The organism is Enterococcus aquimarinus, from assembly GCF_001885765.1.
In the GTDB taxonomy this organism is placed as follows: domain Bacteria; phylum Bacillota; class Bacilli; order Lactobacillales; family Enterococcaceae; genus Enterococcus_I; species Enterococcus_I aquimarinus.
This window is the reverse complement of record NZ_JXKD01000001.1, coordinates 288,358-335,777: the sequence shown is the minus strand read 5'-3', so window position 1 is coordinate 335,777 and position 47,420 is coordinate 288,358. Positions and strand designations below refer to the sequence as shown.

Annotated in this window: 48 protein-coding genes and 3 pseudogenes; 26 read left to right on the top strand and 25 right to left on the bottom strand. The window is 40.7% G+C overall.

What is annotated here, in order from left to right; all coding sequences use genetic code 11:
• A partial coding sequence (locus RU93_RS01630; RefSeq protein ID WP_143139403.1) for a recombinase family protein occupies window positions 1-333 on the top strand: 333 nt, incomplete at its 5' end.
• Between the two features lie 73 nt (window positions 334-406).
• Window positions 407-754 carry a hypothetical protein gene (locus tag RU93_RS01625; RefSeq protein ID WP_211272535.1) on the top strand — a complete coding sequence of 116 codons (348 nt, stop codon included), beginning with the start codon at window positions 407-409 and terminating at the stop codon, window positions 752-754.
• Window positions 755-901: 147 nt separating this feature from the next.
• Here the strand turns inward: RU93_RS01625 and RU93_RS01620 are convergent, their stop codons facing one another.
• Window positions 902-1,177 carry a helix-turn-helix transcriptional regulator gene (locus RU93_RS01620; RefSeq protein ID WP_071873862.1) on the bottom strand — a complete coding sequence of 92 codons (276 nt, stop codon included), beginning with the start codon at window positions 1,175-1,177 and terminating at the stop codon, window positions 902-904.
• Window positions 1,178-1,211: 34 nt separating this feature from the next.
• Window positions 1,212-1,544, bottom strand: coding sequence for a type II toxin-antitoxin system RelE/ParE family toxin (locus RU93_RS01615; protein WP_084131099.1), 333 nt, complete (start codon window positions 1,542-1,544; stop codon window positions 1,212-1,214).
• An 83-nt stretch (window positions 1,545-1,627) separates the two neighbouring features.
• Here RU93_RS01615 and RU93_RS01610 point away from each other — a divergent pair, with 83 nt between their 5' ends.
• Window positions 1,628-3,748 (top strand): type IA DNA topoisomerase, encoded by a 2,121-nt coding sequence (locus RU93_RS01610; RefSeq protein ID WP_071873861.1) that lies wholly within the window; start codon window positions 1,628-1,630, stop codon window positions 3,746-3,748.
• Between the two features lie 53 nt (window positions 3,749-3,801).
• Here RU93_RS01610 and RU93_RS12025 read toward each other — a convergent pair whose 3' ends face one another.
• Window positions 3,802-4,041 carry a hypothetical protein gene (locus tag RU93_RS12025; protein WP_169818074.1) on the bottom strand — a complete coding sequence of 80 codons (240 nt, stop codon included), beginning with the start codon at window positions 4,039-4,041 and terminating at the stop codon, window positions 3,802-3,804.
• Window positions 4,042-4,288: 247 nt separating this feature from the next.
• Here RU93_RS12025 and RU93_RS01600 point away from each other — a divergent pair, with 247 nt between their 5' ends.
• From RU93_RS01600 to RU93_RS01505, 21 genes and pseudogenes are all read left to right on the top strand, one after another.
• Complete coding sequence (locus tag RU93_RS01600; protein ID WP_281246329.1) at window positions 4,289-4,663, top strand: ArsR/SmtB family transcription factor; 375 nt, start codon at window positions 4,289-4,291, stop codon at window positions 4,661-4,663.
• 14 nt (window positions 4,664-4,677) lie between these two features.
• The gene (locus RU93_RS01595) at window positions 4,678-5,289 is read left to right on the top strand and encodes a CadD family cadmium resistance transporter (RefSeq protein WP_071873859.1); all 612 of its coding nucleotides are present in this window, start codon (window positions 4,678-4,680) and stop codon (window positions 5,287-5,289) included.
• Between the two features lie 40 nt (window positions 5,290-5,329).
• Window positions 5,330-5,467, top strand: a pseudogene (locus RU93_RS12390) (cation transporter); the annotation flags it as partial.
• Window positions 5,468-5,584: 117 nt separating this feature from the next.
• Window positions 5,585-7,789 carry a heavy metal translocating P-type ATPase gene (locus tag RU93_RS01590; protein ID WP_245785354.1) on the top strand — a complete coding sequence of 735 codons (2,205 nt, stop codon included), beginning with the start codon at window positions 5,585-5,587 and terminating at the stop codon, window positions 7,787-7,789.
• 219 nt (window positions 7,790-8,008) lie between these two features.
• On the top strand, window positions 8,009-8,377 hold the full coding sequence (gene arsD, locus RU93_RS01585; protein WP_211272534.1) for an arsenite efflux transporter metallochaperone ArsD: 369 nt from the start codon (window positions 8,009-8,011) through the stop codon (window positions 8,375-8,377).
• A gap of 19 nt (window positions 8,378-8,396) precedes the next feature.
• On the top strand, window positions 8,397-10,136 hold the full coding sequence (arsA, locus tag RU93_RS01580; protein WP_071873856.1) for an arsenical pump-driving ATPase: 1,740 nt from the start codon (window positions 8,397-8,399) through the stop codon (window positions 10,134-10,136).
• 25 nt (window positions 10,137-10,161) lie between these two features.
• A complete protein-coding gene (arsD, locus tag RU93_RS01575; RefSeq protein WP_071873855.1) occupies window positions 10,162-10,503 on the top strand; it encodes an arsenite efflux transporter metallochaperone ArsD in 342 nt (113 codons plus the stop codon).
• A 14-nt stretch (window positions 10,504-10,517) separates the two neighbouring features.
• Entirely contained in the window at window positions 10,518-10,856 is a 339-nt protein-coding gene (locus tag RU93_RS01570; RefSeq protein WP_071873854.1) for an ArsR/SmtB family transcription factor, read from the top strand.
• Window positions 10,857-10,889: 33 nt separating this feature from the next.
• Window positions 10,890-11,960 (top strand): ACR3 family arsenite efflux transporter, encoded by a 1,071-nt coding sequence (gene arsB / locus RU93_RS01565; protein WP_071873853.1) that lies wholly within the window; start codon window positions 10,890-10,892, stop codon window positions 11,958-11,960.
• 35 nt (window positions 11,961-11,995) lie between these two features.
• Window positions 11,996-13,663 (top strand): FAD-dependent oxidoreductase, encoded by a 1,668-nt coding sequence (locus RU93_RS01560; protein WP_071873852.1) that lies wholly within the window; start codon window positions 11,996-11,998, stop codon window positions 13,661-13,663.
• 181 nt (window positions 13,664-13,844) lie between these two features.
• Complete coding sequence (locus tag RU93_RS01555; RefSeq protein ID WP_071873851.1) at window positions 13,845-14,465, top strand: YdhK family protein; 621 nt, start codon at window positions 13,845-13,847, stop codon at window positions 14,463-14,465.
• A gap of 358 nt (window positions 14,466-14,823) precedes the next feature.
• Window positions 14,824-15,825: pseudogene (gap, locus tag RU93_RS01550) on the top strand (type I glyceraldehyde-3-phosphate dehydrogenase).
• 175 nt (window positions 15,826-16,000) lie between these two features.
• Window positions 16,001-16,450, top strand: coding sequence for a CopY/TcrY family copper transport repressor (locus RU93_RS01545; protein WP_211272540.1), 450 nt, complete (start codon window positions 16,001-16,003; stop codon window positions 16,448-16,450).
• Window positions 16,451-16,465: 15 nt separating this feature from the next.
• Entirely contained in the window at window positions 16,466-18,931 is a 2,466-nt protein-coding gene (locus RU93_RS01540) for a heavy metal translocating P-type ATPase (RefSeq protein ID WP_071873849.1), read from the top strand.
• A gap of 81 nt (window positions 18,932-19,012) precedes the next feature.
• Window positions 19,013-19,219, top strand: a complete 207-nt coding sequence (gene tcrZ, locus RU93_RS01535; protein ID WP_002294571.1) for a copper chaperone TcrZ — start codon at window positions 19,013-19,015, stop codon at window positions 19,217-19,219.
• Between the two features lie 138 nt (window positions 19,220-19,357).
• Entirely contained in the window at window positions 19,358-21,514 is a 2,157-nt protein-coding gene (locus RU93_RS01530; RefSeq protein WP_071873848.1) for a heavy metal translocating P-type ATPase, read from the top strand.
• Between the two features lie 131 nt (window positions 21,515-21,645).
• On the top strand, window positions 21,646-22,266 hold the full coding sequence (locus RU93_RS01525) for an adenylate kinase (RefSeq protein WP_071873847.1): 621 nt from the start codon (window positions 21,646-21,648) through the stop codon (window positions 22,264-22,266).
• 71 nt (window positions 22,267-22,337) lie between these two features.
• A pseudogene (gene lgt, locus RU93_RS01520) lies at window positions 22,338-23,173 on the top strand (prolipoprotein diacylglyceryl transferase).
• Window positions 23,174-23,217: 44 nt separating this feature from the next.
• On the top strand, window positions 23,218-23,448 hold the full coding sequence (locus RU93_RS01515) for an SHOCT domain-containing protein (RefSeq protein ID WP_071873846.1): 231 nt from the start codon (window positions 23,218-23,220) through the stop codon (window positions 23,446-23,448).
• Complete coding sequence (locus RU93_RS01510; protein WP_342741495.1) at window positions 23,445-23,867, top strand: NusG domain II-containing protein; 423 nt, start codon at window positions 23,445-23,447, stop codon at window positions 23,865-23,867. Before RU93_RS01515 ends, RU93_RS01510 begins: the two co-directional genes overlap by 4 nt.
• A 189-nt stretch (window positions 23,868-24,056) precedes the next feature.
• Window positions 24,057-25,358, top strand: coding sequence for a multicopper oxidase family protein (locus RU93_RS01505; RefSeq protein WP_071873845.1), 1,302 nt, complete (start codon window positions 24,057-24,059; stop codon window positions 25,356-25,358).
• Between the two features lie 208 nt (window positions 25,359-25,566).
• On the opposite strand, the gene RU93_RS01500 is transcribed toward RU93_RS01505, so the two are convergent.
• From RU93_RS01500 to RU93_RS01395, 22 genes are all read right to left on the bottom strand, one after another.
• Window positions 25,567-25,905: a type II toxin-antitoxin system PemK/MazF family toxin gene (locus tag RU93_RS01500; protein ID WP_071873844.1), complete on the bottom strand. Its 339-nt coding sequence runs from the start codon at window positions 25,903-25,905 to the stop codon at window positions 25,567-25,569.
• Between the two features lie 3 nt (window positions 25,906-25,908).
• Window positions 25,909-26,139: a type II toxin-antitoxin system PemI/MazE family antitoxin gene (gene mazE, locus RU93_RS01495; protein ID WP_071873843.1), complete on the bottom strand. Its 231-nt coding sequence runs from the start codon at window positions 26,137-26,139 to the stop codon at window positions 25,909-25,911.
• A 79-nt stretch (window positions 26,140-26,218) separates the two neighbouring features.
• Entirely contained in the window at window positions 26,219-26,971 is a 753-nt protein-coding gene (locus RU93_RS01490; protein WP_071873842.1) for a GNAT family N-acetyltransferase, read from the bottom strand.
• 135 nt (window positions 26,972-27,106) lie between these two features.
• Window positions 27,107-27,670, bottom strand: a complete 564-nt coding sequence (locus RU93_RS01485) for a histidine phosphatase family protein (RefSeq protein ID WP_071873841.1) — start codon at window positions 27,668-27,670, stop codon at window positions 27,107-27,109.
• A gap of 83 nt (window positions 27,671-27,753) precedes the next feature.
• Window positions 27,754-28,407, bottom strand: coding sequence for an amino acid ABC transporter permease (locus tag RU93_RS01480; RefSeq protein ID WP_071873840.1), 654 nt, complete (start codon window positions 28,405-28,407; stop codon window positions 27,754-27,756).
• 11 nt (window positions 28,408-28,418) lie between these two features.
• Entirely contained in the window at window positions 28,419-29,066 is a 648-nt protein-coding gene (locus tag RU93_RS01475) for an amino acid ABC transporter permease (RefSeq protein WP_071873839.1), read from the bottom strand.
• A gap of 15 nt (window positions 29,067-29,081) precedes the next feature.
• Window positions 29,082-29,885: a transporter substrate-binding domain-containing protein gene (locus RU93_RS01470; RefSeq protein WP_211272533.1), complete on the bottom strand. Its 804-nt coding sequence runs from the start codon at window positions 29,883-29,885 to the stop codon at window positions 29,082-29,084.
• Between the two features lie 21 nt (window positions 29,886-29,906).
• Window positions 29,907-30,638, bottom strand: coding sequence for an amino acid ABC transporter ATP-binding protein (locus RU93_RS01465; protein ID WP_071873838.1), 732 nt, complete (start codon window positions 30,636-30,638; stop codon window positions 29,907-29,909).
• Window positions 30,639-30,923: 285 nt separating this feature from the next.
• Window positions 30,924-31,775 carry a DegV family protein gene (locus RU93_RS01460; protein ID WP_071873837.1) on the bottom strand — a complete coding sequence of 284 codons (852 nt, stop codon included), beginning with the start codon at window positions 31,773-31,775 and terminating at the stop codon, window positions 30,924-30,926.
• 80 nt (window positions 31,776-31,855) lie between these two features.
• Window positions 31,856-33,013, bottom strand: a complete 1,158-nt coding sequence (locus RU93_RS01455) for an LCP family protein (RefSeq protein WP_071873836.1) — start codon at window positions 33,011-33,013, stop codon at window positions 31,856-31,858.
• A gap of 128 nt (window positions 33,014-33,141) precedes the next feature.
• Complete coding sequence (gene pheA / locus RU93_RS01450; protein WP_071873835.1) at window positions 33,142-33,987, bottom strand: prephenate dehydratase; 846 nt, start codon at window positions 33,985-33,987, stop codon at window positions 33,142-33,144.
• Window positions 33,988-34,494, bottom strand: a complete 507-nt coding sequence (locus tag RU93_RS01445) for a shikimate kinase (RefSeq protein ID WP_071873834.1) — start codon at window positions 34,492-34,494, stop codon at window positions 33,988-33,990.
• A gap of 51 nt (window positions 34,495-34,545) precedes the next feature.
• Window positions 34,546-35,826: a 3-phosphoshikimate 1-carboxyvinyltransferase gene (gene aroA / locus RU93_RS01440; RefSeq protein ID WP_071873833.1), complete on the bottom strand. Its 1,281-nt coding sequence runs from the start codon at window positions 35,824-35,826 to the stop codon at window positions 34,546-34,548.
• A 10-nt stretch (window positions 35,827-35,836) separates the two neighbouring features.
• Window positions 35,837-36,934 (bottom strand): prephenate dehydrogenase, encoded by a 1,098-nt coding sequence (locus tag RU93_RS01435; protein ID WP_071873832.1) that lies wholly within the window; start codon window positions 36,932-36,934, stop codon window positions 35,837-35,839.
• Window positions 36,935-36,968: 34 nt separating this feature from the next.
• On the bottom strand, window positions 36,969-38,135 hold the full coding sequence (aroC, locus tag RU93_RS01430) for a chorismate synthase (RefSeq protein WP_071873831.1): 1,167 nt from the start codon (window positions 38,133-38,135) through the stop codon (window positions 36,969-36,971).
• Window positions 38,136-38,154: 19 nt separating this feature from the next.
• On the bottom strand, window positions 38,155-39,210 hold the full coding sequence (gene aroB, locus RU93_RS01425) for a 3-dehydroquinate synthase (RefSeq protein WP_071873830.1): 1,056 nt from the start codon (window positions 39,208-39,210) through the stop codon (window positions 38,155-38,157).
• Window positions 39,211-39,231: 21 nt separating this feature from the next.
• Window positions 39,232-40,257, bottom strand: a complete 1,026-nt coding sequence (aroF, locus tag RU93_RS01420) for a 3-deoxy-7-phosphoheptulonate synthase (RefSeq protein WP_071873829.1) — start codon at window positions 40,255-40,257, stop codon at window positions 39,232-39,234.
• Between the two features lie 33 nt (window positions 40,258-40,290).
• Window positions 40,291-41,160 carry a shikimate dehydrogenase gene (aroE, locus tag RU93_RS01415; protein WP_071873828.1) on the bottom strand — a complete coding sequence of 290 codons (870 nt, stop codon included), beginning with the start codon at window positions 41,158-41,160 and terminating at the stop codon, window positions 40,291-40,293.
• A 352-nt stretch (window positions 41,161-41,512) separates the two neighbouring features.
• On the bottom strand, window positions 41,513-42,280 hold the full coding sequence (locus tag RU93_RS01410; RefSeq protein ID WP_071873827.1) for an ABC transporter ATP-binding protein: 768 nt from the start codon (window positions 42,278-42,280) through the stop codon (window positions 41,513-41,515).
• A gap of 4 nt (window positions 42,281-42,284) precedes the next feature.
• A complete protein-coding gene (locus RU93_RS01405) occupies window positions 42,285-43,166 on the bottom strand; it encodes an ABC transporter permease (RefSeq protein WP_071873826.1) in 882 nt (293 codons plus the stop codon).
• Window positions 43,163-44,179: a tryptophan ABC transporter substrate-binding protein gene (gene trpX / locus RU93_RS01400; RefSeq protein ID WP_071873825.1), complete on the bottom strand. Its 1,017-nt coding sequence runs from the start codon at window positions 44,177-44,179 to the stop codon at window positions 43,163-43,165. The genes RU93_RS01405 and trpX overlap by 4 nt, the downstream gene beginning before the upstream one ends.
• Before the next feature lie 332 nt (window positions 44,180-44,511).
• Window positions 44,512-45,072 (bottom strand): hypothetical protein, encoded by a 561-nt coding sequence (locus RU93_RS01395; protein WP_071873824.1) that lies wholly within the window; start codon window positions 45,070-45,072, stop codon window positions 44,512-44,514.
• A 158-nt stretch (window positions 45,073-45,230) separates the two neighbouring features.
• Between RU93_RS01395 and RU93_RS01390 the strand changes: the two genes are divergently transcribed.
• A complete protein-coding gene (locus tag RU93_RS01390; protein WP_071873823.1) occupies window positions 45,231-45,605 on the top strand; it encodes a DUF1622 domain-containing protein in 375 nt (124 codons plus the stop codon).
• A 92-nt stretch (window positions 45,606-45,697) separates the two neighbouring features.
• Entirely contained in the window at window positions 45,698-47,410 is a 1,713-nt protein-coding gene (locus tag RU93_RS01385; RefSeq protein ID WP_071873822.1) for an NFACT RNA binding domain-containing protein, read from the top strand.
• Window positions 47,411-47,420 lie beyond the last annotated feature (10 nt).

Below are 47,420 nucleotides of genomic sequence, written 5' to 3'. Positions count from 1 at the left end.
TATTTGTCTCGCTTAATTTTACAATCGGCGTCATTAAAAGAAAATATGGATACTAAAACATCAACAGGGAAAGCCATGTTTCAAATGATGTGTGTAATTGCAGAATTAGAAAGGAATTTAATTGCTGAAAGAGTAAAGGAAGGACTCGAAGCAAGCAAAAAGCGTGGAAAAACATTAGGTAGACCCAAGCTAGATAAAGAAAAGCTTACTGTTGCACTTCGGATGTATGACAGTAAAGAATATTCTGTTAAAGAGATAGTCTCAGCAACCGGAATATCTCAAGGATCTCTATATAGGGCAATAAATCGAAGAAAATTAGGAGAAATAAACTAATAAACCGTATTTTATTATTTCTTCACATTTACTTTGCGGTCTAGAGCAAGAACCCTGTCATTAAGCCTTTTTGGTGAAGGTCTGCATTGTTCATGCGGAACTCTTGATATTGGAACTCACCAGCGTTTTTGCGGCAATAACTATTATTAATGATGAATACAACTATATGGGGATTTGGTGGCGGGAATTCTTGAGTCAGATCGTGACCTTATTATTGGAAATCGTGTCCATGTTGCTGTTTACGCAAATCTTGATGTCTGATGATTTCAATTGGGTGAAATTAGCTGGACTAATAGGGATGGGTTTTGTGATTATCAAAGGTCCAAGTGTGGCAAAATCGATGTGGTTCACGACTGGTAGTGGAAGAAGTACCATTTCCGGAGCTAAAATGGTGGCCAGTGCTGCCATTCGGAGAAGATAAATGTTTTGAGTCGCTCAAATGATTATTTTTCGTTTTAGGAACTTTTTTATTTATTCAAGAGGTATTAAAAGCAACACTCTCAACCCCCCAATAAGAGTGTTGAGAGTGCTGCTTTTAATTTTAGAACGAGAGACTGTAATGCATCATTTAATTTTTCACCAATTCTTTGGTCGTTTTGTCTCTGAATGTCAGTTCTAAGTTCAAACCGTCTGCAATTTTGGTAATGGTTTTTAACGAGGGAGTATAAGAAAAATTTTCTACTCGAGCGATTTGAGCCTGGGAAACATGCACCTTTTCAGCTAATTCTTTTTGCGTCATTTTTTTTTCTTTACGCAAGCTAGCTAATAGAGCGGTCAATTCAATTAGATTTTTATCTTCTTGCGAAATGCTGCTAATATCTTTCTTTACATCGGTCCATTTCATATTAATTATCCTTTCTTACGTTCTAGCCAATCAGCTAGTTCACGTTTCGCTTGTTCGATTTCATTTTTGGGCGTCTTTTGTGTTTTTTTCTAAATTGGTGCAATAAAAGCAACTGATTATCTTCTAGCGTTGCGAAAAAGACCCGATTAGGGATGGGGTGTAGTTCCCACAGTTTCCCGTCAATTTGTTTTACTAGCGGTTCTCCTACAAATGTGCCATCATATTCAAGGCGTTCCATTTGGTAGTAGAGCTTTTTTAAAGTTGACTTGTTTTCTTTTGTTGGATTACTATCTAATTCTTTGATCCAATCCATGATTTGACTTTTCCCTTTTTTATCTTCATAAATTTCTATTTCGTATTTTTTCATAGAAACTCCTATCACGTTCTGTATAATTAAACAATATATCAAACTTGATATATTGTCAAGAAAACAAAGAAAGAAGTGAGCGAATGAGTAAAACCGTTATTTTAGCCGAAAAACCCAGTCAGGCGTCCGCTTATGCAGACGCTTTTGACCATTCCGAGCGTAAAGACGGCCACTTTGTGGTATCGGACAAAGAATTTGCGAATGCCGTCATCACGTATGGGTTTGGTCACCTCGTTTCCCTTTTTTCTCCAGAAGATTACCATGAGAAATGGAAAAAATGGGACTTCAATACATTGCCGCTGTTGCCAACCGAGTATCGGTTCAAAGTCAGTGATGGGAAGCAAAAGCAATACACCATCGTTAAAAAGCATTTAGATGAAGCAGACACGATTATTATCGCCACTGATGGCGATCGAGAGGGAGAAGCGATTGCGCGCTTAATCATTAATCTTTCAGGAAATAACCATAAACAACTCAAGCGTCTCTGGATTAATTCATTGGAAAAAGAAGAAATAAAAAATGGGTTCCACCACTTACGGAACGGAGAAGAATTCTATTCCAGTTATAAAGAGGCCGAAACCAGACAAATCGCTGACTGGCTAGTCGGCATGAATCTCTCGCGTCTGTACACGCTCTATATGCAAAAAAATGGCATGAAAGGCGTTTTTAGCATTGGACGCGTCCAAACACCGACCTTATACCTCATCTACCAGCGGAATAAAGAGATTGCGGAATTTGTTAGTAAACCTTTTTACGAATTATATGGCAGATTCAGTCACAAAAAAGGCGTTTACCAAGGAAAATATGCAGGTCGTTTTGACAGTGAATTCGATTTAGAGGCATTTAAAGAGAAACAAGAAATAAGCGATTCGGCTCCCGGACAGATCACATCCGTCAAGACGGAAGAAAAGAAGCAGTATGCACCCAAACTCTTTAGTCTTTCTGATTTACAAGCGACAGCGAACAAACGATTTCATTACAGTGCTTCAGAAACGTTGAAAATCGTGCAAGGTCTGTACGAAAAAAAGCTGGTTTCTTACCCGCGTACCGATACAAACTATATTGGTCGTCCGGAGTTTGACTATTTAAAAAACGCTCTTCCCAGCTATCTAAATTTAGTGAACGAAACGATTGCCGAACCGCAGTTAAAAGAGAACAAGCGCTATGTCGATGGCGCAAACGTACAGGAACATTACGCCATTATCCCGACGCGCACGTTGCCAAACTTAGCAGCTTTATCTCAAAAGGAACGAAATATATATGCATTAATCTTGTATCGCACGTTGAGTATGTTTGAAAAACCTTATATTTACGATGAAACAACGATCGAAACCACCGTCCATGCTGTTTTGTTTAAGACAACGGGTAAAGTAGAAAAAGTGATGGGCTGGCGGAAGTTTTACAAAAACGAGAAAGAAATGAAAAAGACGACAGAAGAAAATCAAACACTTCCCACTGTAAGAGAAGGTGACGCGGTAGCTAGCCACTTTTACACCAAGGAAAAGAAGACACAGCCACCCAAGTATTACACAGAGGGAACACTGATTACGGCCATGAAAAATGTGGGGCGCGACGCCGAAGATGAAGAGAATAAAGCGATATTAAGAGAAACCGAAGGCATTGGGACGGAGGCGACGCGCGCAAATGTGATTGAAACATTGAAAAAGCAAGACTATATCACGCTTCAGAAAAATAATGTCTTGGTCACACCAAAAGGTGAGACGCTTTGTGAAGTCATTCAAAATGATGAGATAGCCAACGCTTCTATGACTGCTAAATGGGAAAAGTACCTTAAAAAAATACGCAATCAGGAAGGTACACAAGAAGCGTTCTTGAGCAGTATTACAAACTTTATTCACCATTTAATCCAAAAAGTACCGGATACATTTGAAAACAGTGCGATAAAAAAACATACTGAAAAAGGCGAAGCAAACACTGTCATGGGTGTATGTCCGCAATGCTGTAAGAATGTTCTAGATAAAGGGAAGTTCTTTGGTTGTGCGGGTTATCGTGAGGGCTGTACATTTACGTTGCCTAAAAAATGGAGTGGGAAGACACTCACGAAGAAAAACGTAAAGGATCTGTTATCTAAACAAGAAACCAGCCTCATAAAAGGGTTTAAGAGTAAAAAAGGCACGCCTTTCAACGCCAAATTGAAGTTGGTTAATAATAAACTAGCCTTTTATTTCCCCAATCCAAAATAAACCCTCCTGGTATTCGCTTGAATAAAACGTTATTCAATCAATAGAAGCAGCTTTTAAGTGTAAAACTGGATATTTAATATCTCATCATAGTGAACATTTTGGTTCTTTATATAAATACCCAGCGAGTCGGATTTTTTAATCGATCCGATGATATCTTCCTGATAGAAGCCGTCGCAATCAATGGCTTCTATTTGTATGGCAACTTTTCTATTTGTTTGAATGGCTTCATGCAGCATATAGTAGATTTCAGTTGTCCGCATGCGGCTTTTTTGATGAAGTCCACGGTGTGGCAATTGACTGAATTGTTTTTCTTTCTGTGTTTGTAAGGAATACTAGCCGATAAATATCAAAACTTTTTCCAAAAAATTAATAACTACTATGATTTCAAACTTTGACCTTTAGAGGATTTACAAGAGAAGAGCGTAATTTTTAGAAGAAAATCTGAATTAATGCGTAAATGCGACTCCAATAATATAGAAAAACAAGAGAGAATGTGCTACACTTCATTCAAACAAACATTTTAATGAAAGGGGTGTAAAGATGAAAAATATAGATTTGGACGTTTGTAAAACGACGATTATTCATGCAGAAAAAGTTGACCAGGTTCAAACGGAACTGAAAGATAAAGATTTTGCGGATTTATTAGTACTGAGCAAGTGTCTAGGGGATTCTTCAAGGATAAAGATTTTATATGCACTCGCTACTTATAAAGAGATGTGCGTATGCGATTTAGCCGCAATCATTAATGCCAGTATGGCGTCAACTTCTCACCACTTGCGCTTCTTGAAGAAAAACGGTGTCACAGTATCGTATCAAGAAGGGAAGATGGTTTACTATTCGCTGGCCAACGAAGAAATAGTGACTTTTATTTGCTCGGTCTTAAGAGTGGGAGAAGACTTGCAACTTATATCTTAGATGGGAGTGCACCTATGTTACAAACAATTATATCTGCCCTTGCGGTTTATGTTTCTACCAGTATTGATTATCTCCTGATCCTCATGATTATCTTCTCTCAAAGCAGCACGAAGGGGAAGATGAAGGGAATCGTTGGGGGACAATACCTGGGAACGGGAATGCTCGTTGCGTTCAGTTTATTTGCAGCTTATGTTTTAAACCTCATTCCTGAAGACTGGATTATTGGTTTGTTGGGATTGATTCCACTGTACTTAGGAATTCGGATTGCTTTCAAGGGAGAGCAGGATGAAGATGAAGAGGAAGTGCTTGAAAAAATGGAAGCAGGAGGGGGAAACCGATTATTTTGGACGGTAGCCCTGATTACCGTGGCTTCCGGTGGTGACAATCTAGGTATTTATATCCCTTACTTTACATCACTAGCTGGAATTGAAATTGGTGTAGCGTTAATTGTTTTCGCCATCTCTGTGGCGATCCTTTGCTATATCAGTTACAGATTATCAAAAATTACCTTGATATCAGAAACAATCGAGAAGTATCAGCGGGTGATAGTCTCGCTGGTTTTTATTGGATTAGGAATTTATATTATGATAGAAAATGGCACCATTCAAACCCTGTTGGGATTATAGAGAAAGCCATTCAAACTAATATTCAATAAGGAGAGACGCAATGGACGAGAACAAGAAACAACACGAATGGATCCTCGATGGGATCGATTGCGCTAATTGTGCTAATAAAGTAGAAAGAGGCGTTGCGAAGGTGGCAGGTGTGGCCAACAGCAACGTGAACTACATGACCCAAACCTTGAGCTTCGAGGTGACTGGGGAAAGGGAAGACCAAATCCTCTCCCAAGTGAAACAGAAAGTGAATAAGCTGGAGCCCGACGTGATCCTGAAAAACAAGGCCGACGGCCGCCTACTCAAGCTGGATACTGAAGCCAACAAGGATACCCAGCCAAAAGAGGACGAAAAACACTACGAATGGATCCTCGACGGGATCGACTGCGCCAACTGTGCGAGCAAGGTCGAAAGAGGCGTGGCTCAGGTAGCAGGTGTGGCCAACAGCAATGTGAACTTCATGACGCAGACCTTGAGCTTTGAGGTGACGAATGAGAAGAAAGACCAAATCCTCTCCCAAGTGAAACAGAAAGTGAACACGTTGGAGCCAGATGTGGTCCTGAAGAACAAGGCCGACGGTACATTGATTGCAATGAGCACGAAGACAGCCGAGTCGGAATCAGCAGCTGCTGAAGCGGTAGAGCGGGATAATAGGGAAGACGGGGAAGAAAATGAACTGAGGACAGCCGTCATTCGCTTGGTACTCGGCTTCTCCCTTATGCTGGCCGGAATATTCCTGCCACTTCCAGGAGTTCTTCCCGTTATCCTGTTCGTGATTGCCTACCTGATTTCCGGCTATGATGTCGTCTGGCGTGCGGTCCGAAACATATTCCGCGGACAAGTCTTTGACGAGAACTTCCTGATGACAATAGCGACGCTGGCTGCCTTCTATGTACAGGAATATCCGGAGGCCGTCGCGGTCATGCTCTTCTACCAGGTGGGAGAACTATTCCAGGATGTCGCCCTTTCCAAGTCCCGCCGCTCGATTGCGGACCTGATGGATATCCGTCCCGATTACGCGAACCTGGATACGGGAAACGGGATTGTGAAGGTCGCACCGGAAACCATCAGAGCGGGTGATTTCATTCTGGTCCGCCCGGGTGAGAAAGTGCCGTTGGACGGGAAAATCGTGGAGGGAACCTCCGCTATGGATACGTCCGCTTTGACCGGGGAATCGGTTCCGCGGAGCGTGGCCCCAGGCGACTCCGTCCTGAGTGGCTTTATCAATCGCAACGGTGTGCTGAAAGTAGTGGTGGAGAAGCCCTTTGCGGAATCCACCGTTAAGAAGATTTTGGACTTGGTCGAGAACGCCAGCGGCCGGAAGGCGCCGACCGAGCAGTTTATCACCAAATTTGCGCGCTACTATACGCCCGTCGTCGTGGTCGCCGCACTCCTGTTGGCGGTTGTGCCACCCTTGGTACTCCCGGGAGCGACGTTCGATGAATGGATCTACCGGGCAGCGATCTTCTTGGTTATTTCCTGCCCCTGTGCCCTGGTCGTCTCCATTCCCGTCGGTTTTTTCGGCGGAATTGGCGCTTCTTCAAGAAAAGGGATCCTCGTGAAGGGCAGCAACTACTTGGAAGCCCTGAACGACTTGAAGTACGTGGTGATGGACAAGACCGGTACCTTGACAAAAGGGAAGTTCGAGATTACCGCGATTGAGCCCAAGCTGGGGGTCAGTCCAGAAGATTTGATTGAAGTGGCAGCCCATGCCGAGGCCCATTCTAGCCACCCGATTGCCGATTCTATCAAGGAAAGATATGGCCAAGCAATCCAGGAAGAACGAATCACTGCCTATAACGAAATCTCCGGACACGGAATCCAAGCGACCATTGACGGCAAAGAAGTGTTGGCGGGAAATGCCCGTCTGATGGAAAAATTCGCGGTGAACTTCGAAGAAGTATCTGAAATCGGAACCATCGTGTACCTGGCTGTGGAAGGTGAGTACGCCGGTTCCCTCCTGATTGCGGACGCCATCAAGGAAGACGCCGCAGCCGCTATCGCCACCATGAAGAAGCTGGGAATCGAACACATCATCATGCTCACGGGTGACGCCCAGTCTGTAGGTGAGGCAGTAGCCAAGAAACTGGGAATCTCAGAGGTCTACAGCGAACTGTTGCCGCAAGACAAGGTGACGAAATTCGAGGAGATCCTCTCCCGCAAGAAGAAGAATGAAAAAGTCGCCTTCGTCGGGGACGGAATCAACGATACCCCGGTCCTGGCCCGCTCCGATATCGGCTTCGCCATGGGTGGCCTGGGGTCCGACGCAGCCATTGAAGCCGCTGACGTGGTGATCATGGACGACAAACCCTCCAAGATTGGGACGGCCATGCAGGTTGCCAAGGATACCCGTCGCATTGTTTGGCAAAACATCCTCTTCGCCCTTGGGGTGAAAGGCTTGTTCCTCATTCTGGGTGCCTTTGGGGTGGCTTCGATGTGGGAAGCGGTCTTTGCGGATGTGGGGGTCACCGTGATTGCCGTCATCAATGCCATGCGAATCCTCAATAAATAGAATTAGTAAAAGGGAACTTCTTGTGATAAGAGAAGTTCCCTTTTCATTCTCTCCAGCCTTTTTTAGGCAGGTATCCAGGTTAAGTGTACTTAAAAAGATTCCTCCAAGCTTTCATATAGTTTTACTATTCAATGTATTGACAAAAGATAGATGAACTTCTATATTATACATAGATGACTTTCTATGTATAGAAGTAGATAGTAAAAAGGAGATAATATGATGAATAAACTGGAATTATTTGAGCCGGCCATGTGTTGTAACACCGGGGTGTGCGGGCCTTCCGTGAATGAAGACTTATTGATGATGACGTCTGCTATTCAAGCCCTGAATACAGTTGAAGGCTACGAGGCAATTCGGTACAACCTGTCGAGCAGCCCGCAAGAATTTGTTAATAATGCAACCGTGACAACCATTTTGCAAGAAGAATTGGCCGATGCGTTGCCGATCACATTGGTGAATGGGGAAGTAAAGAAAAAAGGCGCTTATCCTACTTTAGATGATATTTCGACATTCATGGGAATCCAATTCGTCATGGCAGGATCAGCTGACGGTAGCTGTTGCGGCGGAGCTGGCTCCGACTGCTGTTAAAAGGAAGGAACGATGATAGATGGAAAATTATTCACCAATAGCAAGTGACTTAACAAAATACTTATTCTTTACGGGAAAGGGCGGGGTTGGAAAGACTTCAACCGCCTGCGCGACAGCGGTCGCACTGGCTGACAGTGGCAAGCGCGTGATGCTGGTCAGTACAGACCCTGCCAGTAACTTACAAGATGTGTTTGGACGGGAACTGACCAATAAAGGAACGGCAATCGAAGAAGTACCAGGCTTGCATGTGGCCAACTTTGATCCCATTACAGCAGCTCAGGAATACATGGAGTCCGTCGTTGGCCCTTATCGGGGGCTGTTGCCGGAATCTGCCATTGCCAATATGGAGGAGCAACTCATAGGTTCTTGTACCGTGGAGATTGCCTCCTTTAACGAGTTTGCTGGATTTTTGACCAATCCTGAAGTCGAACAGAAATTTGATTTCATTCTCTTTGATACCGCACCAACAGGCCATACGTTGCGGATGCTGCAGTTACCGTCTGCATGGAATAACTTTCTAGATGAGAACACTACAGGTGTTTCTTGCATGGGACAACTTTCCGGTTTAGGTGATCAGAAGGAGAGCTACGAACGGGCGGTCAAAACGCTAGCCGATAAAACAAAAACAACCTTGCTCTTAGTCACCCGGCCACAAGAAGGGCCGATTATGGAGGCGGAACGCGCTTTTAACGAGCTAAAAGAATTGGGTGTTCTTAACCAACGACTCATCGTCAATGGCGTGTTGGAGAAGCCAACCGATGCCGTTTCGCAAAAGTTTGCAGACGAGCAGCAAGAAGCCTTAACCAATATGCCCGCCAGCTTGAAGCAACTTCCAGCTACACAGATTCCTTTGCGTTCCTTTAACGTGACTGGCCTTGAAAATTTACGTTCACTCTTAAAAGATGAGCACGTCATTACTGCTCCTGCAAGTTTGCAAAACGAAACTTACCCGGCGCTTAGAGAGATTGTCGATGATTTGGTGCGTACAAATAAGCGTGTGGTCTTCACGATGGGAAAAGGCGGGGTTGGAAAAACAACGATTGCCGCTACCATTGCCCTTGGACTGGCGGAAAAAGGCAAGAAAGTCCACTTGGCCACAACCGATCCTGCTGCCCACTTGGGCTATATCATTCAAGAATCGGACGCGATCAAAATGAGTCGCATTGACGAAAAGCAAGAACTAGCAGATTATCAAGAAGAAGTGCTGACGAAGGCCCGCCAAACGATGTCACCAGAAGACTTGGCCTATGTGGAAGAAGATTTGCGCTCTCCATGTACCCAGGAAATAGCCGTTTTCAGACGTTTCGCTGACATTGTAGCGACCGTCGACGCCGATGTGGTCGTCATTGACACCGCACCTACGGGACACACCTTATTGCTGTTGGACTCTTCCCAAAGTTACGCCAAAGAAGTGGAGCGAACTTCAGGGGAGGTGCCGGAATCGGTACGCCAGTTGTTGCCAGTGTTGCAAGACCCACAGCAAACGGAAGTGGTGATGGTCACACTGCCTGAAAATACGCCAGTATACGAATCGCTTCGATTAAAGGAAGACTTAGACCGGGCAAACATTGCGCATACGTGGTGGGTGGTAAATAACAGCATGTTATCAACCGGAACCACCAATGAATTGCTGCTAGCCCGGGCTCAAAACGAACAAAAATGGATCCAAAAAGTAGCTGAAGTATCAAACAACCACTTTGCGGTTGTGGAGTGGAGTTCGGTAGAACTCAAAGGGGAAGCTTTGGCGACCATACTATAGTCTTTTATGAAAGGAAATAAAAAAAATGGAGAAATTAGCGATTTATGAACCAGCATTGTGTTGCAGCACCGGCGTATGCGGCCCTTCTGTGGATGAAAACTTGATTCGCATCACTGCTGTCATGCAACACGTTCGGAAAGTAGAAGGAAAGCAAATGGTCCGTTACAATCTAAGTGCGAATCCAAATTCTTTTATTCGCAATGAAGCCGTTCAGCAAGTGCTTCAGGAAAAAGGAATAGACGGTTTGCCAGTGACTGTTTTGAATAACGATACCATAGTGAAAGTCGGAGATTATCCAACTAACCAGGAGATTGCTGATTGGTTAGGTGTATCCTTAGAAAAAATAACGGCCTCTACCGTAAAGTAGAAAGGAGACTGAAAATGACATACGAATCGTATGCAAAGATTGCCAAAGCCCTATCTGAACCAAAACGTGTCAAAATATTAGACATGCTCTCATGTGGGGAAATGTGTGCCTGTGATATTTTAGAACACTTTGATTTTACGCAGCCAACCCTATCCCACCATATCAAGGTACTGACTGAAGCAGGAATGGTGACTTCAGAAAAAAAGGGGACCTGGCATCATTATTCCCTTAACGAAGAAACAGCAAAGCAGTACATTCAGGAAACGGTTCACTTGCTGACACATGCCGCGGATTGTATTTGTATCAAAGAAGGAAATAAGACCGATAAGACAAACCTTGGCGTTCTACAATAATATCGATCTAACCTCATTTAAAAGGAGATAATTATGACGACGATTTCAGAAAAGAAACATAATAAACTAGCTATAGGTATTTGGGAGAAATATTTATCGTTGTGGGTAGGATTAAGTATGATTGCCGGGATATTGATTGGCTATTTTTTACCCGGTGTTCCAATAGATTTAGAGGGAATGACATTTTATAACGTCTCCATACCAACTTCCATTTTACTTTGGATTATGATATTTCCAATGTTTTTAAAAATAGATTTTTTTAGTGTAGTAGGCGCTTTAAAGAAACCTAAAGGTATTGCGTTGACTAGCTTCATTAATTATGCAATTAAGCCTTTTACGATGTTCGCTATTGCCGCATTTTTCTTCTATGTTGTATTTAATCAGTGGGTTAGTTCAGAGTTAGCTGGAGAATATATAGCGGGTGCTGTTTTACTAGGAGCAGCGCCCTGTACAGCAATGGTATTTGTTTGGAGTAAACTTACAAATGGTGATCCAGCCTATACCCTGGTCCAGGTTTCGGTAAATGATATTTTAATCCTATTACTATATGTTCCAATCGTTTCGTTGTTACTAGGTGTCACAGACATTGATGTTCCAATGGAAACGTTAGTTTTATCATTGGTATTATTCATCGTTGCGCCATTAGTAGCGGCTATTTTTACACGTAACGTAGTAGTAAATAAAAAAGGAAAAGAGTATTTTGAAAATACTTTTATTGGAAAATTTGATGGTTATACAAATTTGGGCTTGGTTTTAACATTAATTATTATTTTTACAACTCAAGGACAACCCATTATTGAGAATCCTCTCCACATTTTACTTATTTCAGTTCCTTTAATTATTCAAAATATTTTGATTTATGTTATAGGGTACGGGGGATCCAAAGCCTGTCGCTTGCCATACAATATTGCAGCCCCAGCAGCTATGGTGGGCACTAGTAATTTCTTTGAACTAGCGGTAGCGGTATCGATCTCAATGTTTGGATTAGATTCAGGCGCAACTCTTGTGACCGTTGTTGGTGTTCTAATTGAAGTACCAATGATGTTATTGTTAGTCAAATTTTCAAATAAAACAAAACATTGGTTTGACGGGTATGAATACTAAATAAAGAATAAAATGATGGAAAAGAGGCAGACAACATGAAAATAGTTATTATTGGTTCCGTTGCAGCCGGCACATCCGTAGCGGCAAAAGCTAGAAGAAATACCGAAGAAGCTGAAATTGTTGTTTATGACCAAGGAAAAGATATTTCTTATTCTGTTTGCGGGATTCCTTATCAAATTGGTGGGGAAGTCGAAAGCATTGACGAACTGACTCCCCGAAATACTGCTTGGTTCAAAAAGCGTTATAATGTTGATATTTTTACTGAACACAAGGTAACCAAAGTCAATCATGAAACGAAAACGTTGGAAGTGTTGGATGTCGTAACCGGGGAAACGAAAGAAGACAGCTATGATGTATTAGTGCTTGCCACTGGTGCCAATCCTTTCACACCGCCTCCTTTCAACCAAGGCGCATACAACAACGTCTTCCAAGTACGGAACATTCAGGATAACCGCGACATAACTGCTTACCTTTCCCTGAAGCAACCGAAGAAAGCCGTCGTGGTTGGTTCTGGTTTTATCGGCTTGGAAATGACCGAGCAATTGGTGCATAAAGGGATGAAAGTAACCTTGGTGGAAATGCAGGACCAAGTGATGCCGCCAATGGATGCCGATATGGCATTCCGCGTCGAGGAACACTTGCGTGCTCATGGTGTTCGGCTCCTTTTGAGTGATACCGTGAAGACCATTGATGGTGAAAGTTCAGTTAAGAGTGTGACCACCACTAAGGGCGAGACTCTTGAAGCTGATGTCGTCTTCCTCTCGGTTGGGGTTCGTCCCAATACTAAGTTGGCTAAACAAATTGGCGTGGAGATTGGCACTACGGGCGCTATTGCCGTAAACAAAAAGATGCAGACCAATGTGCCGGATGTATATGCGGTCGGCGATGTGGCCGAAAGCTTCAGCGTCATTACCGGCAAACCGATTTACCGTCCATTGGGCTCGACGGCCAATAAAATGGGACGCATTGCTGGGGACGTTATTACGGGCGGAAACCTGGAACACCGAGGAGTACTGGGAACCGGGATCTTCCGAATCTTTGACCTGCACGTCGGCCAAACCGGTTTAACCGAAAAAGAAGCGATTCAGGAAGGCTATGAATACGAAACGCTTTATAACTTGAAACCCGATCACGCTGAATATCTGGGCGGACAGGAATTAACCATTAAAGCTTTGGCAGACCGCAAGACGGGCCTTGTCCTAGGCGCGCAAGTTATTGGCAAAGGTGGTGTTGACAAGCGGGTTGACGTGCTTGCTACCGCCATTACTTTCGGCGCCAAAGCGGAAGACCTTTTCCACTTAGATTTGGCTTACGCACCGCCGTTTGCAACGACAAAAGATCCCGTTCTTTATACCGGTATGGCATTGGATAATGCCATCAAACGTAACCCGTTGATGACGCCGACTAAGATATTAGCCGCTCAAGAAAAAGGCGAGGCAATCCAAATCATCGACACCCGTTCGAAAAAGGATTATGAAAAATCCCATGTGAAGGGTGCCGTCCATATACCGCTAGGGGAACTAAGAATCCGTGCGGAAGAATTAGACAAGGAAGTACCGACCGTCACTTACTGTAATAAAGGCGTGACCGGGAATGCGGCCCAAAACGTTTTGATTAATCATGGCTTCAAGGAAGTCTACAACCTATCTGGCGGAAACGAGAACTACCAGAGTTACGTAGCTATGTTGGACGCTATAAAATAGGAAAAATGGACTTGGATTGCACAGCTCTTTTTTCATTAGTTTTCATTGGAATAGACCCAAATATTGCTGGATATTCTTCGTAAAAGGGATATCTTTTGATTTTTTTATTTAAAGGCTTTAGAATAGTCTTATATCGATTTACATTTGTAGACAGTATATATGGGAAAGGATTAGACAGCAGATGAAGAAAAACAGAATTTTAACAGGTATCTTAAGTATTTCCGCAGCAACTCTCTTGGTAGCGTGTTCGACAGATACCGGAAGCCAGGAATCGGCTGCCGAATCAGAAGCTAGTTCTATTGAAAGTATGGCAGAGGAATCTTCCATGAGTGGCATGGATGAAATGGAGGGAAACGATATGGAAGGCATGGTCCATGATGACTCCGGTGAAATCCCTGAGGGCCTGAAGGAAGCTGAAAATCCTACCTACAACGTGGGGGAGACGGCAACAATCACAGACGGGCACATGGAAGGCATGGAGAGGGCAGAAGCCACGATTGTGGGCGCTTTTGACACTGTAGCCTACGAGGTATCCTATGATCCTACGAATGGCGGCCCGCGCGAAGAGAATCACAAATGGGTAATTCACGAGGAGATTGCGGATGCAGGAGAGGAACCTTTCGAACCAGGAGACGAGGTAACCTTGGAAGCCAACCACATGGAAGGCATGGAAGGCGCAACGGCTACGATTGACGATGCTAAAAGCACCACAGTATACATGATTGACTACCAGCCAACCACGGGTGGAGAGGAAGTCAAGAACCATAAATGGGTAACCGACTCGGAGCTTTCTGCTGAGTAAGAAACAGGGATGTATCTAAAAAAGAATATTGGAAGAGCAGCCGAGAGGAATTCTCAGCTGCTCTTCTTTTTAATTTTTCAAAAAGAACTATTGACGTGATTTGTTTACCTGAATAGGCTGCGAGCATACAAAGGAATACAATCGTAAACTAACGTAAGATTTAGATTCGACCTATCGAATTGGGCTTTCGATGAAACAAATTCTAAATTTATGATAAAGAATGTCTTTGAAGAACAACGAATTTTTTGTTCTTAACTAAGGATTAAAAAGCTTGACAATTATAGTTTACAAATGTAATCTATAGTTGTTAAGCAGATTACAGTTGTAATCAAAATGAAAAAAGGAGGAATGAGATTAAATGACAATAAAAATAGCTATTAATGGGTTTGGTCGTATTGGACGCTTAGCATTTCGCCGTATTAAAGAGTTGAGGGACTCAGAACTACAGGTTGTTGCAGTAAATGATTTAACAAATAATGAGGATTTAGCCTACTCTTTAAAATACGATACTGCATATGGGATTTTCCCTTATGATATCGAGGCAAGAGGCGATTCAATTCTGGTTGATGGCAAAGAAGTTAAAACATTCAAAGAAAAGGATGCCAAAAAACTACCATGGTCCGATTTGGACATTGATATCGTTTTGGAATGTACAGGCTTCTACACAACTAATGAAAAAGCATAGGCACACATAGACGCTGGAGCTAAAAAAGTAATTATTTCAGCACCAACTAAAGATGAAGAAACGAAAGTCGTTGTCTTTGGTGTCAACCAAGAGATTTTGAGTCCAAGTGACAAAATTATTTCTGCCGCTTCCTGTACGACAAATGGTTTAGCCTTAATGACAAAAATATTAGTGGACGAGTTTGGGATTCAACGAGGCCTGATGTCAGGATTGCGTGCCTATACAGCGACACAAAACATGCAAGATGCTTCCGGGGGACGTAAAAGTCGCGCAGGTGCTCAAAATGTCATTCCTGTTACGACTGGCGCTGCCAACGCATTAGGAAAAGTCATTCCAGAGGTTAAAGGGATCATTACGGGTACCACCACACGGGTTCCTGTCATTACTGCGGGCTTTGTAGAACTGTTCTCGGTGTTGGATAGAGAGGTAACCGTTGATCAGATTAACGAAGTGATGAAGGCAGCCGCGAATGATTCATATGGGTACACTGAGGATGAAATTGTTTCCTCCGATGTCGTGGGGGATACACATGGATCCGTTTTTGATGCAACGTTAACAGAAGTATTAGATGCAAATGGGGGACAATTGGTTAAAACAGTTGCTTGGTACGATAACGAATATGGCTTTGTAAGCAATATGATCCGTATTGTAGAACACTTTTCGAAGTTGGTTTAACTCCTTATTCATCTGATGCCTGGTATCTATATGGAAGGTGCGTGTATCATCTAAAGGTAGATAGGAATTTTTAATGCTTTATATGAGACGCAATAAAAATTCCTTGACAACCATAGTTTACGAGTGTAGACTATGGTTGTAGATTACGATTGTAAACGTAAAAGGGAAGTGAGAAATAATGGTGATGAATATCCAAATTAAAATTACAGATGCTGAATGGGAAGTCATGCGGGTTGTTTGGGCACACGGGTCAGTGACCAGTCGAGAAATCATCGAAATTTTAGAGAGTAAAATGCAATGGAAGGCCCCAACAATCAAAACGTTGATAGGCCGTTTGGTTGAAAAAGGCGCACTGGCTACTTCTCCAGAAGGAAGAAAGTTCATTTACACTGCGAAAGTTAGTGAGCAAGAGAGTATGGATGTATACACAGAAGATATCCTTTCTCGGGTTTGTAACAAACATAATGGCAAGGTCATTGCTGATTTGGTAGAGGAAGTAGCACTGAGCAAAAAGGATATTGCAAGTTTAATGGAACTATTGCAGAAAAAATCAGAAAGCGCTTTGGAAGTAGTTCCGTGTGAATGTGTAACGGGACAATGTGAATGTCACTTACATCATTCCTAACAGAGGGGGATAAGAATGGAAAGTAAAGTGTTTAGTATTGAAGGCATGACCTGTGCGTCTTGTGCACAGACAGTAGAAAAAGCGGCAAAAAAGGTGCATGGGGTCACAAAGGCTTCTGTGAACCTAGCAACAGAAAAGTTGAGTATAGAATACAATGAACCAACTTTTTCGGTAGAAAATCTACAAAAAGCGGTGGATAATTCAGGGTATGAACTGATTGCCCAAGAGGGAAAGACGCAAACCTTTGCAATTGAAGGTATGACCTGCGCATCCTGTGCACAGACAATTGAAAAAGCCGTCGGAAAGTTGTCGGGCGTAGATAAAGCTTCCGTCAATTTAGCGACAGAAAAAATGCAAGTTTCCTATAACCCGTCGGCAATTTCAGTATCTGATGTGACTGGTGCTGTATCCAATAGTGGTTATGCAGCCGTATTAGAGACTACGGATACTCAAGATAATTCACGAGCAGAGAAGCGTGAGAAAAAAGAAAAAAGAATGAAGCAACTTTTAAATCGTTTTGGGATATCCATTATATTTACAATCCCTGTATTAATTATATCCATGGGTCCAATGGTAGGTATGCCTCTACCAAATATCGTTGACCCAATGATAAATGCATTTAATTTTTCTCTTTTACAACTTATTCTGACTTTGCCGATAATGGTAGTAAGCTGGGAATATTTCCAGAAGGGATTTAAAACTTTATTTAAAGGTCACCCAAATATGGATTCCCTGATTGCGCTTGGTACGGCGTCTGCATTTGTTTACAGCCTTGCTGCGACAATCGGGACAGGCCTGGGTTACGGCAACTTTTCCGATTTACTTTATTATGAAGTAACTGGAGTTATCTTGACGCTCCATACATTAGGGCTATTTTTAGAAGAACGCTCAAAGGGGCAAATGTCCTCAGCTATTGAAAAATTAGTTAACTTGGCTCCTAAAACAGCTCGAGTAATACGTAATGGTGTGGAACAAGAGATTACTGTGGACGAAGTCGCTTTAGGAGATGTTATTCGAGTTCGTCCGGGAGAAAGTATGCCTGTAGATGGTGTTGTTGTTGAGGGACGCACTTCAGTCGATGAATCAATGCTGACAGGAGAAAGTATCCCCGTAGAAAAGGAAGATGGAGACGAGGTTATTGGGGCTAGTATCAATAAAAATGGTTCCATTGATTACCGCGCGACTCGAGTGGGAAGTGATACAACTCTATCTCAAATCATAAAATTAGTAGAAGATGCTCAAGGGTCTAAAGCACCCATTGCTCGAATGGCCGATATCATTACCGGATATTTCGTACCGATTGTTATAGCATTAGCCGTTTTAGCAGGGATTGCTTGGTTAATTGCAGGTCAATCTGGAATATTTGCTTTATCCGTTATCATAACAACCCTTGTCATTGCTTGTCCATGTGCCTTAGGTTTGGCGACTCCAACAAGTATTATGGTTGGAACCGGAAAAGGGGCAGAACATGGTGTCTTGATAAAAAGTGGTGAGGCGTTAGAAACCACTCATAATTTAGACACGATTGTATTTGATAAAACAGGGACACTGACAGAAGGTAAACCTATCGTGACGGATATTTTGGTAACTCCTCTTATTACTAAAGAAAATCTTTTATATTATGCAGCTTCCGGTGAAACAGGTTCTGAACACCCATTAGGCGAAGCCATCGTACAGAAATCAAAAGAAGAGAACATGACATTAGCTAAACCAGATCATTTTGAAGCGATTCCTGGACACGGGATTCGAGTTGAAATTGAGGGCAAAGATATGTACATTGGAAACCGTAAACTGATGCTAGAGCAAAAGATTGATTTATCAAGCATGGAAAAAGAATCCGATCGTTTAGCAGACGAAGGAAAAACACCGATGTATCTCTCTGTTGATGGAGAACTAGCTGGAATTATCGCAGTAGCTGACACACTCAAGGAAAATAGTATGAAGGCTGTTAAAGAACTTAGAAGACGCGGTGTTGAAGTAATCATGATTACTGGAGATAACAAACTTACAGCCAAAGCGATTGCTAAGCAAGTGGGTATAGACAGTGTATTAAGTGAAGTATTACCTGAAGATAAAGCAGAGGAAGTCAAAAAACTACAAGAGGCAGGCAAGAAGGTAGCGATGGTTGGGGACGGCATTAACGATGCACCCGCATTAGCTCAAGCAGATATCGGTATTGCAGTTGGCTCAGGTACAGACGTGGCGATTGAATCGGCTGATATTGTCCTTATGCGTAATGATTTAACCGCTGTATTGACTGCGATTGATTTAAGTCATGCAACGCTACGAAACATTAAACAAAACTTGTTCTGGGCTTTTGCTTACAACCTTGTAGGTATTCCAGTTGCGATGGGTCTCTTGTATATTTTTGGCGGACCATTGATGAGTCCAATGTTTGCGGCAGTCGCCATGAGTTTCAGTTCCGTATCGGTCTTGCTCAATGCTTTACGGTTAAGACGATTCAAACCAGCAGTTGTTTAGAAAACACGTAGCTTATCTGGGATTTAAACTTCTTCCTATTCTATATAATAGGAGAAGATAAAAAAAAAGGGGAATAAAATAATGAAAAAAGAAGTCTTATTAGATGGCGTAAAATGTGCAGGTTGTGCGAACACGGTGCAAGAAAGATTTTCAGCCATTGAAGGGGTTGAATCTGTAGAGGTTGATTTAGCGACTAAAAAAGCAGTACTTGAAAGTCAAACAGAGATTGATACCGAAACGCTCAATGCTGCTTTAGCAGAAACTAACTATTCAGTATTAAGTGCATAAAGTACGAATACCATTTATTCATAGATAGTAGATAGAGATAAAGTATAGAACCCTTTTCATGAGAATTATATGTAGTGTTAGATGAGAGGGTTCTAAAACTTTAAAATCAGTCTCTAATCTAATAAGGAGGAATTAAAAATGAGGAATAACAAAAAACATTCGTCACATAGTCATCATAATCACGGCGACATGGATCACTCAAAACACGACCATAATGAAATGGAACATCACGGAGACCATAATCATCAACATGACGAACATGTTGGTCACGCTTATCATGAAGAACAGGTAGAAGAAGGGGCTCACGGGGGGCACCACGATCATCATGCTGGTCATGACCACAGTGGCCACGCCGGGCACGAGCATCACCACCATGGAGATTTCAAGGAAATATTTTTAAAATCATTACCTATAGGAATTATCATTATGATTTTATCGCCTATGATGGGGATTTCGTTACCATTTCAGTTTACATTTCAGTATTCTGATATATTGGTGGTTCTTCTCTCTACGATTTTGTACATTTATGGAGGTAAACCTTTCTATATGGGGTCAATAGATGAGTTTAAAGAAAAAGCTCCTGGAATGATGGCTCTTGTCACTCTTGGTATCTCTGTATCCTACTTTTACAGTGTTTATGCAGTCATTGCTAGATATGTGACTGGTGAACATGTGATGGACTTTTTCTTTGAATTTTCTTCATTAATATTAATCATGTTGTTAGGTCACTGGATTGAGATGAAAGCTGTTGGAGAAGCAGGAGATGCACAAAAAGCATTGGCTGAGTTGGTGCCGAAAGATGCTCATGTTGTATTGGAAGACGATTCAATTGAAACACGTCCAGTTGCTGACTTGCAAGTAGGTGATTTGATTCGTGTTCAAGCCGGAGAAAATGTTCCAGCAGATGGAACGATCCAGCGTGGCGAATCACGTGTAAATGAAGCGCTTTTGACTGGGGAATCGAAACCAATTGAAAAAAATCCCGGAGATGAGGTCATCGGTGGATCAACCAATGGTGGCGGAGTCCTCTATGTGGAAATAAAGCAGACGGGCGATAAGTCCTTCATTTCTCAGGTTCAGACATTAATCAGTCAAGCTCAAAGCCAACCATCTCGAGCAGAAAATCTTGCACAAAAAGTTGCAGGATGGCTCTTTTATATTGCGGTTATTGTAGCGCTTATTGCCCTTGTTATATGGATGATTATCGCTGATGTACCAACGGCAGTTATTTTTACAGTCACCACATTAGTTATTGCTTGTCCGCATGCGCTGGGTCTGGCTATTCCATTGGTTACCGCACGTAGTACCAGCTTAGGGGCCAGTCGTGGATTATTAGTGAAAGACCGCGAAGCTTTGGAGTTGACTACAAATGCAGATGTTATGGTTTTAGATAAAACGGGAACTTTAACGACTGGTGAGTTTAAAGTACTAGATGTTGAACTCTTTAATGATAAATATACGAAAGATGAAATTGTTGCCTTATTGGCAGGTATCGAAGGCGGATCTAGTCATCCTATCGCTCAGTCAATTATCAGTTACGCAGAACAGCAAGGGATACGTCCAGTAAGTTTTGATTCGATTGATGTTATTTCTGGCGCTGGTGTAGAAGGTCAAGCTAACGGACATCGTTATCAATTAATCAGTCAAAAAGCATACGGACGTAATCTAGATATGGATATTCCAAAAGGAGCAACCCTCAGTGTCTTAGTAGAAAACGACGAAGCAATCGGTGCTGTAGCTTTAGGGGATGAATTAAAACCAACAAGTAAAGAATTAATACAAGCCCTTAAAAAGAACAACATTCAACCCATCATGGCAACGGGTGACAATGAAAAAGCGGCTCAAGGAGTGGCAGAAATTTTAGGTATTGATTATTTGGCTAATCAATCTCCTCAAGACAAATATGAATTAATTGAAAAACTTAAAGCAGAAGAAAAGAAAGTTATCATGGTCGGTGACGGGGTCAACGACGCACCTTCTCTTGCATTGGCAGACGTTGGTATAGCTGTTGGTGCGGGAACTCAAGTAGCATTGGATTCAGCCGATGTCATCTTGACACAGTCAGACCCGGGCGACATTGAATCCTTTATCGAGTTGGCTCAGAAGACCACACGTAAGATGAAAGAAAATCTTGTTTGGGGAGCAGGGTATAACTTTATCGCAATCCCAATAGCTGCAGGAATCTTAGCACCAATCGGCATAACATTAAGCCCAGCAGTCGGTGCCGTCTTGATGTCACTTTCGACTGTAATTGTTGCCATCAATGCTATGACATTGAAATTAGAGCCAAAATAAACAGTTATTTGGCACATGAAATAATTGAATGACCTTATCGTGTAAAAATACAATAGTTTCACAGGAAAGGAAGAGATGGAATAATTTAAAAAATCATCTCTTCCTTTTTTAGTTTATAAGGAGGAAAAATTATGAGGCTGGTCCTTTTAGGGTTACCCGGTGCTGGGAAAGGCACTCAAGCTAAAAGAATCGCAGAGAAGTACCACCTGACGGCTATTTCAACTGGTGAAATGTTACGAGAAGCAGCCAAGGAGAAAGATACATTCGGACTCAGAGTGCAAGAATATATGAATAAAGGAGAGCTAGTTCCAGATGAGTGGATAAACTCATTGGTTAAGAGTCGCTTACAAGAAAAAGATGTTGAAAATGGCTTTGTTCTGGATGGTTACCCACGTACCCTACAGCAAGCAAAAGTGCTCGAAGCTTACCTACAAAGTCAAAATCAGAATTTAGACGCTGTTTTCTTTTTAGATGTAAGTCAGGATACGTTAAGACATCGGTTAGCGCAACGAGGGAATCTTCGTTCAAAAGAAAAACAAGGAAATTCCCAAATCGAAGCAAAAAGGGAAAAAATTCGACTGGATGACAAACCAGAAGTGATTGAAAATAGGCTACACATTAATAAGGAATTAATGGAATCACTTATTCACTTCTACAAGGAGCAAAATCTGCTTTACGTTATCAATGGTGAAGGGGATTTTGACAATGTGTTTGACAATATAAATGAGAGTTTATTGTCTGTAAACAAATAACTACACAAATTGAACTTAAATTATGTGATTTAAAACAATTAACTAATGTAAGCTATGAAGGGGATTGAAGAATGAATGTTCTACTTAATGTAATCGATCCAGTTGCTATTTCAATTGGCCCGATAAAAATTTATTGGTACGGAATTATTATTGCTCTAGCGATGCTGATCGGCATTTCATTAGCTACAAAGGAAGCTCAAAAACTGGGACTTGAAGAAGATACCATGGTAGATATGACATTATGGGCCATACCAATTGGCTTTATCGGTGCCCGACTTTATTACGTTTTATTCAAATGGGACTACTATATACAGAATCCGAGTGAAATCATCGCAATCTGGAATGGTGGAATTGCCATTTATGGGGGCTAATTGCGGGTGGTCTCGCAGTATACTGGTTTGCAAGAAGAAAGAAAATGACGCTAACTCTTTTACTAGATATACTGGCACCTAGTGTCCTCCTAGCTCAATCGATTGGTCGCTGGGGAAATTTTATCAATCAAGAGGCCCACGGTGGAGCAGTGAGTCGCCAATTTTTAGAAACTCTTTATTTACCAGAGTTTATTATTGAACAGATGAACATAAATGGTACCTATTACCACCCGTCATTTTTGTATGAATCGTTATGGAGTTTATTAGGTTTTATCCTTCTTATTATCCTAAGGAATCAGAAAGGCCTATTACGTCGAGGAGAAGTTGCCCTCAGCTATGTCATTTGGTATTCATTCGGACGTTTTTTTATAGAAGGTATGCGCACCGATAGTTTATGGATTGGGGATATTATGCGAGTTTCACAAATGCTATCACTCGTGCTGTTTATTAGCGCAATCCTTCTTTTGGTTTATCGTAGGAGAGATTACCCATCAAAACCCTTTTACTCAGAAAACTTAAAACTGTCTAAAAAGTAAAAAGTTCAAATATAAGTATTTAATTAGTCAGGAGGAAATAACGGTTGAGTCATTGTTTTAATTTGTTGAATCAACTTGGGATTAGTTCATTTCTATTAGAAGGGCTATTTTGGATAGGGCTGGTTATTGTGGCTGTCTATTTGATTGGTCGATGGTTGTCTAGCTTTACTTATTCAGATTATCGCGAAACACCGTTAGAAATCCTTCAAAAAGAGTTCGCTAGAGGCAATATAACAGAAGCAGAATATTTAATAAGAAAAAAATATCTTCAGTGATTAAAATTCGCAGAAAATATAAAAGGCAAGGAGGGATTGTAATCAAAAAATTGGTAAAAATGATGAAACCTTTTGACGTTATCATTATTTTTCTGTTGGTGGCCCTTTCTTTTAGTCCAATGGCTATCTTTGCTGTTCAGAATTCTCAAAATGAAGGCAATAAGATATACGCCGTTATATCGATCGACGGCGAAGAACATAAACTGATAACTTATTACCCTGCTCCTGGTCAATATAACATCATCGAAATCGATGGAGAAAGAATTCGGAACAAAGAAGACAATAGCCCGCAACAAATTTCCGTTAAAACGGGTTGGATACAAAGTCCCGGTGAGACGAGTTTGAATATTCCACATCGACTGTTAATTGAAATTATCTCTGAAAATCCTGAAGATACAGAGATAGATGTTATATCCTGACGGAAGTAATTTTTTTAAATGAATTAGAAATGTTTTAAGTACAAATGATTGACACTGCTTACTGATAAGCATAAGTACTTTATGCTTATCAGTAAGCAGTTGTTAGTAGCTAATTTTAAGTTGATAGAAGCATAAAGACAAATGGCTTAACCTTCTGATAGAATTCTCATGAAGAGAAGGAGAATTTATATGAAAAAGAAACGCTGGATCCCGTTATTGTTTTCCTTTGCCGTTGCTCTACTTTTACTAAGTTTTATTTTTTTCACTTTCTTCCAGATAAATTTCCGTCCGTCCTTTTCTCCTCATGACACACCTATGGGGGACATGATGGAAAGCAGAAACGGCATGAATAGGGAAACAAACACAGTAGAATTAAAGGCACCCGAGCAGCCGTCTAGCAAATTACACTTACCCACTCTCCTTAAGAGCGATTATGAGACCGATACGGAAGTTTCCTATACCGTAGTAGCCGATGAAGGTCAGACTTCCTTCCGTGAAGGACCACTCACAGAGACGTACGAATATAATGGTTCTTATTTGGGGCCTGTTTTACAAGTGCGAAGAGGTCAGCAAATTCATATCAATCTTCAAAATAAATTGGAAGAGGAGACCACTTTTCACTGGCATGGACTGAAGATCCCTTCTGATGTAGATGGAGGCCCTCACCATGCGATTGAAGCAGAAGGTAGCGCAGAGGTAGATTTTACAGTGGATCAGGAAGCGGCGACCCTTTGGTTCCATTCGCATGCACACCAAAAATCTGCTGAACAGGTCTATAATGGTCTCTCTGGATTGATTTTTGTGGAAGATGAGCATTCGGGCTCTTTGGATCTCCCGAAAGAGTATGGAGTCAATGACTTTCCCCTCATTCTACAAGAACGATTTTTTGATGAGGATAACCAGTTTAATTATGATACGGTCTATAATTTTGATGGGACCACGGGAGACACCCCATTGGTAAATAGGACGATTCGTCCCTATATCGAAGTAGGACAGGAATGGGTTCGCTTGCGTGTCGTCAATGGTTCCAATGCTCGAAACTATCAATTGCGTCTTTCTGATGAATCTTTCTTTTACCAGATCGCTACAGATGGCGGTTTCCTAGAAACACCTGTAGAAAGAAAAGAGTTCCTTCTCTCACCGGGGGAACGGGCAGAAATTGTAGTGGACATGAGTAAGTATAAAGTGGGAGAGGAAGTTTCCCTTGTTGACATCTCGACAACAGAAATCCTAGCACTTCAAATAACAGGAGATAAGTCAGGAAGTCTTAAGCCTTTACCAGAAAAACTCAATGATTTACCGCCAGTGGAAGCTGACTCCTTACCAGATCGACAAATTGAGATGAGTGGAATGGGACACATGTTGACACTAAAATGTTTAACTACGTTTATCGGTCATTATTCTAAAAGCCAGACCCAAGAGAGCACAAAAGACCTGAAAAGCGTCCTTTGCTTGAGTGATGTAAACTATTTTTCTTTTTTGTTATTTTAGTTTACATAATATACATTATAAGAAGTTATGTTTGAGATTTTAAGATGAACGAGAATCCACGATATCCTCGATTAAGGTCCCTTCTGTAACTAAAATCAGATCATTTTTCTCCTTTTTTCCTTTATTCGACTATTTGCTATCAAAAACAAGAAAAAGTCACAAAATGAATTGTGACTTGGATGATTGGGTTTCATTCGGGATTGATCCGTTAAAAAATGTATTCGATGATCTGATCAATCTTTTTAATTTCGACTTCAGATAATTTTTCAACAAATTCAATATTTCTTGTTTTGAAATCTAATGATTTTAATTGCGCAATCACAACTTGACCATTAATTTTATTTTCTTTAGGTAATGTGAATTGAATCCGATTTTTATTCACGGTTGATGTGATTGGACAAATGACAGCAAAAAAAGTTGCACGATTAAAGTCATAGCGCGAAACAACAACACCAGGACGTCGTTTTTGAATTTCTTTGCCGGCAGATGGATCAAAATCAATCCACACAATGTCGCCTTTTTCAGGGATATAGTGTTTATTTATCATAGCTTAAAGAACCTCGTTACCGACGGCCGGCATTTCTTCCCAAACATCTTCTTGATAATAGGCTCCGTTTTCAACGTGCGCAAAAGGATCCTCTAATTTAGGAATTAACGTTATCGTATCATCTTCACCATAAACAACGATGTACTCTTTGTCTGGTTCTTGTTTGACACCGTTAAAAATGGGTAATGTTACGACAATTGAATTGCCATTTTTTCTAGATCGTGTTGTAAGCATTCTCAATCACTCCTTTATACCTTAAGTATACTGAGTATATCCGATACAGTCAAATAGATTGAAATACTTTATAAGATCATTAACACTCTTTAAGCACTTCATATTGAAAGCCGAAACAGTGATACTGTTGTTTTTGATACATCTCACGCGGTGTATCTTCACCGTCTGCAACTAAAATAATCATTCTATCTGGGTAGTGATCCATTGCAAAACGTTGCAGATGACTCCCTATCCCCTTTTTTTGGTAGGATTCACTAACTGATAATTCGTCAATCTCAACCGTATCTTTTGACAGAATAAGATCAACGTAACCAACCGCTTGTCCTTCATAAAAGGCCAATAATTGCTGCACATTGGGTTCATCAACTATTTTTTTGATTAAATTAGCTTTTTGATCCGCAAATTCACGCCCAAATACTAAATCATTTTGATATTTTAACTGTTGAAGAATGGCTAATGTATCTTTCGTAACGGTTTGAATCGAAATAGCTGGATTCATCTCTATCACAGGAAATGACTGCGGCTTGATACCATAGAGTTCTAAAAATCCTTGTGAATAGCCATTTTCTCTTAAATAATTCTGGATTTCCTCCGTCGGTTGTTGATTTTCTGGAAAATAAAATTTTAAATGATTTTGACCATGATTCAGATGATATTCACGTAAGTAGCCTTCTACTTCTTTAAACGTTTCAACTGTCGGCATTCTTTTGAATTCGATAAAGTTACTATCATAGCGCATCAGCATTTCGGGATAATGAATTTGTCGATAACACGCATTTTCGACAATTACATGTCCTCGTGTAAAAATATTTTGAAAAGTAATTTTTTTCATGTTAAGTATCCTTTCTGAGAAAAAGTAAATTGATTGTTATTTAAGAATTGTCGTCGTATTGAGATTTTGAAGTAAACGCCTCTTCTCTACTCTTCTTCCTCTATCAACAAAAGTAAAAGCAGATACTATTCACACTCAAAACAGTAAGTGTAACTTCTGATTCTCAAACTGAATCAGTTGGTGTTGGTGATCAAACTTGCCAATAAACACATCTGGCATGGTTAATGTTTGAAATTGGTCATAACCAAACTCGCCTTTTGTGAGTTCATAAAATAAGACAGAAAAAGCTGTTCCATGACCGCAAATAATGCAATCTCCCGCCGTACTGGATAGGATCTCGTTGAAGGTTGGCACAATTCGGCTCTTCACATCATTTAACGACTCACCCTCAGCAAGCTTATAGTCAAAATCCTCCCATTGTTGCTTAGCATAGGCATCAAAATCTGCTACCCAGTGTCCTACTCGGCGCTCAGTTAGCCCATCTCGCAAGTTAATCGATTGCTTTAAGGCGTTAGCGGTCGGTTTCACTGTGTCAATTGTTCTTTGAAACGGACTTGCAAAAATCTGCTGGATTTCTTGATTCAAAAAGTATGGGACTAAATTTTCAGCAAGTACCTTCCCTTTCTTTGATAACGGGGCCATTTCATGTTTGACTGTTGTGTCTCGGATTGAATGGCGTAAAAAATAGACGATTGTCATGATTAATTCCTTCCTTCTATTCGAAATGTAAAGAAAGAAGCGCCTTTAACAGTAGCCTGTCAAAACCGCTTCTTCTTCTTTTTTTAAACAGCCCATTTCTGTTCCAGGCGTTTGGCAAAAACAGACAATGAGTAGCAAATAATAAAGTATAAAAATGTCATTGCGACAAACATTGGTAAGACAGCTGAAGGATCTTGTGCGTAGATAATTTTCGCATGATGCGTTAACTCTGGCAATGAAATAATAACAGCCAGTGACGTATCACGAATCAAAGAGATAAATTGGCTGACAATTGGTGGCAACATCAATTTAATACTTTGCGGGAAAACGATGTAATACAGCGTTGAAAAATACGTCATACCCGTCGAACGACCAGCTTCCATTTGCCCTTGTGGAACCGCTAAGAGACCTGCACGAATAATTTCGGCCAACATGGCGGATTCGAAAATCGTCATGGCTGCTACAGCGGACCAAAAAATTGAGAGTTGAATCCCAATTTGCGGTAAGGCGAAATAGGTAAAGAAGATAATGAGTAATAACGGTAAATTACGAACAATATCAACCACCGCTCCAACGATGAGCGAGAGGTACGGTACTTTCATAAATCGAATAACACCCAGTATTCCTCCAATGATGAAACTTAGGATAATTGAAACAACGGCAACTTGCAAAGTAACGAGTAAGCCGTCTAATAAAAAGCGGATATTAATCCACGAAAATGCTGATAAAAAGTCCATCTTACTCCTCCTTAATTGCTAAGTGCTAATTTAGTTTCAATATATTTCATTAAGTACGAAATCGGTAAGGTAATACACAGGTAAATTAAACCGATTAACGTATAGGTTTCAATCGTTTGAAAGGTGGTACTTGCAATTAAATCACCTTGATACATCAAGTCAACACCCGTCACGATTGCTAAAACAGATGAGTTCTTCACTAAGTTGATAAATTGATTCCCTAAAGGTGGCAAGACAATTTTAAATGCTTGTGGTAACACGATATACCACATTGTTTGTAGATAGCCTAATCCTGTCGAGCGCCCTGCTTCCATTTGGCCTTTAGGAATTCCCTTAATTCCAGCACGAACGGTATCTGCCACGAAAGCAGACGTATATAACGTCAATCCTAATGCCCCCGCGCTAAACCCATCAAATTTAAAACCATAAATGGGTGCTACGACAAAGAAAAACATGACAATAATTAGTAAAGGTACGTTTCTAAAAAATTCAACATAGATTGTCGCAAGTCTGTTAGTGATTTTGATCGGTGATACTTGAAAAATAGCCATGAGCGTTCCTATGAATAGACTCCCAATTAAAGCAATGAGACTGACTAATAAGGTGGTTCTCAAGCCAATTAAAATTAAATCAATATTATCTGTTAATAATTGCCACATACTTATCTGCCCTCCTTATTCATTGACATTTGGAAACCATTTATCATAAATAGCTTGATACGTTCCATTTTCTTTCATTGTTGCAAGAGCCTCATTTACAGCGGCCAAAAAAGGTTCCTGCCCTTTATTAATAGCAATTCCGTATGGCTCATCCGTAAAAATCTCACCTGCTAATTGATAATTTGGATTTTCTTCTACCATTCCAAGTAAAATTGCACTATCAGTAGTCATAGCGTCGCCTTGCCCTGATTGCAGCGCGGTGAAGGCTTCTGCATAGTTTTCCAGTTCAAGAATTTTAGCTTCTGGTGCAAATTTTCGAATGTTAATCGCCGAAGTTGATCCTTTTACCGCTAGAACGGTTGTTGTTTCATCTAAATCCTCAACACCTTTAATAGGACTCCCTTTTTTAACTAATAACGATTGTCCGGCGTCAAAATACACATCCGAGAAATCGACTTGCTTTAGACGTTCTTCACTAATCGTCATCGTCGCAATAATCGCATCAATGTTTCCGTTTTTAATTAAAGGAATACGAGTCTTGGACGTCACTTCCACAAACACCGCTTCTCCTTCTGGACCTAAAATTTCTTCTGTAATAGCTAAAGCAATATCGATATCAAAACCTTCAACTTTCCGTGTTTCGATGTTCGTTAAGCCGAATAAACGAGTATCATTTTTGACGCCCCAGAAAATTTTAGGTGTTTCTTCGATTCTCGTTAAAATATCAACTTTTGCTAAACTACTTTGGCCACAACCGAATAAGGTCATCAAAAGGATCGAAAATAGGAATAGTAAAGATATCTTTTTATTTTTTCTCAAATGAAATTCCCCCTCTTCCTCTTATTGTGTAATAATCTTACTTAAGAACTGTTGCGCACGTATTTCTTGAGGGTTTTCATAGAACATTTCTGTTTCAGCATCTTCTAAAATTTCACCTTCAGCCATGAATATAACACGATTGGCTACTTCCCGTGCAAAGCCCATCTCATGTGTCACAACAACCATTGTCATGCCTTCTTCTTTCGCTAAATTCTTCATGACCTCAAGTACTTCGCCGACCATTTCTGGATCAAGCGCGGAAGTTGGTTCGTCAAAAAGCATCACGTCTGGTTCCATTGCTAAGCTACGTGCAATCGCAATCCGTTGTTGTTGACCGCCAGATAATTGAGAAGGATAGGCATCTTTTTTATCTAACATCCCCACTTTTTCAAGTAATTCTTCCGCTTTTGCTTCCGCTTCGGCTTTACTCTTTTTCAATACCTTCATTGGAGCAAGTGTAATATTATCCAAAACTGTCCGATGTGGATATAAATTAAAGTGTTGGAAAACCATTCCTAAGTTTTTACGAACGTGATTTAAATTCGTATCTTTGCTTGCTAAATCAATGTTATTAATGAGTAAATGGCCCGTTGAAATTTCTTCTAGTGCATTAATACACCGTAGCATCGTACTCTTACCAGATCCAGAAGGACCGATGACGACAACCACTTCACCTTTCGTGATTGTCAAATTAATATTCTTTAATGCATGAAAATCGCCATAGTACTTTTCTACATTTTTAAACTCAATCATACTGTTACCTCCTTGAAATTCGCAATAAAAAAAAAGACTTTCCGCCTTTTTAAAAGTCAATAATAATAGAATTATAGACTATTTTAATATGTTTTGTAAAGTTTATTAGATTTTAATGATTCTTTTCAGAAAACAAGACCTTCCAAAGAGCTTGTCAACATCGATTTTTTCAGATAATCTTTTAAAGAAAACGGAGATATTCTCAGATTCACTTCATCTTTCTAACGAAAAAATCATTTTCGGGAAATATAAAAAGAAGAACCGAAGCCCTTCTTTTTACAGTGCTTAATATTCAAGCGAAATCGCTAATCCGATTGCTTTCTCACCTAAATGAGTCCCGATAACTGGACCGAAATGACCAATTTCTACAGTTGCATTAGGATATTTTTCTTGTAACTTTTGTTTTTCTTCTTGGGCCACTGCCAAGCTGTTTGCATGAATCACATAAAGTTTCACGGGTTGATTAATTTCTCTCATTCGTTGCCCAATCACGTCTTCTGCGCGGGCAAAAGCTTTTTTACTCGAACGGATTTTTTCGAATAGCATAATTTTCCCATCGTCAAAAGTGAGGACTGGTTTAATTTTTAGTAAACCCGCCACAAGTGCCGCCCCATTTGTTAATCGGCCACCCCTAACGAGATTATTAAGATCTTCAACGATCATGTATGCATTCGTATTCTCACGGATTTGATCGAGTTGATCGAGCATTTCTTCCAGTGTACATCCTTTTGCATTCATTTTTAAAATTGTTTCGACCATATTCCCCATCGGCATACTGGTAATCTTTGAGTCATAAGGAATAATGTTGACACCTGATACACTATCTTTGATGCTATTTAAATTCGCAACAAAACCAGAAATACCACTCGATAAATGAATACTGATGATGGTATCGTATCCTTTTTTACCAATTTCTTCGTATAACATTAGGGCTTCCCCTAATGCTGGCTGTGAAGTGGTAGGAAATTCTTGACTATTTTTTAATAAATCATAGTATTGATCGGCTTCAATATCAATGCCCTCATTATAAAGTTTCCCATCTAAAATAACGGGGATGGGAATTACAAATAAATTGGGATTCTTTAAAGCATCTTCTGATAAGAAGGCCGTACTATCAGTAACTACTGCTAATTTCATTTTCAATCCTCGTTTCAGAAAAATTCAAACGTCCTTTACAATATAGCATAAGTTGTCTCATTTTAGTAACCTTTTTATCATTAATTGCCTAAGAATTTCATGATAGCTTGCCGATTCATCTCAGAATCAACGAATAACACGCTTCCAGCTTCATACGTTTCCCCGTATTCCCAAGATTGATCGACCGGAACAGTCAAACGCTCCACATCTGAGGCACCTTTTAGAATCGTAAAACTGTTTTTCAAAAGGAAAGTAGCCGGGAGATTCGTTGTGGTAAATCCAAGTGTTTTTCCTGTCGCATAGGGTAAACGAAACCAGTTCATTGGATTTTTTAGTTGCGAAAAAATCGCCGTCATGACTTGTTGTTGGCGTCTAACACGTCCAAAATCACCTTCTTCATCCATCCGAAAACGAGCATACTGTAACAACGTATGGCCATCCATCTTTTGTCTTCCTTGGCTAATCGGTACATCTAAATAAGTACTCATATCTTTTTCAGCATCAATTTCTACGCCACCTGGGAAAAGAGCATCGATGACTTTGGCAAACGATTGGAAATCGACGACTGCATAATATTTCGTTTCAAGGCCGAAATTTTCAGCTAATGTTTGGCGTAATAAATCGGCACCTCCAAAAGCATAAGCTGCATTAATCTTATTGTCGCCGTATCCTGGAATGGTAACATACGTATCGCGCATGAAAGAAATTAGTTTTGGTTTTTTCGAAGAGCCATCGACTTGCAAGACCATGATGGTATCTGAACGAGACGTTTCTCCTTCACGACTATCATTTCCGATTAATAGAATATTCTTTGTTCCATTTTCCGCGACAAAACCATTGAAATTTTCGCTTGATGTCGTTGTACCAGCAGCCTTAGCGGCAGTCTGACCCAAAATAAAACTGACAACTGAAAATCCTAAAACTAAGAATAAGAGCAAAAAAAGGAGGCGTAAAAAGCGGTTTTTCTTTCTCTTTTTTCGTTTCATTTTCTTAGGTTTTTTGACATTTTTGAATGCTGCTTCTTCAGCGCCATCGCCCCACTTCATGGAAGAGGGTTCTTCGTATTCATGGGACATCATGGGGTCAACAGATACAGGATTTTCCGCTACCAAGACCTCTTCTGTAAAGTGGTCATCGGCTGTTTCTTCTGTTTTATGAATTGTTCTTCGCGCAAAAGGACTTTTTTTCGTTTGATTACTCTCTTCATGAATATATTTATAACGTTCCATTCTGCTCATTAGGCATTCCTCGCACTTCTAAAAGTTTTCGTTGTTCCTAGCATACAGCACTATTATCGGAAAAGGAATGTTTCAGTTAAAAATATTAATGATTTGTTAAAAAAATAACGATCAGATTAAGGTGACCATTATAACTCTTCTTCAAGAACGGTTTTTAAAGGATAAAGGCCTAAATAATTCACACTACCGCCGATCGTTTCGACCGCTTCGATTGCTTCTAAAATTAAGGCCTCATTATCGTCATACAATAGGTCTAATACAAAAAAATATTCCCCTAAACTTGTTTTAAGGGGGCGAGACTCAATTTTTGATAAGTCGATGGCTCGTTTTGCAAAACATTCAAGAATTTTATGTAAAGAGCCGGCTTGGTTATTGGCTAACGTAATGAACAATGTAGCTTTCTTCAAATGCCCTAATGCCAATGGTAACAATTGATTTTTCCGGCTAATAATCCAAAAACGTGTTTGATTAAATAAATTATCTTGAATATCCGCAGACAAAATGTTCAATCCATATTCAGTCGCTGCTTTTTTAGAAGCAATCGCAGCTAGGCCTAAATCTGGATGCTGTGCTATAAATTCAGCAGCATACGTCGTGGAAGAAACGGCTTCGATTGGCACAGTTGGATAGTGCTCGTATAAAAACTGCTGCGATTGTGCCAGTGCTTGTGGATGCGATAAAATCTTCTCAATTCGGGTCGTTTGGTTCGCAACGAGTAACTGTTGCTTAATCGGCAAGACGATTTCACCTAAGACAACTAAATCCCCTAAATGAAATAAACGATCAATACTGTCATTGACCGATCCTTCTAGCGAGTTTTCAATCGGAATGACCCCATAAGTGATTTCCTCTTGATAGACGCTATGGATACACGCAGCAATTGTTTGATACGACGTTAATTGATTTTCTGGAAAACAACTTTTAGCTGCTTGATGGGTAAACGAGTTTTTAGGACCTAAATAACCAACTTTCACTTAAACACCTACTTTTAAGATAATTTCATTTGTGAGCTCTTCGATACTTTTCCCACGATTCGTCACAATCAATGTGCTGGCTTTTTGATATAGCGGCAAGCGATCGGTGTAGATTTGTTTAAAGGCTTCGGGCGTATGCGTTAAAAATAGCGGGCGGATATTGTTCGCATCGCTTTTGATTCTCTCAACGAGCGTATCAATATCAACCTCTAAAAAAACAACATTCGCAAACGTTGCTAACAACGCTTGCGATTCTTGACTGAGAATAATCCCTCCACCGGTTGAAATCACGGCCGATTGGTCTTTGATTGTATTTAATACTTCCTTTTCTTGTTGACGGAAAAAGGATTCGCCTTTTTCTTCAAAAATTTTCGGGATGCTTAAATTGACTTTTTTTTCAATCAATTGATCGGTATCAAGAAAAGGGATTTGTAGTTTTTGCGCTAAGGACTTGCCAATCGCTGTTTTGCCTGCACCCATAAATCCGATTAAGACAATTTGTGTCATAATGCATCTCCCTTGCTCTTTTTTCTTAAATGCGAACATTCGTTCTGTTTATTATGGATGATTCCTTAGTTTGGCAACATCTTCAAAAAATGTTGGATACGAAATCGCGATCGCTTCAGGATTTTCTAACACAACTTCTTCATCCGTCAAAAGAGCTGCTATTTGTAACATCATTCCCATCCGATGGTCACCATAACTTGTTACCGAACCACCATGTAACGGGGTCGGACCGTGAATAATCAAGCCGTCTTTAGTCGCCTCGATGTTTGCGCCTAATTTTTTTAATTCGCGACAAGTCGCATCAATGCGATTGGTTTCTTTTACTTTTAATTCTTCTGCATCTTTAATAATGGTCGTGCCATGGGCTTGCGTTGCTAAGAGTGCAATCACCGGGATTTCATCAATGAGCGTTGGAATAATCGCCCCTTCAATCGTAATCCCATGCAGTTCAGACGTTTGAACAAGTAGATCAGCCGCGTCGTTAATCGGATCGATATTTTGCATGGTCACTTTTGCGCCCATTTCTTCTAAAACCGATAGAATTCCTGTTCTTGTCGGATTGATACCCACATTCGTTAACAAAATTTCACTGTTTGGAACAGTCGCACCTGCTACTAAGAAAAAGGCTGCCGAAGAAATATCGCCTGGAACAGTCACGTCTTGCCCGATTAGTTCTTGTGGTCCCGTTACTTGAATCATTTTATCATTTACGTTGATTTCGCCACCAAATTGACGAATCATTTCTTCTGTATGATTGCGAGAAGGTTCTTTTTCAATGACGGTTGTCGTCCCCTCTGTTTGCAGTGCAGCAAATAAAATTGCGGATTTGACTTGAGCACTCGCCACAGGCATTTCATACGTGATTGGATTTAGTGTTGCAGAACCTTGTACTGTAATGGGCGGGAATTGCGTTTGATTGTCGCCAAAAATAGTAGCACCCATCTCTCTTAATGGTAACATCACGCGATTCATGGGACGTGCGTTTAACGAGTCATCGCCCGTTAAAATCGTTTCAAAAGGACATGTATTTAGCATACCCATCATTAAACGAATGGTCGTACCTGAGTTGCCGACATCTAAGGGCTTGCGTGGTGCTTTAAGTGCTTCAAGGCCTTTTCCGTGAACCGTAATGACTTCCCCGTCATCCTCAATGTCAACACCCAATGCTTGAAAGGCATGTAGCGTACTGAAACAATCTTCCCCACGAAGGAAGTTTTTAATCGTTGTTTTCCCTTTGGCGATTGAGCCAAACATGATACTTCGATGTGAAATCGATTTATCGGCTGGAATTTGGATAGTGCCTTTTAATGCGCTTGCTGTGAATAATTTCATGAATAGCCTCCTATTTGATCCAACAATGATAGGGCGTGTTTTCTTTGATAAGTTGTTGCCCAATCTGTTGATCCACTTCATTTTTAAAACTTAATTGTAAAACGCCAAAAATTTCTTCGCGTGTTTCTAAAATGCGTAGATTGATAAGCGATAATGCCGCCATCCCCAGTAATGACGTAATTTCACCAATAATTCCTGGAGAATCAGGGATATCGATAAAGACATCATAAAAAGCAGGAATGGTTCCTTTTTGATGGATTGGCAATTGTTCTCTTGTCTCGCGTGCTCGTTCAAAGAAGTCAAAAATAGCTTCACCTTGCGCTTCTTCCAACCACTGATAGATATCATCCATTTCGGTCTGCCATTGCCGGATTAACGACATCAAGATAGGGCGGTTACTTAATAAAATATCCGTCCACATTTTAGGATCTGATGACGCAATGCGCGTAATATCGCGAAATCCACCGGCTGCCAACTGTTTTGATCGTGGATGGCTTTCGTTTAGCTGTTGCGCTTGATTCACCAGTAATGCGGCAACAACGTGCGGAAAATGGCTTAAGCTACCCGTAATTTGATCATGCTCTTGAGCTGTCATCGTTAAAAATTTGGCGCGTGTCCCAACGAGTAACACTTCTAGTTCACTAACGCGTTCTTGAAGCCGTGGGTTATCGCCGGGAGTCAAGATGTAGTACGCTTTTTCAAATAAATTACGGTCTCTTGCTTGAATGCCTGATTTATGTGAACCGGCCATCGGATGACCACCAATAAAATCATACGGTTGATCTTTGGCAAACGTCATAATTTCCATCTTAGTGCTACCAACATCGGTGACTAGCACATTTTGCTGCAAGGAAAGTTGACTCAACTGTTCTAAATAAAGCAAAGAGGTTTTGACAGGAACAGCTAACAAAATAATCTCCGCACAGGCGGCATTGTCTTCAAATGTTGGTAAGATGATATCAACCACCTGATTGTCTAAGGCCGTTTGTTTGGTTTCTTCGTGCAAATCCCACCCGTAGAGAATCGTTTGAGGATGGGAAGCTTTGATACAGCTTGCCAGCGAGGAGCCAATAAGCCCTAAACCGACAATTAATACTGATTGTGTCATTTGGTCCTCCTCTTTCTTCACTTGTTTCGTCCTATTAGTAGTTTTTTAAGTAATCGCGGTATTGTGTCATGCTTTGTTTTAATTCAACAAAGTGATCACTAGAGAATTTTTCGAGAATTTCATTTGCAATCACGGTTGCGACAACACTTTCTGCCACCACACATGCTGCAGGAACAGCCGTACTATCAGAACGTTCGATACTTGCTTTGTAGACTTCTTTTGTACTAATATCCACACTTTGTAATGGTTTATAAAGCGTTGGGATTGGTTTCATTACACCACGGACAACTAACACTTCGCCATTGGTCATGCCACCTTCAAACCCACCTAAATTATTGCTTCGACGGGTGTACCCAGTGGTCTCGTCCCATAAAATTTCATCCATAATTTGTGAGCCTGGTAAAACACCGGCTTCAAAACCAACACCAAATTCAACGCCTTTAAACGCATTGATGCTGACCATCGCTTGGGCTAATTTCCCATCTAATTTCTTATCCCATTGAACATAGCTGCCTAAGCCCGCTGGAACACCACCAACTAGCACTTCTACCACACCACCGATTGTGTCACCTTTGCGTTTTGTTTGGTCAATCAAGGCCTTGATTTCTTCTTCCACCGTTGGATCTAAGACACGCACGGGTGAGGCTTCTGCTTGTTCATGAATTTCTCTGACCGTCAAGCCGTCTGGAACCGTCGCTTTAATCCCACCAAGCATCGTCACATGACCGGCGACATCAATGTCTAATTCAGATAAGAGTTTTTTTGCGACCGCACCGACCGCTACACGCATGGTCGTTTCGCGAGCCGAAGAACGCTCTAAGACATTCCGCAAATCACGATGATTGTATTTCATCCCACCAACTAAATCGGCATGTCCTGGACGAGGACGGACTACTTGGCGCAGTGCTCGATCTTTTTCTTCAACGTCTTCAATACTCATAACCTTTGTCCAGTTTTTCCAGTCTTTATTTTCAACAACCAACGTAATTGGTGAGCCTAGTGTTTTTCCATGACGAATACCAGAAGTAATTCTAACTTGGTCTTTTTCAATTAACATCCGTCCACCGCGACCATAACCAGTTTGACGACGAGCCAACTCTTGATTAATATCTTCCGCTGTCAGTGGTAAACCAGCGGGTACTCCTTCAATAATGGTCGTTAGTTCTGGTCCGTGTGATTCTCCTGCTGTAATATAACGCATTTTATTTCCCCCTTTTAAATTAACCGATATAATGGCGCATTTCTTCGATTGGAATCGCCACAATTTTGGCTTGTCCAATTTCTTCTAACAAAATAATCTTGATTTGATTACCTCGCGCTTTTTTATCATGCGTGATGGCTTGATAAATGCGAGTGGCATCTAGCGTTTCATAGTCAGTCGGTAAATGGAACTTTTCTAACATGTCACTTATTTCTTTCGTCACGCCTTTTGGAGTTAAACCAGTTTCTTCCGCGTGACGCGTCATCATGACCATGCCGAGTGCCACCGCTTCGCCATGACTAACCACGCCGTAACCAGCGGTATTTTCAATTCCGTGTCCGATTGTGTGACCAAAATTCAGTAAGAGACGACTCCCGTTATCAAACTCATCTTCTTCGACGACCACTTTTTTGACATGAAGCGCTAAAGGAATAATCTCTTCGGCTTTGTCGCGTAGGTCAAACTCATCTGTGAGATTGGCTAATTTCGCCCATAATTCTTTGTCGGCAATCGCACCCGCTTTAATAATTTCGGCGATGCCTTCTCGTAGTCGGCGATTATCTAACGTATGTAACACCTCAGGATCAATTAACACGCCATCTGGTTGCGAGAATGTTCCAACCAAGTTCTTAGCGCTTTTAGTATTAACGGCCGTTTTACCACCAATACTTGAATCGACTTGTGCGAGTAAGGTCGTTGGAATTTGTAAAAAATGTAAGCCACGCATATAAGTGGAAGCCACGAAACCAACTAAATCTCCAATGACACCACCGCCAAGTGCCAAGATACCATCGCTTCTGGTAAATCCAGCTTCTGCTAATTGTTCGTATAATTTCCCTGCTTGTTCCAATGATTTACTCGCTTCACCAGCGGGAACCACAAATAAATGAGTGGGGAATCCTGCCGCAATCAGTTGTTGCTGAGCAGTTTCTGCGTAAAGGGGCGCAACATTGCTATCGGTAATGATCGCGATACGTTGCGGTTGCCAAACGGAGGTTACCCAAGAAGCGAGTTCTTTCAATGCGCCTTTTTGAATTAAAATATCATATGAATGATTCGTTAGTTGAATTTGCATCGGGGCGATCGTCCTTTCGTCTTATTTTTGGATAGCTTTAATTTCTTCCATCGCTTTTACTAAAACATTGACTTCTTTCATCATATTCAAGTAGTTCTTCTCGTTTAGAGATTGTGGCCCATCTGACCATGCATTTGCTGGATCTGGATGAATTTCAACGATCATTCCATCTGCACCTGCTGCCACACCCGCGCGCGCCATTGGTGTCACGAGATCCCATACACCTGTTCCATGACTTGGATCCACGATAATTGGGAAATGACTTAATTTTTTGATAATTGGCACCGCACTTAAATCAAATGTATTACGTGTCGCTGTTTCATATGTCCGAATCCCACGTTCGATGAAAATGACTGGGCTTTTCTCTGCAAAGGCAACGTATTCTGCTGCATTTAACCATTCATCAATCGTGCCTGAAATCCCTCGTTTTAACCCAACCGGTTTGCCGGTTTTTCCAACCGTTGCAAGTAATTTGAAGTTTTGCATGTTTCGTGCGCCAATTTGAATAATATCGGAGTACTCAGCGACAACATCCACATGCGCTTCGTCCATTAATTCTGTGATGACTTTTAAGCCAAATTCATCCGCAGCTTGGCGCATGATTTTTAAGCCTTCTTCTTCTAGTCCTTGGAAAGCGTAGGGTGACGTTCTTGGCTTGAACGCGCCACCTCGTAAAATCTTCGCCCCACCAGCTTTTGCCATGCGAGCCGATTCGCGAATTTGGTCTAGTCCTTCAACGGAACAAGGACCCGCCATTGTCACAAAACTACCATCCCCAATTTTGACACCATCCACATCAACGATGGTATCATCGGGATGAAATTCACGTGACGTTAACTTGTATGTGTTACTAATTCTAACGGTTTTATCGACACCTTCGTAACTACGAAAAGCAATGTCTTGAATCGAGCGGGTATCGCCCAATAGTCCAATCACGACTTGTTCGCTTCCGGTATTCAATTGAAAATCTAAGCCACTTTCTTTAATTCTTTTGACAACTGTTTCAATTTGTTGGTTTGTTGCACCTGGTTTCATAATCACGATCATATTCTTTTTCCTACTTTCTGAGTTTTAATTAAGTTATTTTTGAATGTCATTCATAATTTGAGCGGGCATTTCTTGCTTTGTCCAAAGTTCAAACGCAGCAGCTCCTTGATGAAAGAGCATCCCTAAGCCATTGGCCGTTACAGCACCCGTCTCCTTGGCTTTTTTTAAGAGTGGTGTTTGCGCAGGGTGATAAATGATATCATATACCGCTAATTCTTTTCTGAGCCATTGTGGGTCGATGAACGGAATCTCATGCTCTAAATCACCCATCCCAACATTTGTGGCATTAACTAATAGACAACTTGATTGACAGGCGTCTTTGATGAGTCGCTGTTGACTTGCTTCAATCATCACGATTTCGCACGGGAGGTTCTGACGCATATTTTGAGCTTTAGCAGTCATTTTCTCAAAATTATTCCCTAGGCGACTGATGACGTTGATTTTTTTTACTCCGTCTAACGCTGCTTGACAAATAATTGCGGTCGAAGCCCCGCCAGCACCTAGAACCGTGATCTCTTTTCCTAGCACATCGACCTTGATTTCTGAGAGACTCCTCATAAACCCAATACCATCTGTGTTGTGACCAATTAAGCGACCTTCGTCATTGACAATGGTGTTGACGGCTCCGATTAGTTGCGCCGATTCCGACAACCCATCAAGATAAGAAATGACGTGTTGTTTATGCGGCATTGAGATATTAACCCCCAATAAGTGAAGACTCCGAATCGCTTGGACACTTGTTTCAAGATGCTCGGGTAAAACATCAAAGGCTAGATAGCGAGCATCGATTTGGCACATCGCAAAAGCTAAATTATGCATCTTAGGAGAAATGCTATGCTTTGCTGGATGACCAAAAAAGCCTGCTAACCTTGTGTTTCCGCTGATTTCAAACGATGTTTCCATGACATTCCTCCTTTTTCTTTCAATAAAAAAAGATGTTCCTGTAAATGGTTAGTCTACAGTGAACATCTTATTATTCCTCCAAAAAAGCTAGAAAAATATAAAAAGCCACCGTAGATGTTTCATGATCTACAGGGGCTTGGTTTCCATTACAAATTCCATTAGCCATCTATAGATACAAACGCGTTGTTTGTACCCATAACGTGATGAATACAAACCTATCTAAAATAGCTAAAGTAGTAATTATTCGATTGTATTTGTGTGTTTTTCATCATCGTTATTCGCTCCTAATTGACTAAGATGAACTTAGTATATGATTTTGATGAGAAAATGTCAAGATTATTTTCATTATTTTTTAAAAAATGATTTCATCAAAAAAAGAAAGTAAATCTGGTAAGGTCAGTGCTTCTTTTTCCGCTTGATTTAAATCTTTTACAATTTCCCCTTTTTGCAGCAAAATTAACCGATTCCCATATTTTAATGCATCTTCCATTCGATGGGTGATCATTAAACATGTCAGTTTTTGTTCTAGTATACGCTGATTAGTAATTTCCATTAATTGCTTCGCTGTCTTTGGATCAAGCGCGGCAGTATGTTCATCTAGTAACAGCAGATCTGGCGTTTTCATCGTCGCCATTAATAAACTCAAGGCTTGTCTTTGTCCACCCGATAAATTTCCAGTAGGGGTATCTAAGTGATTTTCTAAGCCATTTCCAACGACACGACACAACTCATAGAAAGCGTCTTTTTGTTGCTTTAATTGGCGTAAGCGAAAACCTCTTTTTTCGCCACGTGATTGCGCGAGTAATAAATTTTCAGCTACCGTCATTCGTGGTGCGGTCCCCATTTTGGGATCTTGAAACACACGAGCGATGTGACGAGCCCGATTTTCCTCGGAAAAGTTCGTGATATCCTGCCCATTCATGATTAGTTGTCCACTAGTCAGGGCGACATTTCCTGAAATACTATTAAACAAAGTACTTTTTCCAGCACCATTGCCACCTAGAATTGTGATAAAGTCGCCGGGCTGAACCGTTAAATTGACCTTGTTTAATAACACTTTTTGTTCTTTTGGCCCATTCTGAATGGTTTTTACGGCATTCTTCATTTCTAAAACTGTCATGTGTTTACGCCTCCTTTTCCAGACCGGTTTTTAGTCGTAATGTTGTTTTGATTTGTGGAATTAACAAACAGATCGCTAGAATAATTGCAGAAAACAGTTTTAAGTATGTCGTATCAAAGCCGAGTCGAATGACCAGTAAGATGAGTAATTGGTAAATAATACTTCCGACGACAATAGCAATTAAACGCTCTAAGAACGTCAATTCTCCGTATAGCACTTCGCCTATAATAATCGATGCAAGACCAATCACAATGACTCCTACGCCTTTGTTGACGTCCGCATAGCCATCGCTTTGGGCAATTAATGAACCACTGAGCGCAATGACACCATTTGATAAGACGAGTCCGACAATTTTCATCCGATCCGTTGCAATGCCTAAAGACCGTGCCATCGTTTCATTATCTCCTGTCGCAATATACGCTTGTCCAAATTCTGTATTAAAGAAAAAATAGAGTCCACTAATAATGATGCCTGAAGCGATGAGACCAAGAAAAATTCGATCGAAATTTTGCGAAATCCCGATATCTTGAAAGAAATCAAGTAATTTCGGTTGGTTTAATAAAGATAAATTCGGTCGTTTCATGACATAGAGCATGACGGCATTCAATGAAGACATGACTAAGATCCCCGCCAATATCACAGGAATTTTGCCTTTTGTGTAAAGCAGCCCGGTCACTAGTCCGGCTAGCATCCCCGCAAAAACAGCCAAAATCGTTGCTACGATGGGATGAATACCGGCCACAATTGCCGCAACACAGACCGCACCTCCCAGTGGGAATGACCCTTCTGCTGTCATATCAGGGAAATTTAAAATCCGGTAAGTCATAAAGATTCCTAATCCTAGAATCCCCCATATTAACCCTTGTCCAATTGATGAAAAAATCATTCTTCTTCGCCTCCAATTAACGTTGCTGTTTCTTTTAATGCTGCCGGAATTTCAATTCCGAGTAAAGCTGCTTGTGTTTCATTAATGATTAAATCCCCTTCATCAAAAGTATAGACAGGAGTCGTTGCCGTTTCTTTTTCCCCTTTTAAAATACTTGCTGCCATCAGTCCTGTTTGATACCCAATTTGAAATTGATTGATCCCAACCGTTGCTAATCCACCTTCTTGGACCATTGTATCAACGGAAGGAATAATCGGTGTTTTTGTTTTGTTCGCCTCAGTCACTACCGCAGGCATCGCATTTGCGATTGTATTATCTAATGGAATATAAATAAAATCAACCTGACTGGCCATGACTTGAACGATTTGGCGAATTTCCGTCGCGGAAGGCACGGCAAATGTTTCCACTGAGAGTCCTAATCCTTCGGCCGCTTGCTTGGCTTCTTCCACTTGATAAATCGAATTGTCCTCCCCAGAAGAATACAATATACCGACAGTCTTTGCCTGAGGTAGTAATTTTTTGGCAACCGTTAATTGTTCCAAGACAGGCGCTTTATCGGAAACACCGGTCAAATTCCCACCAGGATTTTCCATATCTGCAATTAATCCTGCACCAACGGGATCCGTTACCGCACCCAAAATGACCGGGATTTCTGTTGTTTCATTGGCTAATGCTTGAACCGCCGGCGTTGCGATGCCAATCAAAACCTGTGATCCTTGATTTATTAATTGTTGACTCATTGTGGTTAACTTACTTTGATCCGCTTGACCATTTTGAAAGAGTAATGTTAAATTCTCCCCTTCGATTAAACCGCGTTCTTGTAATCCTTCTTTCACCCCTCTTGTAATCTCATCTAGAGCAGGATGGCTGACAAATTGTAATAACCCAACCGTATATTGAACTGCTTCATTTGGATTCGTTGCTGGTTTTTGTGCGCGTTGTTCATAGAAAAACCCAATTGTTATACTTAAGAATAATGCTACTACGGTGAAAATCAACCCTTTGTTTTTCATTTTAGTTCCTCTTTTCCGTCTATGATTTAAAAATAAAAAAGCAACAGTCGTATCTTTGTACGGCTGTTGCTGAAACAACAAAAAACCGCATAGTCTTTCGTCTATGCGGGAAAATAATCTTTACGATACCGACATAGATACACTGTTTAGAAAAGTACTCTAAAAAGTTGTATCTATGGAGAATGAGTCCATCAATACAACTTATCTACGCCAATTTTGCCATGATAACGGAATATTTTTGCTAGATATTGCTGGCATGATGTGTCCTCCTTCTGTCCTTTGTTTGTAATTGAAGATAGATTACCGCAGTCAGCGGCTTGTGTCAATCTTTTTTATTCTTTATTTTCTTCTTCCGTTGTTTCAAGTACTTTCATATTCCACATCGGCAAGCGATTAAGCTCTGGAATGATGTTTTTTTCAGGTGTGTCAATCGACTGATAGGTAAAGCGATTTTTTTCAATACCACCTTCAAAAAAGATAAATGTGGCCTCCTCAACGTTTAGTTGATATTTTTCGCTCATACGCCCTGCTTGATAGACAAGTGGATAAAAATAAATCGAGCGGTTTAATTCACTGTCTTGTTTTTCGAAAATGCGCAAGATTTCCTGGAAATCCGGATTGGAGGGTTTGACAAATAATACCGAAATAGCATCGGTTTTTTTGATTTTTTCCGATTCTTGATCATAAGGTAGAGGAACAAGTTTGTCAGATAAAATTTGCGGATAAATGAGTGCTTCGATTTGGTTTTGTCTAATAGCGGTGCGACTATACGAAACCAAGAAAAAAAGGATTCCTATCACGACACTGCTAATGATCAGACTAATGGCTTTTTTTTTCGGATTGTCTCGAACAATTTGCTTGAGTGTCTCCAACCAATTATTGAATACCTTCATAAACTAACAACCTCTCACATGATTAATAAACTAATAGTAACAATCCGCTCCCCAATCGTCAAGATGGATGACCGGACTGAACCGTTGCTAGTCATATTCGATAGAATTTGTTATAATTAAGCCGGCTATTCAGAGTGAATTCGCAAAGGAGTGAAAAAATGAAGCAACAAATGATGCATCTAGTACTACCACTTTTTGAAACGATTGTCTTCCTTTTGTATATCTTATGTATTTTAGTCTTAATGTGGGGAATCGTCTTAGCGATTAAAGATTTTTTCCAAACCGAATTGCGGCATCCAACTCGTGTTGATTCCAGATACAATATTACAGGTATCCGTAGTTTTTTAGGGAGTTATATTTTACTAAGTTTAGAAATTTTAATTGCAGCAGATATTGTAGAATCGATTATTAATCCATCGATCCAAGATTTAATTATTTTAGCGTCGATGGTCGTTATCCGTACCGTGATGGCTTATTTCCTACATAAAGAAATGATGGATGCGAAAAAAGAACAAGAAGAATTAAAAAAATGAAAAATGCGAGGATTCCATGGGAATTAGAAGTAGCGGTTTAGCATTTCTACTTCCCATTTTTTATGAAAACTCGAAAATAAGGAGGGTTATGAATGTCTTTTGATGGTGTATTTACGCACGTAATGATTCAAGAATTACGCGAGAAGTTAACGGGTGGACGAATTAGTAAAATTCACCAACCCTATCCCAATGAACTCGTTTTAGTGATTCGTTCTTTAGGGAAAAACCATAAATTATTGTTATCTGCTCATCCCAGTTATGCACGAATCCACTTAACAAATATGACGTATCAAAATCCTGACACGCCGCCAAACTTTGTGATGATGCTTCGTAAACATTTAGATGGTGCCTTGCTCCAAGAGATTGAACAAGTTGAAAATGATCGAATCATTCACTTTTCTTTTAGTCACCGGAATGAATTAGGTGACTTAGAAGATTTAGTGCTTGTCGTGGAGTTAATGGGTCGCCATAGTACCATTTTATTATTAAATCGTGAGAGCGGAAAAATTCTCGATTCGGTTAAACATATTGGGAGTTCGCAAAACTCCTATCGCTCGATTTTACCAGGCGCCATGTACACCGATCCCCCAAAACCCAATGGCTTAAATCCTTTTCAAATTACGGATAAACAAGCCTTCGAACAACTGTCGTTACTGACAACACTCACTCCAAGTACGATTCAACAATCGTTTCAAGGTTTTGGCCGCGATACCGCGACAGAATTGGCGAGTCGCTTAAATGCGAATCCTAATGAAAAATTACCCGTTTGGCAAGCGTTTTTAAAAGCGTTCGAACAAATTCAACCCACTATGCTTCAAACGGAAAAAAAGGAATATTTTATTCCCTTTCTCTATCCGTCTCTTGTGGACGACACTACAACAGTCTCGCACTTTAACTCATTAAGTGAACTGCTGGATGCTTTTTATCACGAAAAAGCTGAACGTGATCGTGTTAAACAGCAAGGTGGACAACTCATTAAGAAAATTACGAATGAGATTAAACGCAATGAAGGAAAACGGGGCAAACGCGAAGCAACGCTCATCGAAGCGGAAAAAGCAGAGTTGCTCCGGCAAAAAGGAGAACTGCTCACGACTTTTTTACATGAAGTCCCACGTGGAGAAAAGCTCGTCAAATTGCCAAATTACTATGAAGAAGACCGTTTAATGGAAATCCAACTCGATCCGGCATTGACTCCTAATCAAAATGCGCAAAAATATTTCCAACGGTATCAAAAATTACGCAATGCCGTCAAAGTTGTCGGCGAACAATTAAAGGAAACCCAAGCAGAAATCGATTATTTGCATAGTGTCCTTTCACAATTAGAAATTGCTGGGCCTATGGATGTCGAGTTGATTAAAGAAGAGTTAATTATGGAAGGTTACCTCAAACGCTCTTCTGTCAAACAAAAAAGAAGCACGCAAAAAGCCAAACCGGCGCTTTTTTATGCTTCTGACGGTACGGAAATTTTAGTAGGAAGAAATAATTTACAAAATGATCAACTGACTTTGAAAACAGCCAATAAGAATGAATTTTGGTTGCATGCAAAAGACATTCCAGGCTCGCACGTCATCATTCGTAGTACCGATCCAAGCGAAGAAACGATGATTGAAGCGGCTGAATTAGCTGCTTATTATTCAAAATACCGTCATTCCGCGCAAGTTCCGGTCGATATCGTTCAAGTTCGACACGTCCGAAAACCGCGTGGTGCAAAACCGGGTTACGTCATTTATGATAATCAAAAAACCTTTTTTATCACGCCTGAAGAGGCGCGAGTGGAACAAATGAAAACTCCTCCACAAAAATAGTCATGATCTC

Excerpts from the sequence above, each read along its gene's own strand:
- RU93_RS01620 (WP_071873862.1), bottom strand. The coding sequence starts at position 1,177 with ATGAAATGGACCGATGTAAAGAAAGATATTAGCAGCATTTCGCAAGAA.
- RU93_RS01615 (WP_084131099.1), bottom strand. The coding sequence starts at position 1,544 with ATGAAAAAATACGAAATAGAAATTTATGAAGATAAAAAAGGGAAAAGT.
- RU93_RS01610 (WP_071873861.1), top strand. The coding sequence starts at position 1,628 with ATGAGTAAAACCGTTATTTTAGCCGAAAAACCCAGTCAGGCGTCCGCT.
- RU93_RS01600 (WP_281246329.1), top strand. The coding sequence starts at position 4,289 with ATGAAAAATATAGATTTGGACGTTTGTAAAACGACGATTATTCATGCA.
- RU93_RS01595 (WP_071873859.1), top strand. The coding sequence starts at position 4,678 with ATGTTACAAACAATTATATCTGCCCTTGCGGTTTATGTTTCTACCAGT.
- arsD (WP_211272534.1), top strand. The coding sequence starts at position 8,009 with ATGAATAAACTGGAATTATTTGAGCCGGCCATGTGTTGTAACACCGGG.
- arsA (WP_071873856.1), top strand. The coding sequence starts at position 8,397 with ATGGAAAATTATTCACCAATAGCAAGTGACTTAACAAAATACTTATTC.
- arsD (WP_071873855.1), top strand. The coding sequence starts at position 10,162 with ATGGAGAAATTAGCGATTTATGAACCAGCATTGTGTTGCAGCACCGGC.
- RU93_RS01570 (WP_071873854.1), top strand. The coding sequence starts at position 10,518 with ATGACATACGAATCGTATGCAAAGATTGCCAAAGCCCTATCTGAACCA.
- arsB (WP_071873853.1), top strand. The coding sequence starts at position 10,890 with ATGACGACGATTTCAGAAAAGAAACATAATAAACTAGCTATAGGTATT.
- RU93_RS01560 (WP_071873852.1), top strand. The coding sequence starts at position 11,996 with ATGAAAATAGTTATTATTGGTTCCGTTGCAGCCGGCACATCCGTAGCG.
- RU93_RS01555 (WP_071873851.1), top strand. The coding sequence starts at position 13,845 with ATGAAGAAAAACAGAATTTTAACAGGTATCTTAAGTATTTCCGCAGCA.
- RU93_RS01540 (WP_071873849.1), top strand. The coding sequence starts at position 16,466 with ATGGAAAGTAAAGTGTTTAGTATTGAAGGCATGACCTGTGCGTCTTGT.
- tcrZ (WP_002294571.1), top strand. The coding sequence starts at position 19,013 with ATGAAAAAAGAAGTCTTATTAGATGGCGTAAAATGTGCAGGTTGTGCG.
- RU93_RS01530 (WP_071873848.1), top strand. The coding sequence starts at position 19,358 with ATGAGGAATAACAAAAAACATTCGTCACATAGTCATCATAATCACGGC.
- RU93_RS01525 (WP_071873847.1), top strand. The coding sequence starts at position 21,646 with ATGAGGCTGGTCCTTTTAGGGTTACCCGGTGCTGGGAAAGGCACTCAA.
- RU93_RS01505 (WP_071873845.1), top strand. The coding sequence starts at position 24,057 with ATGAAAAAGAAACGCTGGATCCCGTTATTGTTTTCCTTTGCCGTTGCT.
- RU93_RS01500 (WP_071873844.1), bottom strand. The coding sequence starts at position 25,905 with ATGATAAATAAACACTATATCCCTGAAAAAGGCGACATTGTGTGGATT.
- mazE (WP_071873843.1), bottom strand. The coding sequence starts at position 26,139 with ATGCTTACAACACGATCTAGAAAAAATGGCAATTCAATTGTCGTAACA.
- RU93_RS01490 (WP_071873842.1), bottom strand. The coding sequence starts at position 26,971 with ATGAAAAAAATTACTTTTCAAAATATTTTTACACGAGGACATGTAATT.
- RU93_RS01485 (WP_071873841.1), bottom strand. The coding sequence starts at position 27,670 with ATGACAATCGTCTATTTTTTACGCCATTCAATCCGAGACACAACAGTC.
- RU93_RS01480 (WP_071873840.1), bottom strand. The coding sequence starts at position 28,407 with ATGGACTTTTTATCAGCATTTTCGTGGATTAATATCCGCTTTTTATTA.
- RU93_RS01475 (WP_071873839.1), bottom strand. The coding sequence starts at position 29,066 with ATGTGGCAATTATTAACAGATAATATTGATTTAATTTTAATTGGCTTG.
- RU93_RS01465 (WP_071873838.1), bottom strand. The coding sequence starts at position 30,638 with ATGATTGAGTTTAAAAATGTAGAAAAGTACTATGGCGATTTTCATGCA.
- RU93_RS01460 (WP_071873837.1), bottom strand. The coding sequence starts at position 31,775 with ATGAAATTAGCAGTAGTTACTGATAGTACGGCCTTCTTATCAGAAGAT.
- RU93_RS01455 (WP_071873836.1), bottom strand. The coding sequence starts at position 33,013 with ATGAGCAGAATGGAACGTTATAAATATATTCATGAAGAGAGTAATCAA.
- RU93_RS01445 (WP_071873834.1), bottom strand. The coding sequence starts at position 34,494 with ATGACACAAATTGTCTTAATCGGATTTATGGGTGCAGGCAAAACAGCG.
- aroA (WP_071873833.1), bottom strand. The coding sequence starts at position 35,826 with ATGAAATTATTCACAGCAAGCGCATTAAAAGGCACTATCCAAATTCCA.
- RU93_RS01435 (WP_071873832.1), bottom strand. The coding sequence starts at position 36,934 with ATGACACAATCAGTATTAATTGTCGGTTTAGGGCTTATTGGCTCCTCG.
- aroC (WP_071873831.1), bottom strand. The coding sequence starts at position 38,135 with ATGCGTTATATTACAGCAGGAGAATCACACGGACCAGAACTAACGACC.
- aroB (WP_071873830.1), bottom strand. The coding sequence starts at position 39,210 with ATGCAAATTCAACTAACGAATCATTCATATGATATTTTAATTCAAAAA.
- aroF (WP_071873829.1), bottom strand. The coding sequence starts at position 40,257 with ATGATCGTGATTATGAAACCAGGTGCAACAAACCAACAAATTGAAACA.
- aroE (WP_071873828.1), bottom strand. The coding sequence starts at position 41,160 with ATGGAAACATCGTTTGAAATCAGCGGAAACACAAGGTTAGCAGGCTTT.
- RU93_RS01410 (WP_071873827.1), bottom strand. The coding sequence starts at position 42,280 with ATGACAGTTTTAGAAATGAAGAATGCCGTAAAAACCATTCAGAATGGG.
- RU93_RS01405 (WP_071873826.1), bottom strand. The coding sequence starts at position 43,166 with ATGATTTTTTCATCAATTGGACAAGGGTTAATATGGGGGATTCTAGGA.
- trpX (WP_071873825.1), bottom strand. The coding sequence starts at position 44,179 with ATGAAAAACAAAGGGTTGATTTTCACCGTAGTAGCATTATTCTTAAGT.
- RU93_RS01395 (WP_071873824.1), bottom strand. The coding sequence starts at position 45,072 with ATGAAGGTATTCAATAATTGGTTGGAGACACTCAAGCAAATTGTTCGA.
- RU93_RS01390 (WP_071873823.1), top strand. The coding sequence starts at position 45,231 with ATGAAGCAACAAATGATGCATCTAGTACTACCACTTTTTGAAACGATT.
- RU93_RS01385 (WP_071873822.1), top strand. The coding sequence starts at position 45,698 with ATGTCTTTTGATGGTGTATTTACGCACGTAATGATTCAAGAATTACGC.